46 protein-coding genes, 2 tRNA genes and 2 pseudogenes are annotated in these 43,332 nt (G+C 64.2%); 23 read left to right on the top strand and 27 right to left on the bottom strand.

Annotated elements, in window-relative coordinates:
* The first annotated feature begins 78 nt into the window (after positions 1-78).
* Positions 79-839 (top strand): IS5 family transposase gene (locus D2V17_RS18995; protein ID WP_119593901.1). Its coding sequence is split into 2 segments (ribosomal slippage): positions 79-415 and positions 415-839, totalling 762 coding nucleotides; the frame shifts between segments, so codons are not numbered across the junction.
* Positions 840-863: 24 nt separating this feature from the next.
* Here D2V17_RS18995 and D2V17_RS18990 read toward each other — a convergent pair.
* Positions 864-2,480, bottom strand: coding sequence for a hypothetical protein (locus D2V17_RS18990; RefSeq protein ID WP_147367469.1), 1,617 nt, complete (start codon positions 2,478-2,480; stop codon positions 864-866).
* Between the two features lie 313 nt (positions 2,481-2,793).
* Here D2V17_RS18990 and D2V17_RS18980 point away from each other — a divergent pair, with 313 nt between their 5' ends.
* Together D2V17_RS18980 and D2V17_RS18975 are read left to right on the top strand one after the other, a co-directional pair.
* Positions 2,794-3,150 carry a ParD-like family protein gene (locus tag D2V17_RS18980; RefSeq protein WP_119594711.1) on the top strand — a complete coding sequence of 119 codons (357 nt, stop codon included), beginning with the start codon at positions 2,794-2,796 and terminating at the stop codon, positions 3,148-3,150.
* Positions 3,147-3,734: an ATPase gene (locus D2V17_RS18975; protein ID WP_119594710.1), complete on the top strand. Its 588-nt coding sequence runs from the start codon at positions 3,147-3,149 to the stop codon at positions 3,732-3,734. Before D2V17_RS18980 ends, D2V17_RS18975 begins: the two co-directional genes overlap by 4 nt.
* 279 nt (positions 3,735-4,013) lie before the next feature.
* On the opposite strand, the gene D2V17_RS22035 is transcribed toward D2V17_RS18975, so the two are convergent.
* The gene (locus D2V17_RS22035) at positions 4,014-4,265 is read right to left on the bottom strand and encodes a DNA -binding domain-containing protein (protein ID WP_425453657.1); all 252 of its coding nucleotides are present in this window, start codon (positions 4,263-4,265) and stop codon (positions 4,014-4,016) included.
* Between D2V17_RS22035 and D2V17_RS22030 the strand changes: the two genes are divergently transcribed.
* From D2V17_RS22030 to D2V17_RS18945, 5 genes are read left to right on the top strand one after another with little or no spacing between them, the layout of a single operon-like run.
* Positions 4,166-4,456 carry a TrbI/VirB10 family protein gene (locus tag D2V17_RS22030; RefSeq protein ID WP_425453656.1) on the top strand — a complete coding sequence of 97 codons (291 nt, stop codon included), beginning with the start codon at positions 4,166-4,168 and terminating at the stop codon, positions 4,454-4,456. The two genes, D2V17_RS22035 and D2V17_RS22030, sit on opposite strands and share 100 nt — an antisense overlap.
* 15 nt (positions 4,457-4,471) lie before the next feature.
* Positions 4,472-4,693 carry a DUF2274 domain-containing protein gene (locus D2V17_RS18960; protein ID WP_119594708.1) on the top strand — a complete coding sequence of 74 codons (222 nt, stop codon included), beginning with the start codon at positions 4,472-4,474 and terminating at the stop codon, positions 4,691-4,693.
* On the top strand, positions 4,690-5,001 hold the full coding sequence (locus tag D2V17_RS18955) for a DUF736 domain-containing protein (protein ID WP_102153917.1): 312 nt from the start codon (positions 4,690-4,692) through the stop codon (positions 4,999-5,001). The genes D2V17_RS18960 and D2V17_RS18955 overlap by 4 nt, the downstream gene beginning before the upstream one ends.
* Before the next feature lie 2 nt (positions 5,002-5,003).
* Positions 5,004-5,321, top strand: a complete 318-nt coding sequence (locus D2V17_RS22025) for a helix-turn-helix domain-containing protein (protein WP_119594707.1) — start codon at positions 5,004-5,006, stop codon at positions 5,319-5,321.
* A complete protein-coding gene (locus D2V17_RS18945) occupies positions 5,225-6,352 on the top strand; it encodes a tyrosine-type recombinase/integrase (protein WP_119594706.1) in 1,128 nt (375 codons plus the stop codon). The genes D2V17_RS22025 and D2V17_RS18945 overlap by 97 nt, the downstream gene beginning before the upstream one ends.
* A 17-nt stretch (positions 6,353-6,369) precedes the next feature.
* Here D2V17_RS18945 and D2V17_RS18940 read toward each other — a convergent pair.
* From D2V17_RS18940 to D2V17_RS18915, 6 genes are all read right to left on the bottom strand, one after another.
* A tRNA-Lys gene (locus D2V17_RS18940) sits at positions 6,370-6,445 on the bottom strand.
* 88 nt (positions 6,446-6,533) lie between these two features.
* Complete coding sequence (gene rodA / locus D2V17_RS18935; protein ID WP_119594705.1) at positions 6,534-7,649, bottom strand: rod shape-determining protein RodA; 1,116 nt, start codon at positions 7,647-7,649, stop codon at positions 6,534-6,536.
* Complete coding sequence (gene mrdA, locus D2V17_RS18930; protein ID WP_119594704.1) at positions 7,646-9,673, bottom strand: penicillin-binding protein 2; 2,028 nt, start codon at positions 9,671-9,673, stop codon at positions 7,646-7,648. Before mrdA ends, rodA begins: the two co-directional genes overlap by 4 nt.
* Positions 9,674-9,676: 3 nt before the next feature.
* Positions 9,677-10,234 carry a rod shape-determining protein MreD gene (locus D2V17_RS18925; RefSeq protein WP_245978821.1) on the bottom strand — a complete coding sequence of 186 codons (558 nt, stop codon included), beginning with the start codon at positions 10,232-10,234 and terminating at the stop codon, positions 9,677-9,679.
* Positions 10,231-11,223, bottom strand: coding sequence for a rod shape-determining protein MreC (mreC, locus tag D2V17_RS18920; protein WP_119594702.1), 993 nt, complete (start codon positions 11,221-11,223; stop codon positions 10,231-10,233). Before mreC ends, D2V17_RS18925 begins: the two co-directional genes overlap by 4 nt.
* Before the next feature lie 32 nt (positions 11,224-11,255).
* Positions 11,256-12,302 (bottom strand): rod shape-determining protein, encoded by a 1,047-nt coding sequence (locus D2V17_RS18915; protein ID WP_119594701.1) that lies wholly within the window; start codon positions 12,300-12,302, stop codon positions 11,256-11,258.
* A 185-nt stretch (positions 12,303-12,487) separates the two neighbouring features.
* On the opposite strand from D2V17_RS18915, the gene mutL reads away from it, so the two are divergent.
* Together mutL and D2V17_RS18905 are read left to right on the top strand one after the other, a co-directional pair.
* Positions 12,488-14,299: a DNA mismatch repair endonuclease MutL gene (gene mutL / locus D2V17_RS18910; protein ID WP_119594700.1), complete on the top strand. Its 1,812-nt coding sequence runs from the start codon at positions 12,488-12,490 to the stop codon at positions 14,297-14,299.
* Complete coding sequence (locus D2V17_RS18905; protein ID WP_119594699.1) at positions 14,299-14,805, top strand: hypothetical protein; 507 nt, start codon at positions 14,299-14,301, stop codon at positions 14,803-14,805. The genes mutL and D2V17_RS18905 overlap by 1 nt, the downstream gene beginning before the upstream one ends.
* A 4-nt stretch (positions 14,806-14,809) precedes the next feature.
* Here the strand turns inward: D2V17_RS18905 and D2V17_RS18900 are convergent, their stop codons facing one another.
* From D2V17_RS18900 to D2V17_RS18890, 3 genes are read right to left on the bottom strand one after another with little or no spacing between them, the layout of a single operon-like run.
* Entirely contained in the window at positions 14,810-15,607 is a 798-nt protein-coding gene (locus D2V17_RS18900; RefSeq protein WP_119594698.1) for a DUF1206 domain-containing protein, read from the bottom strand.
* A gap of 55 nt (positions 15,608-15,662) precedes the next feature.
* Positions 15,663-16,388: an NYN domain-containing protein gene (locus D2V17_RS18895; protein ID WP_119594697.1), complete on the bottom strand. Its 726-nt coding sequence runs from the start codon at positions 16,386-16,388 to the stop codon at positions 15,663-15,665.
* A gap of 47 nt (positions 16,389-16,435) precedes the next feature.
* Positions 16,436-17,083: a carbonic anhydrase gene (locus D2V17_RS18890; RefSeq protein ID WP_119594696.1), complete on the bottom strand. Its 648-nt coding sequence runs from the start codon at positions 17,081-17,083 to the stop codon at positions 16,436-16,438.
* A gap of 62 nt (positions 17,084-17,145) precedes the next feature.
* On the opposite strand from D2V17_RS18890, the gene lipA reads away from it, so the two are divergent.
* Positions 17,146-18,081: a lipoyl synthase gene (gene lipA, locus D2V17_RS18885; RefSeq protein WP_119594695.1), complete on the top strand. Its 936-nt coding sequence runs from the start codon at positions 17,146-17,148 to the stop codon at positions 18,079-18,081.
* Positions 18,081-18,542 (top strand): type II toxin-antitoxin system RatA family toxin, encoded by a 462-nt coding sequence (locus tag D2V17_RS18880; RefSeq protein ID WP_119594694.1) that lies wholly within the window; start codon positions 18,081-18,083, stop codon positions 18,540-18,542. The genes lipA and D2V17_RS18880 overlap by 1 nt, the downstream gene beginning before the upstream one ends.
* Here D2V17_RS18880 and D2V17_RS18875 read toward each other — a convergent pair.
* Genes D2V17_RS18875 through D2V17_RS18865 form a run of 3 tightly spaced genes read right to left on the bottom strand, consistent with a single transcriptional unit; the run spans position 18,503 to position 20,719 of the window.
* Positions 18,503-19,003 carry a CinA family protein gene (locus D2V17_RS18875; RefSeq protein WP_119594693.1) on the bottom strand — a complete coding sequence of 167 codons (501 nt, stop codon included), beginning with the start codon at positions 19,001-19,003 and terminating at the stop codon, positions 18,503-18,505. The genes D2V17_RS18880 and D2V17_RS18875 overlap by 40 nt on opposite strands.
* 2 nt (positions 19,004-19,005) lie before the next feature.
* Entirely contained in the window at positions 19,006-19,536 is a 531-nt protein-coding gene (locus tag D2V17_RS18870; protein WP_119594692.1) for a hypothetical protein, read from the bottom strand.
* 13 nt (positions 19,537-19,549) lie between these two features.
* Complete coding sequence (locus tag D2V17_RS18865; RefSeq protein WP_119594691.1) at positions 19,550-20,719, bottom strand: bifunctional 2-C-methyl-D-erythritol 4-phosphate cytidylyltransferase/2-C-methyl-D-erythritol 2,4-cyclodiphosphate synthase; 1,170 nt, start codon at positions 20,717-20,719, stop codon at positions 19,550-19,552.
* Positions 20,720-20,803: 84 nt separating this feature from the next.
* On the opposite strand from D2V17_RS18865, the gene dusB reads away from it, so the two are divergent.
* The 7 genes from dusB to hflX all read left to right on the top strand — a co-directional run bounded on the left by dusB (position 20,804) and on the right by hflX (position 30,099).
* On the top strand, positions 20,804-21,820 hold the full coding sequence (gene dusB / locus D2V17_RS18860; protein WP_119594690.1) for a tRNA dihydrouridine synthase DusB: 1,017 nt from the start codon (positions 20,804-20,806) through the stop codon (positions 21,818-21,820).
* Complete coding sequence (locus D2V17_RS18855; protein WP_245978820.1) at positions 21,817-22,908, top strand: two-component system sensor histidine kinase NtrB; 1,092 nt, start codon at positions 21,817-21,819, stop codon at positions 22,906-22,908. The genes dusB and D2V17_RS18855 overlap by 4 nt, the downstream gene beginning before the upstream one ends.
* Positions 22,905-24,314 (top strand): sigma 54-interacting transcriptional regulator, encoded by a 1,410-nt coding sequence (locus tag D2V17_RS18850; RefSeq protein WP_119594689.1) that lies wholly within the window; start codon positions 22,905-22,907, stop codon positions 24,312-24,314. The genes D2V17_RS18855 and D2V17_RS18850 overlap by 4 nt, the downstream gene beginning before the upstream one ends.
* 148 nt (positions 24,315-24,462) lie before the next feature.
* The gene (locus tag D2V17_RS18845; protein WP_119594688.1) at positions 24,463-26,610 is read left to right on the top strand and encodes a sensor histidine kinase; all 2,148 of its coding nucleotides are present in this window, start codon (positions 24,463-24,465) and stop codon (positions 26,608-26,610) included.
* Between the two features lie 21 nt (positions 26,611-26,631).
* Positions 26,632-28,020, top strand: coding sequence for a nitrogen assimilation response regulator NtrX (gene ntrX, locus D2V17_RS18840; protein WP_119594687.1), 1,389 nt, complete (start codon positions 26,632-26,634; stop codon positions 28,018-28,020).
* Positions 28,021-28,176: 156 nt separating this feature from the next.
* A complete protein-coding gene (gene hfq, locus D2V17_RS18835; RefSeq protein ID WP_119594686.1) occupies positions 28,177-28,761 on the top strand; it encodes an RNA chaperone Hfq in 585 nt (194 codons plus the stop codon).
* A 66-nt stretch (positions 28,762-28,827) separates the two neighbouring features.
* The gene (hflX, locus tag D2V17_RS18830; protein WP_245978819.1) at positions 28,828-30,099 is read left to right on the top strand and encodes a GTPase HflX; all 1,272 of its coding nucleotides are present in this window, start codon (positions 28,828-28,830) and stop codon (positions 30,097-30,099) included.
* Here the strand turns inward: hflX and mazG are convergent.
* From mazG to D2V17_RS18780, 11 genes are all read right to left on the bottom strand, one after another.
* Positions 30,096-30,878, bottom strand: coding sequence for a nucleoside triphosphate pyrophosphohydrolase (gene mazG / locus D2V17_RS18825; RefSeq protein WP_119594684.1), 783 nt, complete (start codon positions 30,876-30,878; stop codon positions 30,096-30,098). The two genes, hflX and mazG, sit on opposite strands and share 4 nt — an antisense overlap.
* Before the next feature lie 77 nt (positions 30,879-30,955).
* A complete protein-coding gene (locus D2V17_RS21485) occupies positions 30,956-31,123 on the bottom strand; it encodes a hypothetical protein (protein ID WP_191229298.1) in 168 nt (55 codons plus the stop codon).
* Positions 31,120-31,887 carry an MBL fold metallo-hydrolase gene (locus D2V17_RS18820; RefSeq protein ID WP_119594683.1) on the bottom strand — a complete coding sequence of 256 codons (768 nt, stop codon included), beginning with the start codon at positions 31,885-31,887 and terminating at the stop codon, positions 31,120-31,122. The genes D2V17_RS21485 and D2V17_RS18820 overlap by 4 nt, the downstream gene beginning before the upstream one ends.
* Positions 31,884-32,678: a TatD family hydrolase gene (locus D2V17_RS18815; RefSeq protein WP_245978818.1), complete on the bottom strand. Its 795-nt coding sequence runs from the start codon at positions 32,676-32,678 to the stop codon at positions 31,884-31,886. The genes D2V17_RS18820 and D2V17_RS18815 overlap by 4 nt, the downstream gene beginning before the upstream one ends.
* Complete coding sequence (metG, locus tag D2V17_RS18810) at positions 32,675-34,243, bottom strand: methionine--tRNA ligase (protein ID WP_119594682.1); 1,569 nt, start codon at positions 34,241-34,243, stop codon at positions 32,675-32,677. Before metG ends, D2V17_RS18815 begins: the two co-directional genes overlap by 4 nt.
* A complete protein-coding gene (locus D2V17_RS18805) occupies positions 34,236-35,198 on the bottom strand; it encodes a DNA polymerase III subunit delta' (protein WP_119594681.1) in 963 nt (320 codons plus the stop codon). The genes metG and D2V17_RS18805 overlap by 8 nt, the downstream gene beginning before the upstream one ends.
* On the bottom strand, positions 35,195-35,815 hold the full coding sequence (tmk, locus tag D2V17_RS18800; RefSeq protein ID WP_119594680.1) for a dTMP kinase: 621 nt from the start codon (positions 35,813-35,815) through the stop codon (positions 35,195-35,197). The genes D2V17_RS18805 and tmk overlap by 4 nt, the downstream gene beginning before the upstream one ends.
* Positions 35,815-36,975, bottom strand: a complete 1,161-nt coding sequence (locus D2V17_RS18795) for a D-alanyl-D-alanine carboxypeptidase family protein (protein WP_245978817.1) — start codon at positions 36,973-36,975, stop codon at positions 35,815-35,817. The genes tmk and D2V17_RS18795 overlap by 1 nt, the downstream gene beginning before the upstream one ends.
* Before the next feature lie 44 nt (positions 36,976-37,019).
* Positions 37,020-37,985 carry an SPOR domain-containing protein gene (locus D2V17_RS18790; protein ID WP_119594679.1) on the bottom strand — a complete coding sequence of 322 codons (966 nt, stop codon included), beginning with the start codon at positions 37,983-37,985 and terminating at the stop codon, positions 37,020-37,022.
* Positions 37,969-38,997, bottom strand: coding sequence for a lytic murein transglycosylase (locus tag D2V17_RS18785; RefSeq protein ID WP_119594678.1), 1,029 nt, complete (start codon positions 38,995-38,997; stop codon positions 37,969-37,971). Before D2V17_RS18785 ends, D2V17_RS18790 begins: the two co-directional genes overlap by 17 nt.
* Before the next feature lie 78 nt (positions 38,998-39,075).
* Positions 39,076-39,936 carry a DUF8021 domain-containing protein gene (locus tag D2V17_RS18780; RefSeq protein WP_119594677.1) on the bottom strand — a complete coding sequence of 287 codons (861 nt, stop codon included), beginning with the start codon at positions 39,934-39,936 and terminating at the stop codon, positions 39,076-39,078.
* Positions 39,937-40,195: 259 nt separating this feature from the next.
* On the opposite strand from D2V17_RS18780, the gene D2V17_RS18775 reads away from it, so the two are divergent.
* Together D2V17_RS18775 and D2V17_RS21975 are read left to right on the top strand one after the other, a co-directional pair.
* Positions 40,196-40,285, top strand: a tRNA-Ser gene (locus tag D2V17_RS18775).
* A gap of 232 nt (positions 40,286-40,517) precedes the next feature.
* Positions 40,518-40,676, top strand: a complete 159-nt coding sequence (locus D2V17_RS21975) for a hypothetical protein (RefSeq protein ID WP_220474164.1) — start codon at positions 40,518-40,520, stop codon at positions 40,674-40,676.
* 141 nt (positions 40,677-40,817) lie between these two features.
* On the opposite strand, the gene D2V17_RS18765 is transcribed toward D2V17_RS21975, so the two are convergent.
* Complete coding sequence (locus D2V17_RS18765) at positions 40,818-42,035, bottom strand: MFS transporter (protein WP_119594676.1); 1,218 nt, start codon at positions 42,033-42,035, stop codon at positions 40,818-40,820.
* A gap of 137 nt (positions 42,036-42,172) precedes the next feature.
* On the opposite strand from D2V17_RS18765, the gene D2V17_RS18760 reads away from it, so the two are divergent.
* The gene (locus D2V17_RS18760; RefSeq protein WP_119594675.1) at positions 42,173-42,766 is read left to right on the top strand and encodes a TetR/AcrR family transcriptional regulator; all 594 of its coding nucleotides are present in this window, start codon (positions 42,173-42,175) and stop codon (positions 42,764-42,766) included.
* Positions 42,767-42,795: 29 nt separating this feature from the next.
* On the opposite strand, the pseudogene D2V17_RS18755 reads toward D2V17_RS18760, so the two are convergent.
* Positions 42,796-43,008, bottom strand: a pseudogene (locus tag D2V17_RS18755) (IS701 family transposase); the annotation flags it as partial.
* Positions 43,009-43,043: 35 nt separating this feature from the next.
* Here D2V17_RS18755 and D2V17_RS18750 point away from each other — a divergent pair.
* Positions 43,044-43,328: pseudogene (locus tag D2V17_RS18750) on the top strand (DDE-type integrase/transposase/recombinase); the annotation flags it as partial.
* Between the last annotated feature and the right edge of the window lie 4 nt (positions 43,329-43,332).

Raw genomic sequence — 43,332 nt, 5'->3', positions numbered from 1 at the left:
GCTAGGCGGTAAACTCATAAACCGTCTTGAGGTTAGGCGGTTTGCGTGATTCAGGCTCTCCATTGTGATGGAGGCAGGATGACACGGCGGCGATACGAACTGACGGATAGAGAATGGGCGATCATCGAGCCCCTGCTGCCGAACAAGCCGCGGGGCGTTCCCCGCGTCGATGACAGGCGGGTGCTGAACGGGATACTCTGGCGTTTTCGGACCGGGTCACCATGGGCCGAGGTGCCTGAGCGCTACGGCCCCTCGACCACCTGCTACAACCGGTTTGTCCGCTGGCGCAAAGCCGGGGTATGGGACAGACTGTTGTCCGCAGTTTCCGCCGCTTTCGAAGGCGAGATCGTGATGATCGACTCCACCTGCGTCCGCGTTCACCAGCACGGTGCGACGGGTAAAAAGGGGGACCTGGAGATCGCGGCATGGGACGTTCCCGAGGTGGCCTCACGAGCAAGATCCATGCCCTCGTTGACGCTGACGGTCGTCCCGTCGCGCTGCGCCTGACCGGCGGGCAGGTCCACGACAGCCAGGAAGTAAAGGCCCTGCTCGATGTTATGCCCGAGGGCGCCACGCTGCTGGCCGACAAGGGCTACGACAGCAATGCCATCCGCGAAGCTGCCGCCAACAAAAACGTCTGGGCCAACATCCCGTCACGCTCCAATCGCAAGCACCGCTTCGCATTCTCGGGCTGGCTCTACCGCCAACGCAATCTGGTCGAGCGCTTCTTCAATCGCATCAAACATTTCCGAGGCATCGCCACCCGCTACGACAAGTGCCCGCAAAACTATCTCGCTGCAGTCAAACTTATCTGTGCACGCATTTGGTGCGCCGCGTAATGAGTCTACGGTCTAGACCAACGTCTAGGTTGTTGGCACAGCAGCCAGATCGTCGGCAGCATCGGCGAGCCCATCCAGCATGAGAATTGCCTCTTCGATCAACGCGGTCACGATTGCCTGGGCCGGCTTATTATCGAGCCCCAACCGCTTCAGGGCCTTTGTATAGCCTGATCCACGCCCATGCGCTGCACCGGTAGAGCGCAGGGACTGTATCGTCCGAAGCGTTGCGAGATCGCGCGCGGCATGGAGATAGCCGCGTTCGTCGAGAAAGCGCTGGAGCTTCCCGAGGCTGCGTTCGCCCGCCTCGATCTCGCCTAACTGAGCATCGAACGCGCCATCGTTGAGACTGTCGACAAGTATCTTGGCAAGCCCCAGCAACTGGGCATCGAGTTCGGCGGGATTGTCGCAGGTCGGCACATGCAGCTTCGTCAAAAGATGTTCGTCTCCCCTCGCAAGCGGCCTGAAAAGCGGCCAGCCATGCGCGTCGAGCCAGCGATCGCAGAAGCGTCGATAGGCAAATTTGAAACGGTGCTCGGGCTGCTCGCCATCGGCGAACTGCGCGTCGAAGCTTCGCGTTCGTGCGGTCACGCTCAACCCGCCGTCAGGCAGAATATTGTGCGCACGCCAATGGAGCTGCTCGGTATAGGGCAGGTCGCGGCCGAGATCGCCTAGGAACACGACTACGCGTTCACTATGATCATCGTCCATGCGCAGCACCCAATGCGGGTCGCAGCGCACGACGCCATCGCTCACCTCGTAGCGATCCGGATTGTGGAAATAGCGGTCGAGCACGTCCCGTTGGAAATAAACCGGCGTAAGATAGTTCGGTGCATCGGGATTGGCGCCGAACAGATTGGCCAGTGCTTTCGGGTCGGCCGAACGCTCAACCGGGCGCCCGAGATCGTCCTCACGGATGATGAACGAGCCACAGCGATCGTTTTCTTCAACTCGATCGTCGGCGCGAGATCTCGGCGGTGGAGCGAGCAGCCGCTTGCCGCAGAGCCGCGAAAGAGGGCCCCCCGAATCGTCGAGCGATCCAAAGCTCCAGCTGCGGTCATGCTCGCGAACATCGACATAATGCTCAGCTTCCGGGAGCGGATTAGAGGTCTCGCCTTTGAGCGTCACGATATGATCGAAATAGATAGCGAGATACATCTGGCGCGCGGAAAGATACTGGAGCAACGGCCCTTTGCGGATGCACACCTCATGCGCATCGACCCTTGCGACCACCTCGGGCTCACCGCTCGCACCATGTCGGATGAGGGCGCCATCCTCACCCGGATAGAGATTGAGATAAAGGCGTATATCCTCAGCCAGCTCTACGAAGAATGGTCCTTTCCCATGCTCACGCGCGATCACGATGGGTTCGACGCCTTCGTCTTGAAACCGCTCATATTCGACGTGCGCATCAGGGCCGGATCCATAGGTCACGATCGACGGACGCATGTTGTGCCAGTGAAGATCCCAGGTGATGTCACTCAGCGCCTTGCTAACCTGATCGGGCGCAAGAAGGCCGCTAAACCACGCTTCGTCGTCATCACAGCGATAGAGCGTTACCCAAGATTGCTCGAACAAAAGATCGATCGCCGAGCGATGGGCGGTTTGCGCAAAGTATGCGAGTTGGTCGGTAGATAAGGGCATTCACTTAACATGAATGTACGACGGTTTTTGACAAGGCGATTTCAGTCAGAGAATGGCAGCTTTGTTGGCGACTCCGGTCCCGCGAGCCGATCGGCGAAATTCTCCAAGATAGCCGCAAAGCATATCAGCCACAGCTTCGGCATAGGACTTCGATTTCAGCGGGCGCCCGTGGCGTTTCCGAAAAGCTCGCGCCGACTTCTGCGCCGTTGCCCGGCGTCATCTCGATGCGGCCGTACCGCGCTTAGGTTCAACTTCGCGCGACGCGCTTGAAAAAGAGGTAGCAAAATGCTACCTCATAGGCTGGAGGTGACCTATGGCCCAGTCCATCAAACTTGCTGACGACATCATGAAGATCGTCCGCCGCGAGTCCGAGTTACAGAGCCGCTCGATTGCTGGCCAGATCGCGCATTGGGTGCGCATAGGCCGCGCCATCGAAAAATCGGGCAATTTCGATCATGCCCGCATCATCGCCGCGCTCGCTGGCGACATCGAGACAACCGACCTCACTGATGAGGAAAAAGATGTCTGGCTCGACAGCTTTGTCGAGAAGATGCGGCAGCCTGGGGCCGATGAAGACGCTTTCTTTGCCCGGCGGCGGCAGCTTGGACTAGGTGTCGGTCTCGATGCAGCCGGCAATCTCGTGCGTGAGAAGGCCGCGCATAAGGCATGACGCCGACGATGATCGTGCTTGCCGGACCCAACGGTGCCGGTAAGTCGACCCTCTACCAGACCCGCGTAGCACCAAGCTTCGCAGGACCATTCATCAACGCCGACATCATCCAGCGCGACGAACTGCGCGATCCCTCTCCAGCCGCGTCTTACGAAGCAGCCAGGATCGCGTCTTCGCGCCGGGCTGACTATCTTTCTCGAGGTCGGGATTTCGTGACCGAGACGGTCTTCTCGCACCCCTCCAAGCTTGAACTGATCGACGAAGCACGAACCAAAGGTTTCACCGTTATCGTCATGCATGTCGGCGTCGATACGCCAGACCTCTCTGTCGCGCGTGTCGGTACGCGCGTTGAGGAAGGCGGACATATCGTACCCGAGGACAAAATCCGCGCCCGTTACGAGCGCGGCGCGCCATTCATCCGCGCCGCAGTCCTTAAAGCAGATCGCGGCATGGTCTTCGACAATTCGCGTCTCAACGAACCGCCGAGCCATTGCCTGACATTCGCGAACGGGCGGCTGGCCTTTGCGTTGCCGCGCCTGCCCAACTGGATCAGAACGGTTTATGAAACCGACCTAGAGAGATAAGGCGACGTGAAATGATGGCCGGCAGGCTGCCCGGCGCGCACCGCAGCGTGTCGGTCCGTTGCGAACCGGACAGCCGAAATCCACGGCCAGTAAAGGGCTGACATGCACATGGGGGCACGGCTCGGAGCTTGAGTGTAGAATGCAGCAATCGAGGAACGGCGCTTCGAGTGTTTGCTGGCGCTTCGAAATGCAACGATTTCGGCGTGGGCGGTCGGATAGACGGCAGCATAGACGTGCGGGTTTCCGCGGTCGGCTGTCGGTAGCCTTGCTCCCGACCGTTTACCCCTCGCGAGGCGCGCCTGTCTTCTCCTCTCCATCTTTTGCTGCTGCGGCTCCGATCGAAGCAGGAGCGAGCAAGGTCCGCCACCCGCCCGCAGTCATGCCAGTACCCAAGCGCAGCAGCCTCCGGATCTTGGAGCGCAGATGATCTGATGCTGCGTCCCACTCGCGCCGGACGGGTGCAACTCCGAACAACGCTTCGGCCACTTCACGTTGGCTCGCGCCGTGCGCCCTCGCATCGTGCGCACGCAAGGCGAGCGTCCAGCGGTCCGCGCGCCGTTCGGCGGGGAACAAGTGGCGGGGCATACGCCAATCAGGCGGGGCAGCAGATCGTCTCGAAGAACCTCAACATCCAGCCCACCATCACCGTCCGTCCCGGATGGCCGCTGCGCGTGATCGTCCACAAGGACATCGTGCTGCGGCCTTGGGCGGGCGCCCGCTAGACAAGGAGAGCCGCGATGCTCAAGCTCGCCAAACTGCCCGACCGGACACCGGTCAAACTGGCCATCACCATCACGCCCGATCTCGCCCATGCGCTCAGCGACTATGTGACGATCTACAACCGGACCTATGGCGACAAGGCCGAAGTGGCGGATCTCGTTCCCGCCATGCTCGACAGCTTTCTGGCCAGCGATCGTGCCTTTGCCAAGGCGCGCAGGGACATGGAGGCGGGGACATGACCCGGAAGCGGACAATCGGCCGCTTCCGGCGCTCTAAGCAGGGCGGATGGGAAGGGGAGATCAACACCCTCTCCATCCAGCGTGCGATCCGGCTTGTGCCCAACGACAATAGGGTCAGCGACAACGCCCCGGCGTTCCGGGTCATGCTGGGCTGGCAGCATATCGGGGACGCCTGGGAGCGCCTGTCGCGCACCGAGCCTCCCCGTGAATATTGGCGGGTGCGGATCGACGATCCCTTCTGTCCGCTCAGCGCCATGCTGTTCCCCGACGCCGAAGGCATGACCGCGCAACTGGTGCTGCAGGTCTGACCATGGGCGAGGATGCCGAGCGCGTTCTGACCATCCGGGAAGCGGCGGCGCTGCTCAAGGTGCACCCCAACACCATCCGCAATTTGCTGGCCGAGGGCCGCATTCCGGCGGCCCGCGTCGGGCGCCAGTGGCGCTTTTTGGAAGGCGAACTTGTCGCCTGGATTCGCTCGGGCTACTCTGCGCCTGCACGAATGCAGTCAGGTGCCCAACGAAAGGAGGCATTATGGCACTCTGGAAACGTGCAGGAAAATACTACGTCAAGCTCACAGCACCTGACGGAACGCTCATTAGACGCTCTACTGGAACGACCGACAGGCTGAAGGCGCTCGAATTTCACGACAAGTTGAAGGCCGAGCTGTGGGACCTTGCCAGGCTGAAGCAGAAGCCGAAACGGACTTGGGACGAGGCGGCTTTGCGGTGGCTGAAGGAGAAGGCACACAAGAAGTCCTACCGGGACGATGTGAGCCGGATCCGGTGGTTCACCAAGCATCTGCGTGGCAAGACATTGGATCAGGTGAGCAGGGACATGATCGACCGGCTCATATCGCGCCATTTCGCCCGCAAGAGCGATCGCACCAAGGATCTCTATGTCGCGCTCATCCGCGCGATCTTCCGGAAGGCGATGCGGGAATGGGAATGGATCGCGCATGTGCCGGCGTTCAAGACCTATGCGCGCAGTGGCCGGGTCAGGGTGCGGTTTCTCACCCATGATCAGGCCGCCGAGCTCATGGGTCGGCTTCCTGAACACCAGCGCGAGGTGGTGCTGTTCGCTTTGTCGACCGGCCTGCGTCAGGGCAACATACTCCATCTGCGATGGGATCAGGTCGATATGACCCGGCGCATCGTCACGATCGGATATGGCGAGACCAAGAACGGGGAGGCGCTCGGCGTGCCCCTGAACGAGGCGGCCCTTGGCGTATTACGGCGGCAGAAGGGCAAGCATCCGGTTCATGTGTTCACATTTCGGGGCAAGCGCCTTGCCAATGCGAATACGCGGACCTGGCGTGCGGCATTGAAGGCCTGCGGGATCGAGGATTTTCGCTGGCACGATCTGCGGCACACCTGGGCGACCTGGCTCCGGCAGAATGATGTGCCCACCTGGGTGCTTCAGGAGCTGGGGGGATGGAAATCGGAGTCGATGGTGCGGCGTTATGCGCACATGTCGGTGAAGCACCTCCAGCCCTATGCCGACCAGCTGATTTTACCGGGCACAGACCCGCTGATTAATCCGGTCACAGACACGAAAAAGTCTAACTGCCCGGAAAAGCTGGAAAGCTCAGGTCACAAAAATGGTCACAGTGAGAGCCGTCCGCGGCTCAAGCTTGTCGCCGGCCTCGACGTAAGCTCTTGATTGTAAAGGAAGAAAAATGGTGGACGCACTAGGGCTCGAACCTAGGACCCGCTGATTAAGAGTCAGCTGCTCTACCAACTGAGCTATGCGTCCACACCGGTGGTTTTTCCGGGCCCCCTCGCGGGGAGAGGCGTCTAATAGCGATTGTTTTGCGCTTGAAAAGAGGTTTTTTTGCCTCTCGCTAATTCTTTCCGCCAGGCTGCTTGTTCCACCGGTCGACCATCATCAGAGTACCCACACATATCATGTTGGTAAGCATGGAAGATCCGCCGTGACTCATGAATGGCAAGGGGATTCCCACCACCGGCGCCATGCCCATCACCATCATCAGGTTGACCGCCGCGTAGAAGAAAATCGTCGCCACCATACCGCCTGCCAGCAGCCGCGAGAATCGGTCGTCGGCATCGCGTGCCACTGTCAGCCCCCAGCGCAGCACCAGCCCGAAGATCAACAGCACGAACAGGCCGCCCACCAGCCCCCACTCCTCGGCCATTGTCGCGAACACGAAATCGGTGTGCGGCTCGGGCAGGTAGTCGAGCGAACTTTGTGATCCGTGACCAAACCCTTTGCCGAACAGTCCGCCCGAACCGATCGCGATTTTCGACTGGGTGATGTGATAGCCCGCTCCCAGCGGATCGCTTTCGGGGTCGAGGAAGGTCGTCACGCGCCGCCGTTGATAGTCTTGCAGTCCGAAGAAATAGGCCAGCGGGATCGCCACCAGCGCCGCCGCCGCACCGCCCGCAAACCACTTGCCCGGCAGGCCTGCGAGGAACATCACCACCGCGCCGCCAAAGGCAATCGCCAGCGCCGTCCCCAGATCGGGTTGCAACAGCACCAGCAGCATCGGCAATCCAATCAGCCCGGCTGCGGGCACAATGGCCCGCCAGGTGCCAATCATGCCCACCGGCAAGCCGTGATAGAACCACGCCAGCACCAGCACGATTGCCGGTTTCATGAACTCTGACGGCTGCAACACCATGAAGCCCAGGTTCAGCCATCGCTGGCTGCCCCCGCCGATAGCGCCCAGCGTCTCCACCAGCATCAGCAGCAGCACCACGGCGGCATAGATCGGCAAGGCCGCCAGCTTGGCCAGGTTCATCGGGAAGAACGACATCACAATCGCCATCGACAGCGTGACGACGAAGCGCAGCAGGTGAGAAGTCGCATAGGGCGACATCGATCCGCCCGCGGCCGAATAGAGCACCGCGCCGCCGAAGGCGACCAGCAGGGCAATCGGCAGAATAACCTGCCAGGGAATCTGGGCCAGCGGCGCCGGCAGCGTTACCGCGCGCTTCATGTCAGGTTGCCATTGGCGCTGGCGACCGGGTCTTCGCGCGGCACCAGCGCATCGGTCACTGGCGTATCGGGTTCGGCAGTAGCAGCGCGGGCTTCGGCATCGACCTTCTCCGCCAGCTTGAACGGGGGCGGGGCGGGGGGCAGATCGACCCCGGCCGCCGCAGCATAGGCGGCATAGGACTGCGCGAGCCGCTGCTGCGCGGTGCCGCCCCACTGCTTCTCGAAGCCGTGCAGCGCATCGAGCGCCTTGGCCGGATCGAACAGGAAAGTCATGACATCGCGCGCGATTGGATAGGCCGAGCCCGAACCGCCGCCGTGCTCGATCACCACCGCGCAGGCATAGCGCGGATTGTTGAACGGGGCGAAGCTGATGAACAGGCCGTGGTCGCGGTATTTCCACGGGCCGCTCTTGCCGTTCGAGATCGCCAGCGAGACCACCTGAGCGGTGCCGGTCTTGCCAGCCATCAGCACATCGTCGATCGGCAGCCGCGCGCGTCCGGCGGTGCCGGGGCCGTTGATCACGTCGCTCATCGCGTTCTGGATGACCTGCACGTGATCGCCATGGAAGTTCATGCTGCTGAACTTCGGGGTCTTCCCGTCAAGAATCAGGCGCGGCATCACCGTTCTGCCGGTGGCGATGCGCGCGGAATAGACGGCGAGCTGCAACGGATTGAAGAGCATGTAGCCCTGGCCGATCGTGGCGTTCACCGTGTCGAACGCCTGCCATTCGCGGCCATACTTCTTCAGCTTCCATGCGGGATCGGGCACGGTGCCGTAAAACTGGCTGGCCACGGGAAGCGGGAATTCCTGCCCCAGGCCACAGCGGCGGGCCATGTCGGAAATCACGTTCATCCCGAGCTGCTGGGCAAAGTGATAGAAATAGACGTCGCAGGACTGATAGATGCCCTTCGCCATGTCGACCCGGCCATGGCCGCGCCGGTTCCAGCAGTGGAATACCCGGTTGCCGACGCGCAAACCGCCGTTGCAACTGACGCTGGCATCGGGTGACAGCCCCGCTTCCAGAAAAGCCATCGCCACCATCGGCTTCACGGTCGAACCGGGCGGGTAGAGCCCTTGCAACACCTTGTTGCGCAGGGGCACCCGGTCGTTCTCGCTCAGCATCGAATATTCGACGCGGCCAATCCCGTCGGAGAAGCTGTTGGGATCGAAACTCGGCATCGAGGCCATGCACAGAAGATCGCCCGTCAGGCAGTCGATCACCACCACCGAACCCGATTCGAGCCCAATGCGGCGGGCGGCATAGTCCTGCAACGGCCCGTCGATGGTGAGGCGGATCGGATTGCCGGGCACGTCCTCACGTGTTTCGAGGTCGCGCACGCGGCGGCCCGTCGCGGTGACTTCCACGCGGCGCGCGCCGGGCACGCCGCGCAATTCCTGCTCGAACTGCTTTTCGATCCCGTTCTTGCCCATCTTGAAACCGGGCGTGAGCAGCAGCGGCTTGGGCTCGAGGACGTATTCCTCGCGGCTGGGTGCACCGACATAGCCGATCAGATGGCCGACCGAGGTTCCGGTTGGATAGTAGCGGGCATAGGATTGCTGCGGCAGCACGCCCGGTAGTTCGGGCAGGCGCACCGTGAGCGCGGCGTATTTCTCGAAATCGAGCCCGCTTGCGACCGGCACCACCTGAAAGCTCGAGGCGTTCTCGATCCGCTCGATCAGATCCTTGCGCTCAAGGTCGTCGAAGGCGAGCACCTTGGCCAGCAGATCGACCGTTGCGTCGCGGTCGTGCAGGCGCTCGGGGATGATGTCGACGCGGAAGTCGCTGCGGTTGGATGCGAGCGGCGAGCCGTTGCGGTCGAGAATCCAGCCACGGCGCGGCGGGATGAGCGAAAGATTGACGCGGTTGCTCTCCGCCTCCATCTTGTATTTCTCGTTCTCGGCCACGGCGATGTAGCCCATGCGCGCCGCCAGCAGCAGGCCCACACCGCCCTGAACCGCCCCCAGCACGAAGCTGCGCCGGTCGAAGGTTTCCTTCAGGGAGTTGCTGCTCAGTCTCGGTTCCATCGGTCAGTTAATTCGCTTCACGCGGAGCAAACGCAGGCGATCCAGCATCGCCACGGCCCCCACAATAATGGGAAACAGCACCACCGACAGCAAGAGCTGCGGCGCCAGCAGCCAAAAATGCAGCAAATCGAGCTTAGCCGCTGAAAACACCGCTGAAAGCAGCAGAAACAGCGTGATCAGCACGGCAGCGACAATCCAGTCCTGCCAGAAGCCCCGCCAGGGGAACCGCAGCTCGAACAGATCGAGCGCAATCAGGGTGAGCGAGAACAGCAGGATGCTGCTGCCAAGCGGCTGGCCGGACAGAAGATCGTCACACAGGCCGAGCGGAAAGCCCGCCCACAGCGGCAGCACTCCGGGCCGCAGCAGACGCCACGCAAGCAGGAACATGAAGGCCAGCGGCGGCACCACCGGGGCGGGGGCGATCACCGGCAGCATTGGCACCATCGACGCCAGAATGATCGAGAGCCACGGAACCCCGTAAACGAGCACGGCCCAGTGATCGCGGTTGATCTTGCTTCCGAACAGATCCCTGCGCGCGGTCGGGCTGAGCTTTTCCATCATTCGTCAGCCGCAGCCGCTCCGGCCGAGGCTTCGGGCTGGGGGAGCGGAGGCGGGGGGGAGGCCCGACGCTCGGGCAAGGCCTCGGCGACCTCCTTGATGCCCTCGTCGGTCGGGCCGGCGGGCGGACGCCGAAGCATGGCAACCGCTTCGGGTTGCCACACCGGCTCGACCAGCACCACGTCGGTCGCCGCCGGGTTGCTCAGGAGGCGGGCGATACCGCCGTCGTCGTTCAGTTCGGTCACCATGGCCACCGCAATGCCGGGGCGGAACATTCCGCCCGAACCCGACGTCACGAACACGTCGCCGATCTTCAGCGGGTTGATCCCGAGCGAGATCAGCCGCAGCCGCAGCGAGCCATCGGCGCGCCCCTCGGCGAAAGCGACCACATTGTCGGTCGCCCGGCGCACCGGTACGATCGATTCGCTGTCGGTCAGCAGCAGCACGCGCGAACTGGTCCGCCCGACTTCGAGCACGCGCCCCACCAGCCCCATCGGCGACGTTACCGGCATGCCAACCTTCACGCCATCGTTACGCCCCGCCGAAAGGTAGGCAAAGCGCCGTGCGCTGACCGAGGTCGAGCCGATCAGGCGCGCGATGGCGACCGGCTTGCGCTCGTCCTGCGAGAGGCCGAGCACCGCCTTCAGTTCTTCGTTTTCCTGCTCGACCGCGCGTGCCTCGGCGAGTTTCACCCGCGCGATGGCGATCTCTTCCTTCATGCGCGCGTTCTTGCTGCCCGCCTCATAGTAGCCGGCAATGGCATCGAAGAAGTTGCTGGTGCCCACGCGACTGGCAGCCCCTGCATCGCCCACCGACGCCGAGACGTCGCTCGCCATGGTCCGCAGGCCGGCGAAGGCTTCCGGACGAACCAGCGAGACGATGAGGAGCAGTGCGCCGATCGCAGCCCCGATCGACGCGAGCAGATAGCCCGCGAAGACGCCAAACTGCGCCCTGCGATTGATGCCGCTGCGCTGTGCCGCCGGCGGTGCCATGGCCCGCGCGCTCTCCTTGTTTCAGCCGCCGATCAGGCGGTCATCAATACGCCGCGATACATCGGGTCTTCCATGGCCCGACCCGTGCCCAGCGCCACGCACGACAGCGGATCTTCCGCCACCGACACCGGCAGACCGGTCTCGTCGCGGATATGTTCGTCGAGGCTGCGGATCAGCGCGCCGCCACCGGTAAGCACTATACCCTGATCGACGATGTCCGCCGCGAGTTCGGGCGCGGTGTTCTCAAGCGCGATGCGCACGCCTTCGACGATGGCGCCAATCGGTTCGGACAGCGCCTCGGCGATGTGCGCCTGGTTGATCTGGATTTCCTTGGGCACACCGTTCACGAGATCGCGGCCCTTGAGCACGATGGTTTCGCCCACGCCATCCTTGGGCACGATGGCGACGCCGTAGTCCTTCTTGATCCGCTCCGCCGTGGCATCGCCGATCAGCAGGTTGTGGTGTCGGCGCACGTAGGAGACGATGGCTTCGTCCATCTTGTCGCCGCCGGTGCGGACCGAGGTGGTGTAAGCAAGACCGCGCAGCGACAGCACTGCGACCTCGGTGGTGCCGCCGCCGATATCGACGACCATCGAGCCGACCGGCTCGGTCACCGGCATGTCGGCGCCAATCGCGGCGGCCATCGGTTCGAGAATGAGGAACACTTCCGAAGCGCCGGCATTGCTGGCGGCATCGCGAATCGCGCGGCGCTCAACCGAGGTCGAGCCCGAGGGCACGCAGATCACGATTTCCGGGTAGCGCAGCAGGGTGCGCTTGCCGTGGACCTTGCGGATGAAGTGCTTGATCATCTCTTCCGCGATTTCGATGTCGGCGATGACACCGTCGCGCAGCGGGCGAATGGCCTCGATCGAATCCGGGGTCTTGCCCATCATCATCTTGGCGTCTTCGCCGACGGCCTTCACGCGTTTTACGCCATTGAGCGTCTCAATCGCCACCACCGAAGGCTCGTTAAGAACGATCCCGCGATCCTGAACGTAGACCAGCGTATTGGCCGTGCCGAGATCGATGGCCATGTTCTGCGAACCGAATTTGAACATTTTCGAGAGGAACGAACTCATCAAGCTATCCATGCGATAAGTGGCAGGCGGCCCAGACTCACGGGAGCAGTCAGCCGACCGGGTGGTGGAAGACGCGCTCCTTAGCGCGGCTCGGCGGCAAAGGCCAAAAATTTTGTAGAGAACATCGTAGTTTTGCCCCGTCTCGGCTCGAATTGCCTCGCTCGAGGCGTTAGACGTGCCTGGACATGTCGAAAATACGTCGTCTCCCTGAGCATCTCGTGAATCGGATCGCCGCCGGTGAGGTGGTCGAACGCCCGGCTTCCGCGCTCAAGGAGCTGGTCGAAAACGCCATCGACGCCGGGGCCACGCGGGTGCTCGTCGCCATCGAGGACGGCGGGCTCGGACGGATCGAGGTGACCGACGACGGCTGCGGCATGAGCCCGGAGGAAATGGCGCTGGCGCTCGAACGGCATGCGACCTCCAAGCTGCCCGACGAGGCTATCGAACAGGTCGCCACGCTGGGCTTCCGGGGCGAGGCCTTGCCCTCCATCGCCAGCGTTGCGCGGTTGACGCTGGAAAGCCGACCGCACGGGAGCGAGCAGGGCTGGCGCCGCGTGGTCGACCATGGCGCGGTGGTCGCGGACGAGCCCGCTGCGCTCCCGCCGGGCACGCGGGTGCGGATGGAGGAGCTGTTCGGCAAGGTTCCGGCGCGGCGCAAGTTCCTGCGCACCGCGCGCAGCGAATATGCCGCCTGCAACGAGGTCGTACGTCGCCTCGCCATGGCCCGCCCCGACATCGCCTTCACCTTCGAGCACGGCGGACGGCGCATTTTCTCGGTGCAGGGCGGGGAGGGGACCGAAGCGCGCGTTGCCCAGATCGTCGCGCGCGAGCTGAAGGAAAACGGCGTCGCCATAGAGTTCGAGCGCGATGAGCTGCGCCTGTCGGGCATCGCGGGGCTGCCGACCTACAACCGCGGCGTGGCCGACCACCAGTATCTGTTCGTCAATGGCCGCCCGGTAAAGGACCGGCTGCTGACCGGGGCCGTGCGCGGAGCCTATGCCGATATGCTCGCGCGCGACCGGCATGCGGTGCTGGCGCTGTTTCTCGATCTGCCCCCGGAAGAGGTCGACGTGAACGTCCATCCGGCCAAGACCGAGGTTCGTTTTCGCGATTCCGCCGGTATTCGCGGCTTCATCGTTTCGGGGCTGAGGCAGGCGCTGGCAACGGGCGACCGGCGCAGCGCTCAGGCACCCGATGCCGCAGCGATGGGCCGCTGGCAGGCGGAGCCGACCACGCCCGCTCCAGCGCTGCGCTCGCTGTTCACCGGGCGCGACTTGACCGCGCCGTCGTCTTCGTTCTCTGCGCCGTCCTCTGTGGCCGAAAGCCCCGCGATGTTCAGCACGCCTGCCGCCGTGCTCGATGCACCGCAGGGCCGCGCCGAACCTGCCGAGCCCATCGCCGAGGAAGAGGCCGACTATCCGCTCGGGATTGCGCGCGGACAGGTTGCGGGCACCTATATCGTGGCCGAATCGGCGGAGGGGCTGATCCTCGTCGACCAGCACGCCGCGCACGAGCGGATCGTGCTCGAACGGTTGCGCGCGGCAGGGGTGGGCGACAAGGTTGCCGCCAGTCAGGCGCTCCTGATGCCCGAAGTGGTCGAACTCGACGAAGCCGCCTGCGACCGGATCGAGGACTGCGCCGAGGATCTTGCGCAACTCGGCCTTGCGGTCGAGCGGTTTGGCCCCGCGGCCATGCTGGTGCGCGCGATGCCTGCCTCGTTGAAGAAGGCGAACCCGGCGAAGCTCCTCGCCGACATTGCCGACGACATTGCCGCCAATGGCGGCGCGCTGCTTCTTGGTGAACGGATCGAGCATGTGCTGGCAACCATGGCCTGCCACGGTTCGGTAAGGGCAGGGCGGGTATTGAGCGTTGCCGAGATGAACGCCCTGCTGCGAGAAATGGAAACGACCCCACGTTCAGGCCAATGCAACCACGGGCGTCCCACCTGGGTCCGCCTGTCGCTGGCCGACGTCGAAAAACTGTTCGGGAGACACTGATGCGCGGGGCACTTCTTATTTCGCTGGGTCTTGCCCTTGCATCCTGCGGGCAGGACCCCGACCCGGCCGAACAGGCCGCCGAGGACAAGAAGATCGTCGAGATGGTGCGCGCCGCCAACGATGCGCCGCCACCGATCGAGGAGGTGATCCCGCAGGCCATCCTCTATCCCGATATCGAGAAGGCCGACCTTTACGGGGCCTCCTGCGCCTATGCGCCGGGCACCAGCATGGGCGCGCGCGTGATCGCACGCGAGGCCGACGCCTATATGAAGATCGACGGCGACATGGTGCGCTTTGCCGCCGATCCGGGCGCACGCGAACTCGCGGGCCGGACCCGCTCGCTCTATAACGGCAGGCGCTTCTCCCTGCGTCTCCAGATCGATGGCGAAGGCCAGGAAGACCCCAATGCCAGCGAGAGCACGATCTATCAGGGCACGATCTGGCTGCGCGACCGGTGGGATCGCAACGTCTACACCGGCAGCGGAACGGTGAGCTGCGGGGTCTGACAGATCAGGCCCGGAAAGCGGGCACCTTGCGGTCCAGATCCAGCTCGGGGATGATCCGGTAGCGCGCCAGCACCAGACTGAAGAGCCCGAACAACAGCAGCCCAAGCGCGGTGATCGTGAACACCGCACCATCGTCGGCCAGACTCGCTACCGCGTCGCCCAGGGTCTTCACCTCGCCGGTGCCGGCCGCGAGGAAGCCTACTTTTACGAGCGACCAGCCAATCACCCCATAGACCACCGCCCGCGCCCCATAACCAAGGCCGCCGAGCCAGCGCGTGGCCGAGGGCGCGCCGGCGCCGATGCGGTGCATGAACGCTCCCGATATCGCCTTTTTCAGCTGAAACAGCGCGGTCACGCCGAAAGCGATGCCCAGCAGGCCAAGCAGGCTTGGCCCGAAGGTCAGGCTCATCAGGCCTGCCGCAGCGTCCCGCGCACCGCCGCCGCCGGAGTTCGGCCCGGTGGCGAATTTGTACGCCGTCCACGCCAGCGCGAAATGGCCGATGGCGCTGCCCGCGTGCCCAATGCGCTTGGCCCAGCCCTTGGCGTCGCTGCCGTTGTTCTCGATATCGAAAAAGGTCGAGGCGAGGCGGAACAGCGCATAGGCGCACAGTCCCAGCACCATCACCCACAGCACGAACTGCCCCAGCGCAAAGTTCTCGACTGCGGCAAATATGCCTTCGGTGCCGCGTTTCATCTGGCTGGCGCTGGTGAGCGCGATCAGGCCGAGTACCGCATAAAGGATGGCGCGGCTGACATAGCCGAGGCGCACCAGCCATTCGAATTTCTCGGACTTGTCGACCATGCATATTCCCCCAAAAGAGCTTGGGGATCATACGCTTGGCGAATGGAAAGGTGCCTCAGCGCAGCCGTTTTACATAGAGCTGGCCGTTCTCGCGCTTTTCGAGCTTGAAGCGGTCGCTCTTGGCGCGGACCAGATCGGCCAGCTTCTTGTAGCCGTGGTTGCGCACGTCGAAGCTGGAGCGGTTGCCGGCGATCTGGCCAACCTCCTGCAAGCGTGCAAATCCGTTTTCGTCGCGGCTGGCGGCCTTCCACGCGCTGCCGAGCAATTCGATCACGTCAGCATCGAGCGCCTCGCTTTCGCCCTCCTGCTCGGGGCGTTCGTCGTCGTCCTTGGCGGCGGTATGGATCAGTCGGTCGACATCGATGTAGCGGGTGCAGGCGGTGCGGAAGGCTTCGGGTGCCTTCTCGCTGCCGAAGCCATAGACGATCAAACCGTCCTGCCGCAGCCGCGTGACCAGCGGGGTGAAATCGCTGTCCGAACTCATGATGCCGAAGCCATCGACCTTGCCGCGATAGAGCAGGTCGATTGCATCGATTGTCATCGCCATGTCGGTGGCGTTCTTGCCCTTGGTGAGGTCGAACTGCTGCATCGGCTGAAGCCCGAAGCGATGCGTGATCTTGCTCCACTTGGAGAGCGTGGGCTTGGCCCAGTTGCCATAGGCGCGGCGGATGTTGACCTGCCCCAGCTCGGCCAGCACCGTCAGCACCGGGTCGATCCCGGCGTGGCTGGCGTTGTCGGCGTCGATCAACAGGGCGATGTTCTTGAGGGCTGCTTGTTGCATCGCGTTCAAATGGTCTCCGCCTGCCGCAAAGGCAAGTTGGTTAAGGCTCAAGCGGGCTTGAACTTGCCGTCGCTCTCGTCGAGCAGGTGCAGGATGCCCTCGTTGATCGAGAAATAGGCACCGCGCAGCGTCAGTTCGCCGGTCGGCTCCTTTTCCTGCACGCAGGGGAAGCTGCGCAGGTTGGCAAGGCTCACCTTGACCGCCTCGTGCTCCATCGCCCGTTCGGCCTCGCGGCCGCTGGTTCCGTGCTCGGCGACGATCGGATCGCGCACGGGGTCGAGCATCGAAATCCACGAAGCGACAAAGCCGCCTTCGCCGAGACGGTTGCCATGAAGCGCCTGCGTCAGCGCGGCATTGCAGCCGCCGCACATGCCATGCCCCATCACCAGCACCTCGGTTACTTTCAGAAACTGCACCGCGAATTCGAGCGCAGCGGACACACCGTGCTGGCCCGGCGTCGTCTCGAACGGAGGGACCAGCGCGGCGACGTTGCGCACCACGAAGATCTCGCCCGGCGAGACGTCGAAGATCTGAGTCGGATCGACCCGGCTGTCGGAGCAGGCGATAATCATCACCTTCGGCTCTTGCCCTTCGCGCAGTGCCTCCCAGCGTTCACGGCTTTCGACATAGCCGTTCTTGCGGAAGCGGGTGTAGCCATCGAGAAGGGCGGCAAAATCGGGCGTCAGCTTGGTCATGAGGCGATCCTGTGCCCCAGCGGCATTGCCTATGGCAAGAGGCTTGCTTAAGTGGGGGCGTGATGAACGATCTCTCCGCCGCACCGAACCCCGAAAGACGACGCAAGCCCGACTGGATTCGCGTCAAGGCTCCCGTCTCCAAGGGATACAATGAAACGCGCAAACTGATGCGCGATCTGGGCCTCAACACCGTGTGCGAGGAGGCCGCCTGCCCGAACATCGGCGAGTGCTGGACCAAGAAGCACGCCACGGTGATGATTCTCGGCGACGTCTGCACCCGCGCCTGCGCGTTCTGCAACGTGAAAACGGGCATGCCGCGGATGGTCGACCCGCTCGAACCCGAGCATGTCGCCACGGCCGCCGCCGAAATGGGGCTGGAGCATATCGTCATCACCAGCGTCGACCGCGACGACCTGCCCGATGGCGGGGCAGGGCAGTTCGTAAAGGTGATCGAGGCGCTGCGCCGCGAGACGCCGAACACCACTATCGAGATTCTCACCCCCGACTTCCGCGGCAAAATGCGCGCGAGCGTCGAGGCGATCTGCGCCGCCGGGCCGGATGTCTACAATCACAACCTTGAAACCGTGCCGCGGCTCTATCCCACGATCCGGCCCGGTGCGCGCTACTATGCCTCGCTGCGGCTGCTCGAAGAGGTGAAGCGGCACGATCCGATGATCTTCACCAAGTCGGGCATCATGCTCGGGCTGGGCGAGCAGCGGCTCGAAGTGCATCAGGTGATGGACGACATGCGCTCGGCCGAGGTCGATTTTCTCACCATGGGGCAGTACCTCCAGCCGACGCCGAAGCACACCCCGGTGATCGAGTTCGTCGAGCCCAAGACGTTCAACGCCTATGGCTCGATCGCGCGGGCGAAGGGCTTCCTGCAGGTCGCTTCCAGCCCGCTGACGCGGTCGAGCTATCACGCGGGTGAAGACTTTGCCGAAATGCGCGCCGCGCGCGAGGCGAAGCTGGCAAAGCAGGCCCAAAAGAACGCCTGATGCCTGCCATCCGTGAGACCCGTGCGCTGCCCTACAGCGCCGAACAGATGTTCGACCTCGTGGCCGACGTCGGCAACTACAGCAAGTTCCTGCCCTGGGTCGTGGCCACGCGCGTGCGCGACCGCACTGAGGAGGGCATGACCGCCGATATGCTGGTGGGGTTCAAGGCGCTGCGCGAGAAATTCACCTCGCGCGTCTTGCTCGACCGGCCGAACCGGATCGAGGTGCACTATGTCGATGGGCCGATGCGCGACCTCGACAACTGCTGGCTGTTCCACGACCGAGGCGAAGCCGGTTGCGAGATCGACTTCAGCGTCGACTTTGCATTCAAGAATCGCATGTTCGAAGCGCTGGCGGGCCAGTATGTCGACCGCGCCTTCCGCAAGATGGTGGCGGCATTCGAGACGCGCGCCGCCGAGCTTTACGGCAGCAACAGCTCCAGCGCGCACAGCGTCGCCTGAAAGCGCACTCCGGCGCGGGTGTGTTCGTCGAACAGCCGCTCTTCGGCGGTGGGCTGCTCCTCGCCGCGCACCATCCGGGCGAAGACCACGGTGCCGACGGGCTTGGTGGCGGTGCCACCATCCGGCCCGGCAATGCCGCTGATCGCGACCGATACGTCCGCCGCCTCGCTGCGTTCAAGCGCGCCCTGCGCCATGGCATAGACGCAGGCCACCGACACCGCGCCAAAGGCGTCGATGATGTCCTGGGACACGCCAAGATCGCCCATCTTCGCAGTGTTGGAATAGGTGACATAGCCGCGTTCCAGCACGGCGGAGGAGCCCGGCACCTCGGTCAGCGCGGCCGCGACGAGGCCGCCCGTGCAGCTTTCCGCCAGCACGACCTTGCGACCGATAGCGGCGTTCTCGGCGATAACCCGCTCGGCCAGATCGGCGATTTGCTTGGGAAGGACGGAATCGGGCATGATCAGTTCACCGTGCATATCTTGGGTTTGTCGACCCCGACCAGACTAAGAACAACGGCGGAGATTCGCCCCAGTTCCTCGGGTTCGAGCGGAGAGAAAGCCTCCGCCGCACGCTCGATGCGGCGGCAATCGGCCACAGCCACTTGTGTCGCCACCTTCTGTGCGATCATCTCGTCAAACAGCGGGCGCACGAATTCCGGAGGCAGTTGATCGAGTTGAATGGGGGCCTGCTGCTTAAGCTCGCCGCTGCCGACCATGAGGTTGAGCCCGCTCAGCGCGCGTGGCCAGTTGGCATCGGATGCCGCGGCATAGCGCTGTGCCAGCCGCGCGCCACTGGTGGCAAGAAAGCCATTGGGAGCAAGGTTTGCGCCGCAGCGGCTCTGCACCCCGCGCAGGGCAGACGGGACCGCATAGATCACCATCGCGCTGACTTCTGCCTCGCTGATGCAATCGCGCGGCGCTTGAGCAAGGGCAGGCTGGGAAGCAAGCGCCAGGGCGGCAGCGGCCAGCGCAGAGGTCTTTGCGAGAGTCATGACAAGGATCCTTTCACAGCCGGACCAGGGTGGCAATTGCCTGCGCGGCAATGCCTTCGCCGCGACCGGCAAAGCCCAGTCTTTCGGTGGTGGTCGCTTTCACGGCAATGAACTCGGTGCCGACATTCAGCAGCTCGGCCAGCCGCGCGCGCATGGCCTCGCGGTGCGGACCGATCTTGGGCGCTTCGCAGATGATCGTGACATCGACATTACCGATGGCATAGCCGCGCTCGTTCGCGAGCTTTGTCGCATGGACGAGGAACCGGTCGGAAGAAGCGCCCTTCCACTGCGGGTCGGACGGCGGGAAGTGCTGGCCGATATCGCCCGCCGCCACGGCCCCGAGGATCGCATCGACCAGTGCGTGGATGGCAACGTCGGCGTCCGAATGGCCCGCAAGGCCCTTGTCGTGCGCGATCCGCACCCCGCACAGCCACAGCTCCTCACCCGCCGCGAGACGGTGAACGTCATAGCCCATCCCGGTGCGGACCGGGGGCAGGGCGCTTGCTTGCTGGTCCACGAAATCCTCCTTGAAGGTGAGCTTGGCGAGCCGTTCGTCGCCATCGACCAGCGCTACCGTACCGCCATGGGCGCGCAGCACCTGCGCATCGTCGCCAGCCTCGGGCGCGCCTTGCCATGCGCGGTGGGCGGCGAGGATATCGGCATAGCGGAATGCCTGCGGGGTCTGCACCCGGCGCAATTGCTCGCGCTTTGCGTCCGCCTCCATCAGGCCTTCGCGCGCGATCACCATCGAATCGACCACCGGCAGCACCGGTATAGCGCCGGGATGCCCGGCCAGAGCCGCAACAAGCCGCGCGATAACGTCAGGTGGGCAGTCGGGGCGGGCGGCATCGTGGATCAGGACCGTGTGCGGATCATGCGCGGCGAGAGCCTCCAGCCCGCGCGCGACGCTCTCCTGCCGCGTGGCACCGCCGGTGACGAGCACAATGTCTGCAATCCCGCCCAACATCTTGGAAACCAGAGCGTCCGCACCCTCGGGAATCGCCACGGCAATCGGCGAGACTCCGGCAGCGCCCAGCGCCTCGACCGCGTGCCGCAACACAGGCTTGCCGCGCCACAGCGCAAACTGCTTGGGCAGCGGCTGACCTGCGCGCAGGCCCTTGCCGGCGGCGACGATCACCGCAGCGCATCCGGCGGGCAGGGCAGGGGCGTGAGACTGGGTCATAACAAACCCGCGCGGGCTAGCGACTTGCCGCGTCCCTCGCAATCCACTATGCGCCTGCCCATATTTTAGGCACACCTTTTTCCTATGAGCACATTGCCCCCTCCACCGGCCTTGAAGCCGATCATGGTCGGCCCGGTCGAGGTCGGCTGTCCGGTCGTGCTCGCGCCGATGACCGGCGTGACCGACCTGCCGTTCCGCCGCATCGTGCGCCGCTATGGCTCGGGGCTCAACGTCACCGAGATGATCGCCAGCGAGGCCGCCATCCGCGAAACGCGCCAGTCGGTGCAGAAGGCGGCCTGGCACGCGACCGAAGAGCCGGTCTCGATGCAGCTCGTGGGCTGCGATCCCGCCAGCATGGCCGAAGCGGCCAAACTGCAAGAGGGCAACGGCGCGGCGATCATCGACATCAACTTCGGCTGCCCGGTGCGCAAGGTCGTGGGCCAATTTGCCGGTAGCGCGCTGATGCGCGAGGTTCCGCTCGCCATCAAGCTGATGGAAGCCACGGTGAAGGCGGTGAAGGTGCCCGTCACCGTCAAGATGCGCATGGGCTGGGACCACGCCAGCCTCAACGCGCCCGAGCTGGCGCGCATCGCGCAGGATCTGGGCGTGCAGCTGATCACCGTGCACGGTCGCACGCGCAACCAGATGTACAAGGGCAGCGCAGACTGGGCCTTTATCCGCAAGGTGAAGGACGCGGTGACCATCCCCGTCATCGCCAACGGCGATATCTGCACCATCAACGATGCCGCCAAGGCGCTCGACCAGTCGGGTGCGGACGGCATCATGATCGGGCGCGGCGCCTATGGCAGGCCCTGGCTGCTCGGTCAGGTAATGCACTGGTGGCAGACCGGCGAAAAGCGCGAGACGCCCGGTTTCGACGAGCAATATCGCCTCGTGGTCGAGCACTATATCATGATGCTCGATCACTATGGCGAGGATGTCGGCGTGAAGATCGCGCGCAAGCATCTGGGCTGGTACACCAAGGGAATGCACGGCTCGGCCGAGTTCCGCAACAGGGTCAACTTCGTCGACGACCCGCGCCAGGTGCTGGCCGATCTCGCCGACTTCTACGACCCATTCGTGCACCGAAGGGCCGCGTGAGCGAGAGCTTCGCTCCCCAGTCCGGCACGCGCCCCGACGCGCGCGACCAGATCGCGGGGGTCAGCTTCGCGATGCTGCTGGTCGGCCCCGATCTCACCATTGCCGAGGCGAACCCCGCCGCCGAGAGCATGATCGGGATCAGCGCCCGGAGGCTGATGGGCCGGAGCCTGCTCGAGATCGTGAACGTCGAGCAGCAGCATCTCGTCGACAAGCTGCGCAAGGGCGAGACTCAGCTGATCGTGCGCGGGCTTGAGCTGAAGCTCGGCGAAAATCGCTTACGCACAAATCTCACGGTATCGCCGATGCCGGTCCATCCCGGCTGGCGCGTGGTCACCCTGTCCGAAAAGGGGCAGGGCGAGCTGCTCGACGACGAGGAACGCCGCGCGAATTTGCGCGGCCCTGCCGTGCTCGCGCACGAGATCAAGAATCCGCTCGCCGCCATTCGCGGGGCGGCGCAATTGCTCGGGCGCAAGGCGAAGGAGGGCGAACTGGCCTGGACCCGCCTGATCGCCGACGAGGTCGACCGCATCGCCGCATTGATCGACCGGATGCAGCGGCTGGGCCGCGAGCGGGCAGAACCCATCGGGCCGGTGAATCTCCACACCGCGATCCACCGCGCCTACGAGACGGTGCAGATCGCGACCGACCTTTCCGTCACCTGGCGCGAGGAGTTCGACCCCTCGCTGCCGCCGGTGATGGCCAACGAGGGGGCGCTGGTGCAGGTGCTGGTCAACCTCATGGCCAATGCCCGCGATGCCTGCGCCTCTGCCACCGAGCCACAAATCGTTATTCGCACCCGCTTTGTCAGCGGGCTGGTGATGAATGTCATGCGGCTGGGGCGTTCGGTGAAACTGCCGATCGAGATCACCGTCAGCGATAACGGGCCGGGCGTCGACGCCAGCCTGCGCGACCATATTTTCGAGCCGTTCGTCTCCAGCAAGCCCAATGGGCAGGGCCTTGGCCTCGCGCTGGTGCAGAAGCTGGTGCGCGACATGGATGGCCGCATCACCCACGAACGCGATGAAGCGGGAGGATGGACGCACTTCCGTATCCACCTCCCCATGGCCAAACCGGAGAAGACTGCATGAACCGCAAGGCCCTGTTGGTCGAAGACGACAACGCCATCGCCACCGTCATCCGCAGCGCGCTGGAGGACGAGGGCTTCGCCGTCGATTCGTGCGACTCCATCGCCGAGCGCGACCGGCTGCTCGCTGGCGATGGCTATGGCGTGATGCTCACCGACGTGATGCTGACCGACGGCGACGGCATCGCCACGCTCGGCGCGGTGCGCGAGGCCTATCCCGATATGCCGGTGATCATTCTCTCGGCCCAGAACACCCTCGACACCGCCGTGCGCGCGACCAGCGGCGGGGCCTTTGAGTACTTCCCCAAGCCGTTCGACCTCGATGAGCTGGTCAGAGCGGCATGCCAGGCGGTGGCAAACCGCAAAAGCAGCGATGCCCAGAGCGAAGAGCCGGGCGATGGCCTGCCGCTGATTGGCCGCAGCACCGCGATGCAGGAGGTCTATCGCCTGATCTCGCGTTTGCTGGGGAACGATCTGTCGGTGCTGGTGCTCGGCGAAAGCGGCACCGGCAAGGAACTTGTGGCCGAGGCTATCCACCAGCTTGGCAAACGCAAGAGCGGGCCGTTCGTCGCGCTCAACGCAGCGGCTATCCCGCGCGAGTTGATCGAAAGCGAGCTGTTCGGCCACGAGAAGGGCGCCTTCACTGGCGCGACCGCGCGCAGCGTCGGCAAGTTCGAGCAGGCCCACGGCGGTACGCTGTTTCTCGACGAGATCGGCGACATGCCCGCCGAGGCGCAGACCCGCTTGCTGCGTGCGCTGCAATCGGGGCGCATCCGGCGCGTGGGCGGGAGCGAGGAAATCGCGGTCGACGTGCGCATCGTCGCTGCCACCAATCGCGACCTTGCTCCGATGATCGCCTCGGGCATGTTCCGCGAAGACCTGTTCTATCGCCTCAACGTGGTGCCGATCCGCCTGCCGCCGCTGCGCGACCGTCAGGACGATATCGAGCCCTTGGCGCGGCACTTCCTCGCCCGCGCGGCTGACGATGGCCTGCCTCGGCGCGGCCTGTCGCGCGAAGCGGCTGCGCTGCTGGCTCGCCAGCCCTGGCGCGGTAACGTGCGCGAGTTGCAGAACTTCGTCTATCGCGCCGCGCTGCTCGCCCGGCAGGACGAGATCGATGCCGCCACCATCAAGGAACTGCTGGTCGATGATGGCGACATGGGCAGTGCCGAGCAGCCCGCCGATTTCGCCGCCACGGTCGAACGCTGGCTGACGCAGCAGCAGTTCGGCGAGGGGGTGCTCTATCACGAGGCGCTTGCGCAGTTCGAGAGGCCGCTGATGCGCCACGCGCTGCGCCGCACCGGAGGCAACCAACTCAAGGCCGCGCAACTGCTTGGAATCAACCGCAACACCTTGCGCAAGCGGCTGGGTGAGCTGGACATCGACCCCGAGCACTATACGCAAGGCTAGCTGCGCTGCACAAAATAACGCTTGCTCATCGGCAACAGCAGTGTTGTATGATTGCCACGTGAACTCTGCCAGCCCCTCCGCCCAAGAGACAGTCGTCGGTCGGCATTCGCCCCGCTGGTGGCGGCGCACGCAATTGGCCGCACGGCGGATGAATCTGTTTCTGTGGCTCGAAGTGCTGGCCGCCATCTCATTGGTGGCGATGCTGGGCGCGGCATGGTTCTACCTCACGGGCCGCTCCGACCCTGACGAGCTGGTGCCTTCGGTCGAGGCCGCCATGCTGCTGGTGGGTACGCTCATCCCCGCGCTGACGCTGATCGTGCTGTGGGGGCGCCGCATCGCGATCCGCCGCGCCGGCGGCACCACCGCGCGGTTGCACGTGAACATGGTGTTCTTCTTCTCGCTGGTGGCCGCGATCCCGACCCTGATCGTGGCGGTCTTCGCGAGCCTGCTGTTCCAGTCGGGCGTCGAGTTCTGGTTTTCCAGCGATTCTCGCGGGATCATGGAGAACGCCAACAAGGTCGCGCAGGGGTTCTACAACGAGAACCAGCTCGATGTCGGCAACAACACCACGGCGATGGCGGTCGACCTCAGGTATTTCCTTGAGGAGAACTCCGTCACCAGCCCCGAGTTCGAGGAGTTCTTCGGGCTTCAGGTCTACTATCGCGAGCTGAACGAGAGTGCGATCCTGCAACTCGCGCCCGATGGCACCCTGCGCACGGCGGCCATCGTCGACCCGCAGGACGATCCAGACCGTATTCGCGTCACCCCGGAAACCATCAAGCGGCTGCAAAGCGGCGAGCCGGTCGTCATCAATGCCACGCCCGAGCGGGTGGAGGCGGTGAGCACGCTCGATGCCGACCTTGGCGTCTATCTTTATGCCGCACGCAATTCCGACCCCGATGTGATGGCGCTTTACACCCGGGCCGAGAACGTCGTCAGCGACTATGACGCGCTGATCTCGCGGATGCGGTCGTTGCAGTTGCGCTACAATCTTGCCCTGTTCGCGATGTCGCTCATCCTGGTGGGCATTGCCGTGTGGGCCGCTTTGCGCTTTGCCGACCGGCAGGTGAAGCCGCTCGCCAAGCTGGCCACCGCCGCGCGCGAGATCGGCGCTGGCAACTATGCGATCCGCGTCGATGGGCGCACCGGGCCGGATGAAATCGGCCTGCTCAACCGCGCGTTTAACCGCATGAGCCAGCAGATCGAGCGCCAGACCGATGCCCTGATCGGGGCCAACCACCAGCTCGACGAGCGGCGCACTTTTATCGAAGCCGTGCTGCAATCGATCACCGCCGGGATCGTCTCGGTCGATCCTGAGGGCAAGGTGATGCTGATGAACCAGTCGGCACAGGAGCTGCTGGTGAGCGGGGAAGGGGAGCCGCCCATCGGGGCCGCACTGGGCGATGTTGCCCCCCAGTTCGCCGAGCTGGCGGAAAGCGGCAAGGACAGCGGCATCCTCCAGATCAGCCGCGGCGACGAGTTGCTGACGCTGGCGGTCAAGATGACCCGCTCGGCAGGCGGGCGCGTGATTACTTTCGAGGACATCACCCGCCAGCTGCTCGATCAGCGACAGGCGGCATGGTCGGATGTGGCGCGGCGTATCGCGCACGAGATCAAGAACCCGCTGACTCCGATCCAGCTTGCCACCGAACGCCTCAAGCGCCGTTATGGCCGTCAGATCATCGAGGATGTGGCGCTGTTCGACGAGCTGACTGGCACGATCATCCGGCAGGTGGGCGATCTGCGCAAGATGGTCGACGAGTTCTCCAGCTTTGCGCGGCTTCCCAAGCCGGTGTTCCGCCCGGAAGACCCGCTCGACCTCGCGCGGCAGGCTCTGTTCCTGCAGGAAGTCGGGCATCCCGAAATCAGCTACGGCTTCACGGCCAGCGGCGATATCCCGCACATTGCCTGCGACCGGCACCAGTTCGGGCAGGCCATGACCAATGTGCTGAAGAACGCGTCCGAAGCAATCGATGCGCGCCGCCGCGATGCGCCGCTCGACTGGCGCGGGCGGGTGAACGTCGAGGCGAGCCTGCATGGACAAACCTTGCAGATCGACGTCAGCGACAACGGCATCGGTCTGCCCAAAGGGCGCGAAAACATCATCGAGCCCTATGTGACGACGCGCGAGAAGGGCACCGGCCTTGGCCTCGCAATCGTGAAGAAGATCGTCGAGGAACACGGCGGCGATCTCAGCTTTGCCAATCTGCCCGAAGGCGGAGCCAGGGCAACCTTGCGTTTCGCGGTCGACCCGGCCGCCCCCGACCGCAGCCGCGACAACGAGGCGGCGGAATGACCTTTAGCGGAGTACTCTGACATGGCCCTCGATATCCTCGTGGTCGACGACGAACGTGACATCCGTGACCTCGTGGCAGGCGTCCTCAGCGACGAAGGCTACGACAGCCGCACCGCCGGCGACAGCGTCAGCGCGCTGGCCATGATCGACGAGCGCCGCCCCAGCCTTGTGTTGCTCGACGTGTGGCTGCACGGCAGCCCGATGGACGGGCTTGAGGTGCTGGAGGCGATCAAGGCGCGCGAGCCCGATCTGCCGGTGATCGTGTTCTCCGGGCACGGCAATATCGACACCGCCGTTGCCGCGGTGAGCCGCGGGGCGATGGACTTCATCGAAAAGCCGTTCGAGGCCGAGCGGCTGCTCCACCTTGTCGCCCGCGCCACCGAGACCGAGCGCCTGCGCCGCGAAAACGCCCGGCTGCGCGAGGATCTTGCCTCGGTGGAAGAGTTCACCGGCAATTCGTCGATCATCAACCAGCTGCGCGCGACGCTGAAGCGCGTGGCGGGCACCGGAAGCCGGGTGCTGGTGAGTGGTCCGGCAGGGGCCGGCAAGGAAGTCGCCGCGCGGCTGCTCCACGCGTGGAGCCCGCGGGCCGACAAGTCATTCGTTTCTGTGAACTGCGCGCGCATCACGCCCGAGCGGTTCGAGCAGGAACTGTTCGGTGAGGAGGTCGATGGCAATCTCGTGCGGCCCGGCCTGCTCGAAATGGCGCATGGCGGCACACTGCATCTCGACGAGATCGCCGACATGCCCGAAAGCACGCAGGCCCGTATCCTGCGCGTGCTGACCGACCAGAGTTTTGTGCGCGTGGGTGGCAACCGGCAGATCGGTGTCGACGTGCGAGTGGTCTCGTCCACCGCGCGCGACCTCGAAGCCGAGATCGCCGAGAAGCGCTTCCGGGAAGACCTGTTCTATCGGCTTAACGTGGTGCCGATCACGATCCCGGCGCTCGCCGACCGGCGCGAGGATATCCCCGCGCTCGCGGACCATTTCTTCACCCGCTACGCCCGCGAGCAGGGCCTCGAACCGGGCGCGATCGAGGACGAGGCCAATGCCGCGCTGCAGGCCTACGACTGGCCCGGCAACGTGCGCCAGTTGCGCAACGTGATCGAACGCACGGTGATTCTCGCGCCGCGTGAAAAGTTCTCGACAATCAGCGCCGACATGCTGCCACCCGAAATCACCGGCTCGTCCAGCGAGGGCGGGGCAGGCATTGCGGCCCTGATGGGGGTTCCCCTGCGTGAGGCGCGTGAGAGCTTCGAGCGCGAATATCTGCGGATTCAAATCCGTCGTTTCTCGGGAAATATTTCCCGCACTGCGAGTTTCATCGGTATGGAGCGCTCGGCGCTGCATCGAAAGCTTAAGCTGCTCGGCATGACCGAGCGCGATGGCACTGGAAACGGGGCAGACTAAAGACAAAGTTTGTTGCAAGCGCGCTTTGAATGCTGCATCTGCTAACAGAAGTTACCGGTGTGACCGCATAGTGAAATGTGGTGACGCCAGACTGCCGCTGGAACGGCCTGAGGCCTGAACAGTTGCCAAGACCATAAAGACGATGGAGTCATAAGAATGACCAAAGGCACACTTTCCGCGCGTATCCGTAAGGAACCGGCACCCGAACCGAAAGTGGAGAAACCTGCGCGTGCATCCGCACCGGCCCCTGCGAAGGGCAACGGTAACGGCAACCTGCAGGACCAGTTCCTTAACCACCTGCGCCGCGAGAAAATGCCGGTGACCATGTTTCTGGTCAAAGGCGTGAAGCTGCAGGGGATCGTCACGTGGTTCGACAACTTCTCGATCCTGCTGCGCCGCGATGGCCAGTCGCAGCTGGTCTACAAGCACGCGATCTCCACCATCATGCCGGGCGACCCGGTCGATGCCGACCAGTTCGCCAGCGCCGAGGGTAACCGCAAGCAGCGCCTGTTGCAGGACGTGTTCCTCACCCGCGTTCGCGAAGCGGGCGTGCAGGTGACGATGTTCCTTGTGAACGGCGTGATGCTGCAGGGCCGGATCGCTTCGTTCGATCTGTTTTGCATGCTGCTCGAACGCGAAGGCTATGTACAGCTGGCCTACAAGCATGCAGTGTCCACCATTCAACCCGCGAGCCCGGTCGATTTGTCCGGTGACTTCGACGACGATGGTGACGAGGACTAGGTAAACCCCATTTTCGAAAACGACGAGATTGCCGGCGAGGTCACCCGCGGAGCGCGGGCCCTCGTCGTGTGCCCTGACATCCGCCGCGCCCGCTCTGGCGCTGATCCTGAAGCGCGTCTCGAAGAGGCGAAGGGACTGGCGCTGGCCATCGGGCTGGTGGTGGCTGACGCTGCGATCATTCCGATCCGCGATATCCGTCCCAACACCCTGTTCGGCGAGGGGCAGGTGCAGCGGATCGCTACCGACTGCGAGCTGCACGAGGCCGATCTGGTCGTCGTCGACGGTGCGCTTACCGCGATTCAGCAGCGCAACCTTGAGGAAAAGCTCAAGCGCAAGGTGATCGACCGCACCGGGCTGATCCTCGAAATCTTCGGTGAACGCGCGGCAACGGCGGAAGGCCGGTTGCAGGTCGAGCTCGCGCACCTCGACTATCAGCAGAGCCGTCTCGTGCGCAGCTGGACTCACCTTGAACGCCAGCGCGGCGGCTTCGGCTTCCTCGGCGGCCCCGGCGAAACGCAGATCGAGGCCGACCGCCGCATGATCCGCGACCGCATGGGCAAGCTGCGGCGCGAACTCGAACAGGTCCGCAAGACACGCGAGCTGCACCGCAAGCGGCGGGGCAGGGCGCCGTGGCCGGTGGTGGCGCTGGTGGGCTACACCAATGCCGGCAAGTCCACGCTGTTCAACCGTCTGACCGGGGAAGGGGTGATGGCCGAAGACATGCTCTTCGCCACGCTTGACCCGACCATGCGCGCCATTGGCCTGCCGGGTGTCGAAAAGGCGATCCTGTCCGACACGGTGGGCTTTATCTCCGACCTGCCGACCCAGCTTGTCGCCGCCTTCCGCGCGACGCTTGAAGAGGTGACGGCGGCTGACATCGTGCTCCACGTGCGCGACATGGCCAACCCCGACAGCGCCGCGCAGAAGCGCCATGTGCTCGACGTGCTGACCGAACTCGACGTGATCGACGGGGAGGGCGGTGAAAGCGACATGCCCATCGTTGAGGTGTGGAACAAGTGGGACCTGATCGACGAGGAACGCCGGATCGAACTTGAGGGCCTTGCCGCAAGTGACGAAAATATCCTGCCAATCTCGGCCATGACCGGGCTCGGCGTCGATGATCTGCTGGCGCGTCTGGGCCAGTTGCTGACGGAAGGGGCGCGCCTGCACGAGATGGTCCTGCCTGCCTCGGACGGCCAGCGCATCGCTTGGCTGCATGCGCACGGCGAGGTGCTCGAAGATGCTGATGGCGGCGAGGGTGAGCAGGGCCCCCTGCGGACAATCCGCGTCCGCCTTACCGAGAAAGAACGTGGCCGGTTCGAAGCACTTAAGGATTAGTCCTTAGAGTTCATGTGAACTTCGGCCCGCTTGGCGCGCTGCCAGTATTCTTCTTGCTCGTCGAGCGTAAGCGCCGCGAAATCGACGCCATCTGCGGCGGACATCGCTTCCATCGCGTGAAAGCGCCGCTCGAACTTGGCATTGGTGGCCTTGAGCGCCTGTTCCGGGTCGACGCCGTAGCGGCGCACCACATTGACCGCCGCGAACAGCACGTCACCGGCTTCGAGCAGGCGTTCCTCGTCTGTTTCGGCAGCGTCGAGTTCCGCCAGCTCCTCGGCGAGTTTCTCTTTCGGAGCGCTGGTGTCTGGCCAGTCGAACCCAACGCGGGCGGCGCGCTTTTGCAGCTTGTCAGCGCGCATCAGCGCCGGGAGCGCGCGCGCCACGCCGTCAAGCGCGCTGACCGCGCCTTCGGAGCGGCGCTCGGCGGCCTTGATGTCTTCCCAGCGGGCCTTGTCCATCGTGCCGCCTTCGTCACCGAAGATATGCGGGTGGCGCGCTTCCATCTTGTCGGAAATGGCGCGGGCGACATCGTCGAAGGCGAAGTGACCGGCTTCCTCGGCCATGCGCGCGTGGAACACGACCTGGAACAACAGGTCGCCAAGTTCGCTGCGCAGCTCGTCCATGGCCGCGCGCTCGATGGCGTCGGCGACCTCATAGGCTTCCTCGATCGTGTACGGCGCGATCGTGGCGAAGGTCTGGGCCTTGTCCCAGTCGCAACCCCGCTCAGGATCGCGCAGCGTGGCCATGATCGCAAGGAGGCGGGTGAGTTGCTCGGACACGGGCCCTCTTCCTGATTGACTAGAGACTGATAATATATATTATGTTAAATATTGAGTGCTATTGGACGGACAGCAGCTCAGCTTATGGCCCCGAATATCAGGGCGGCGACCCCGAAAATGACAATCCATGCCAGCGCCATCGCCAGTGTCTTGTTGCGGCTGACGCGCCAGCTGCGGTAACCGCTTACAACCAGCGCCAGCCAACCGACCAGCAGCACAATCTGGAGAATGTCGCCTTCGCTCATGCCTTCAGCTCAAGCCCGTCGAACCCGACCAGCACATTGGCCGGAACTTCCGCGCAGAGCGTCTGATAGTCCATGCTGAAGTCGAGATGCGTCAGCACGGTCTTGCCAGCACCCACGCGCCTGCCGAAATCCACTGCCATATCGAGGTGGCAATGGGTGGGATGCGGCGCGCGGCGCAGACAGTCGCATACGAGCACATCGACGCCCGCGAACAGCGCCAGCATGTCATCCGTAATTTCACTGAAGTCTGTGGTGTAACCGATTGATTTGCCGTCTGCATCGAACCGATAGCCGGTGCTCATCGTCGGCCCGTGCGGCATCTCGACCGAGCCGACCTTGAAGCCCGCATGGATGCGCAGCGTCTCCAGCGTGTTCAGCTCGACGATGGTCGGATAACCGTGCTGACCGGCGAACACATAGTCGAACCGGCGGCGCAGCCTGCGCGCGGTTTCCTGCGAGGCGAACCCCGGAATTGCCGCCGCCCGGCCATAGCGCAGCGGGCGCAGGTCATCGACGCCGTGGCAATGGTCGGCGTGGTCGTGAGTCCAGAACACGCCGTCGAGCCGGTCGATGCCGTTGGCGAGCAGCTGCTGGCGCAGATCGGTCGAGGTGTCGACGAGCAGGCGGTTACCCTCCTCGCTTTCGACCACGATCGACACGCGGGTGCGGCGGTTTCTCGGTTCGGCCGGGTCGCAGTCGCCCCAGTTGTTGCCCACGCGCGGAACGCCGGTGGAAGTGCCGGAACCGAGCATGATCAGCTTCATGGAGCGGCCTTCGCAAACAGGCGGAAGAAATTGGCGCTGGTGCTGGCGGAAAGCCCGGCAAGGTCTTCGCCGCGCAGGTCGGCCACGAACTGCGCGGTGTCGCGCACGAAGCCCGGCTCACACGGCTTGCCGCGATGCGGGACCGGCGCGAGGAACGGGCTGTCGGTCTCCACCAGCAACCGGTCAGCCGGGATTTCCTTCACGAATTCCTGTAGATCGGTCGCATTCTTGAACGTGACGATGCCCGAAATCGAGATCGTCAGCCCAAGGTCCAGCACCTTGCGGCCAAACTCGGGCGAGGCGGTGAAGCAGTGGATCAGCGCGGGGAAGGCCCCCTGCCCCATTTCCTCGGCCAGGATCGCGGCGGTGTCGTCGTCGGCATCGCGGGTGTGGATCACCAGCGGCAGCCCGGTCTCGCGCGCGACACCGATGTGCATCCGGAACAGCGCCTGCTGCACCGCGCGGTCGGACTTGTCGTAATAGTAGTCGAGCCCGCTTTCGCCGATCCCGATCACGCGCGGGTGACGCGTCGCTTCGAGCAGCACTTCGCGCCCGAGGTCGGCGTGCTGGTCGGCCTCGTGCGGGTGGATGCCGACCGTGGCCCAGACATCGCTCTCACGCTCGGCGGTGGCGACGACGTCCTGCCACTCGCTCTGCCGGGTCGAGATATTGAGGAAACCTGCGACGCCTGCCGCACGGGCGCGGCCCAGAACTGCGTCCTGTTGCTCGGCCAGACCTTTGTAATTCAGGTGACAATGGCTGTCGATCAGAGTGGCGGCGGTTGTGGTCACACCTCGGCGTCCTCGGCCTGCGGCATGTCGAGGCGCGGGAACTGGCCCTCGGGCTTGGCAAGGCGGAAATCGCTGGCCGCAAGCGGCGCATACCAGTCGGAGCCGATGGCTGCGAATGTGCGCAGATCCTCGCTGATACCCATCGCATCGAGCAGGCGGCCCATGGAGCCCGGCATGACCGGAACCACCGCCACCGCCAGTTGCGCGATGCAGCGGTAGAGCACGGCCAGCACCGTCTCCATCCGGGCGAAGTCGGTCTTTTTCAGCGCCCAGGGCGCCTCGGCGTCGATATAGGCGTTGCAGGCGAAGACCGCGCCCATCCAGGCCTCAAGTGCCTGCGAGAAGGCAAGCTCGGTGTAGTGCGCAGGCATTTCCTCACCCACCACCCGCGCGACCTGCGCGAGCAACGTCTCGTCGGCTTCGGTCAGGCCATTGACCGGCGGCAGCGCGCCGTCGCAGTTCTTGAACACCTGGCTCAGCGTGCGCTGGGCAAGGTTGCCGAAGCTGTTGGCCAGTTCCGAATTGTTGCGATTTACAATCGCTTCGCGCGACCATCCGCCATCCTGTCCGAAGCTGAACTCGCGCAGCAGGAAATAGCGCAGCGTATCGACGCCATAGGCATCGGCCAGCTCGCCCGGATCGGTGACATTGCCGAGCGATTTCGATTCCTTCACCCCGCGATTGAGCAGGAAACCATGGGCAAAAACCTGCCTGGGCAGCGCGATCCCGGCGCTCATCAGGAAGGCGGGCCAGTAGACCGTGTGGAACCGCGTAATGTCCTTGCCAATTAGGTGCAGATCGGCGGGCCAGAACTTCGAAAAGTCCTCGCAATCATCGGGATAGCCGACACCCGTAAGGTAGTTTGTGAGCGCATCGACCCACACATACATCACGTGGTCTTCCGAGCCCGGCACCTTCACACCCCAGTCGAAGCTGGTGCGGCTCACCGACAGATCGCGCAGGCCACCCTCGACAAAGCGCATGACCTCGTTGCGGCGGCTTTCCGGGCGGATGAAATCGGGGTTTTCGTTGTACAGCGCCAGTAGTTTGTCGCCATATTCGGACAGCTTGAAGAACCAGCTCTCCTCAACCGTCCACTCGACCGGCGTGCCCTGCGGCGAGAGCTTTACCCCGCCCTCGCCCTCGGTCAGCTCGCTTTCGTCGTAGTATGCTTCGTCGCGGACCGAGTACCAGCCCTCGTAGCGGTCGAGGTAGAGGTCGCCATTGGCTTCCATCGCCTTCCAGATCGCCTGACTGGCGCGGTGGTGATCAGCCTCGGTGGTGCGGATGAAACGATCATACGAGATGTTAAGCTGCTCAAACAGACTACGGAAATACCCTGACATTTCGTCAGCCAGTTCGCGTGGGGTCTGCCCAAGATCGCGCGCCTTCTGCGCCATCTTGAGGCCGTGCTCGTCGGTGCCGGTCTGGAACCGGACCTCGCGCCCCATCTGGCGATGGAAGCGCGCGAGCACGTCGGCGGCAATGGTCTCGTAGGCATGGCCGATATGCGGCTTGCCGTTGGGATAGTGAATCGCGGTGGTAAGATAAAAAGGATCAGCCATTGGCGGATGCTCTAGAAGCGGCGAACTGGCTGAGCAAGGTGCCGATCTCCATTACCAGCAGTCCGGGGTCGAAATTGTAGGTTGGCACTTCCCCTGCAAGGCGCACAAGTTCGCTGTGTGCCTCGACCAAAGCCGGGATTTCCGCGTGGCTGACATGGCGCATGTGCTCGGCCACCACCGCGCGGGCCAGCTCAATGGCGGCCTGCTGACGCTGACGATCGGGCCGTGCGCCCATCGCGGTGGCGAGCCGCCCACGCAGCGCGAAGTCGCGGTCGCCCTCGGCGAGAATGCGCTGCATCAGCTGATGAATGGTGCCGAGGTCCAGCTCAACGAAATCAATCGCCACGCCGGGCGATCCACCCGCGGCGGCGATAGCGGCGGCGCGCATGGCGGCATCGGCCTGCGGAGCTTCGCGCGCCAGCACAGCGTCCATATCCTCAGGGCCGACCTCGGGGAAACGCAGCACCCGGCAGCGCGAGCGGATCGTCGGCAACAGACGGCTCAGGCGATGAGCAACCAGCAGGAAGAAGGTGCCCACCGGCGGCTCCTCAAGGCTCTTGAGCAGCGCGTTGGCGGTCGGGGTTTCCATGTCGTCGGCCGGGTCGATGATGACCGCGCGGCGGCTCCCAAGGCTCGGACGGGTGTTGAGCCGCTGTTGCAGCGCGCGGATCTGGTCGATCTTGATGTTGCGCGCCAGTTCGTAGGGCTTTCCGTCGGCCTTCTTGCGCGCTTCCTTGTCGTCCTTGGGCGGATGGGTGACGTAGAGCACGTCCGGGTGCTCGCCGCTGGGTTGCGGCACGCCGGGTTCGGCCACCAGCTCGCGTGCGGCGGCAAGCGCGAAGGCCGACTTGCCGACCCCGCGTCTGCCCGACAGAATCCACCCGTGGTGCATCCGGTGGCCCGACAGCGCGCGCCGCCACTCGGCCCAGGCCTCTTCGTGGCCGATATAGCTCATGCCAGCGCCTCGACCTCGGCCATGATCCGGGCGTGGACCTCTTCGGGCGAGCCGGTGGCCTCGATCACGCGGAACCGCTCGGGCTCCATCGCGGCGAGCGCCGCGAAGCGCGCCGCGACCGCGCGGTGATAGTCTGCCGGGCGGCCACCGATGCGGTCGCTGTTGTCGCCATCTCGTGCGGCCAAACGGTCAGCGACCTGCTCGGGAGCCGCACTCAATAGCAGGGTAAGGTCAGGCAGCAGCCCGCGCGAACCGACGGCGTGGAGGGTGCAGATATCGGCGTCAGTCAGCCCCCCTTCCCCACCCTGATAGGCGCGGGTCGAATCCAGAAACCTATCGCACACCACCCATCGCCCCGCAGCCAGCGCAGGCTCGATGGCCTCGGCGACATGATCGGCGCGGGCGGCGGCGAACAGCAGCGTCTCGCTGGCGGGGCCGAAGCTCTGCGCGGGGTCAAGCAACAGCGTCCGGATCGCTTCGGCACCGGGGGTGCCACCGGGCTCGCGGGTGAGCAGCGGTCTATGCCCCCTCGCCTCCAGCGCGGCGGCGAGCATGCGCGCCTGCGTCGACTTGCCGACGCCCTCCCCGCCCTCGAAGGTGATGAACCGTCCGCGCATTACCCGAACCACTTGGCAAAGGCATTGCCAATGCGGCGGATCAGGCCCGCCTTGGCCACATCCTCGGTCGCCAGCAACGGCGCGTCGACCACCACTGCTCCGCTGGCGTCGCGCAATTGCAGCCGCGCGACCGGATCGCCCTTGGCAATCGGCGCTTCGACCGGGCCGCGATAGGCGATGGCCAGCTTCATCGTATGCGCAGGGTCCGCCGGAAGGGCGGCGGCAAAGTCGCTCTCCAGCGCAAGACCGACCGAACGCGATGCCCCGTCCTGGACCTGTGCGCGGCCCATCCTCGTCCCGGCCGCAAACAGACGTTTGGGATCAAAGTCGCGAAAACCCCATTCGATGAGATTGCGGCCTACCGTGTCACGCAGACGCGCCGTCGGAGAGCCCGCGATCACCACGATCAGCCTGCGCCCGCCCCGTGCCGCCGTACCCAGCAGGGTATAGCCAGCTTCGGCAGTATAGCCGGTCTTGAGGCCATCGCCGCCCTCCACCTGGCCCGTAATCGGATCGTGGTTGGTCTGGGTAATCTCACCCCATTTGAGCCGGCGGTGGCCGAAAAAACGGCCGTAAAGCGCCGGATAGTCCTGTGTGACAGCGCGGCCCAGCTTCACCAGATCGGCAGCCGTGGTGTAGGTCTTGCCGCCATCGGGGTAGCCGTTGGGCGAGCCGAAATGGCTGTCATTCATGCCCAGCGCGGCGGCATTGGCGTTCATCAGATCCAGCCAGGCCCCGGTCGAACCGGTGGCGGCTTCGGCCAGTGCCATGCTGGCATCGTTGCCCGACACGGTCGTGATCCCGAGCAAGAGCTGGCCGATGGTCGGCCGCTCGCCCGCGCGCAGGAACATGTTCGAGCCCTCGGCATACCATTCGTCTTCCAGCGCCTGGGTATAGAGGAAATGCCGATCGAGCTTGAGCTTGCCCTCGCCCACCAGCTTGAAGGCGGTGTAGGCGGTCATCACCTTGGTGACCGAGGCAGGCACGAACCGCCGGTTGGGCTCGCGCGCATAGAGCGGCTGGCCGGTCCACAGATCGACCAGCAGCGCGACCGGGATTTCATCCGGAACCGGCGCGGGCGTGGCAGGCTGGGCATGGGCAGAGGCCGTCAGCGACACACCGGCGGCAAGAACAACAAGCCAGACCTTAACTTTTTTCACGCCCACTCCGCATTGCGTGGCGGCGGACGCTGCTTGGTCGCCGCTCAGTCGTTGGTGAAGATTCGTGCGTCGCTATAGCCCGCAGCCCGCACCTTGGCGAGCGAGGCCTCAGCTTCTGCACGGCTTGCGAAGGGGCCAGTGCGAACACGGTAGAAGCGGCCAGATGGCGAAACCATCCCATCCAGAGCACGAGCGGCCCGTTCCGCATTGGTCTGATTGGAAAAGGTGGCCGCCTGAACGACGAAGCCACTGGCAATCGGCGCAGTGGGTCTGGCGACGGACGCTTGCGGCTCGCGCGGTGCAGCGGCGGGTGCAGGAGCAGGAGCAGGTAGGGGGGCGAACTCGGGTGCGGGCGGAGGAAGCACCTCGGCCTGAGCTTGGGGAACGGCAGGCCCCGGTGCCTGCGCGGTCGCTTGCGGCGCCGGGGCCGTACTCACGGGCGCGGGTGGCAACTGGCGCTTGAGCACGGCGACCAGCGACATCGGCGTATCCATCCGCAGCGGCGCCTCGCCGCCTGCGCGTAGCTCCGCGCGCTGGACCTCGGGCGGATTGACGCGGCGCACGCGCACAGGCGTATCCGCGCTCACGCCAAGCTGCGTCATCGCAGCGGGCGAAAGGGCCAGCAGCCTGGTCGAGTCCATCGGTCCGCGCCGTTCGACCCGGGCGAGGATCGTGCGGCCGCTTTCCAGCGAAGTGACCTCGATATAGCTCGGCACCGGCAGGGTGTGGTGCGCGGCAGTAATCCCGGCCATGTCCGTCGGAGCAGCGAGGTAGCCGACCTCATCGTAGTTGAGCGTGTCGCTGGGCGTGAAGGTGGTGCCGGCGATAACATAGGGCTCGCCCACCAGCACCGGATAGTCCGCGCTTGGTCCGTTGACCGCAGCCGCTGCCACGACCGGGATGCGCTCTGCAGCGCCGGACGCGCTGGCACAGCCGGCCAGCACGACAAGACCTGATACGGCAGCAAGCCCCGCCAGCAGGCGGGCACGCCGGTTATCGAACAATTTCATCTGCAAGCAACCCCACACTCATCGCGTAGTAATTCGAGCAGTTGTATTCGAGGATAACCCTATAATTCTGCGTTAAGAGATAGCCCGGAGCCGCCGGACCATCGGGCTCGAACAGCGCGGTGAGCACGTCATCGCCGATCGGAGCCATCGGGGTGATGCCGCGCTCCTTCCATTCGCGCACGGTCAGCCAGCGGCTGTGCCGCTCGTGTACGCGCGGGCATACCGGAGCAATGGCAGCGCTTTCGATCCCGCTGCGGTCTGCCGAATTGGGCACGAAGGCGCGCACAGCCCAGGGCTGGCCCGGTCGCCAGCCAGCATCGTGAAAATAGTTGGCAATCGAATAGAGCGTGTCGGCGCGCGAGTTCCAGATATCGCGCACGCCGTCGCCATCGCCGTCACGGGCAAGGCGCAAATAAACGCTGGGGAGGAACTGCGGATTGCCGAAAGCGCCCGCCCAGCTTCCCACCAGACTGGCCCTCGGAATGCCGCTGTCGGCGATCTTCAGAACGTCGATCAGTTCGCGCTCGAACAGGTCGCGGCGGCGGCCTTCCCATGCGAGCGTCGCTAGCGAACGCGGCAGATCGAACGAGCCCTTCACCGCGCCATAGGCCGTTTCGTGTCCCCAGATCGCCACCAGATACTGCGCCGGAACGCCATATTCGCGCTCCACCTGGGCCGCCAGCGAGCCAAGCGAGCGATAGGCTGAACGCCCGCCGTCGATCCGTGCCCGCGAATTGTGGCGGTCGATGTAATTGGCCATCGAGGGAAAGCCGGTGCTGGTGGTGGAGCCGCTCGACGAAACATTGTCACGGTCGAGCGCCATAACGCGCTCGTTCGGAGTCAGCCCGGCGAACACGTTGGCGATGGTGGCATCGCTCACACCCTCGGCGCGGGCCTTCTGGCCGACGCTTGCGAGATAGGCGGAAAAGGTCTCCTGCTGGGCGGAAGCGGCGCTTCCGATCGAGGCAAACAGGGAAAAAGCGGCGGCCGAAGCAAGCAATCGAGTAATCATGCCAGCGATCTTAGGCTGCCGGGCTGGCGGGGCAAACGGCAAATTTGCCCCGCCAGCCCGGTTTGTCGCAAACTCTGGTCAGTCCGCGTAGGGCGGCTGCATGCCGGGGTTTTCGGCCAGCATCTCGGCAAAGGGCTTGAAGCCGCAATTGTCCTCGGCGCAATAGGTCACCGTGTGAACATAGCGGATCTTGCCGTCCTCGATGCGGAAGGTGTGGCTGTCGGGACGACCGCTGGCACCGAAATCGAGAAACACGTTGACCGCGCCCTTCGCCTCATCGACGACATAGCGGCGGTTGGTCAGTTCGACGCCGGTGGGCACGCCAACATTGCAGCTGTCTGTGTCCGCGCCGGTGCCGGTGTAGCTGCCGCCCTCCAGCCGTGCGCAAGGCGTGCCCCACGGAACCTCGACGCCGGGATCGTTGAACAGGTCAAGATAGGAATTGGCGGCGGCGATCAGTTGTTCGCGCGTGCCACGCTGGCCTTCGGGAATCTCGCTCCAGTCTTCGCGGCGAGCATATTCGTAAGTGGCCTTGGCATCGAACAGCCAGTCACCCTCATCGGTGACGATGTTGTCGAACGGGCCAACGCCGAAGAAGCCGTTGCCGATCTGGGTGGCGGCAACGATCGGACGCTCCTCGTCGAGCATGACGCTTTCGACATAAATCTTGCACTGCGTGGTATCGAGGAGAGCCATGTGCCAGTCCACATTCCGCTCCGGATAGAGGAAATTGCCAAGCGAGGACCGCTTGCCGTTCTCGTTATAATCGACCCATTCGCCGAGCTTCATCGTCATCATGGTGCCCTGCTGAATTGCCGAAACCCAGTCATCGGCGATGCCCTGAAGCATGGCACGATCGCACCCGCCCTGCGCGGCAGCAGGCGAAGCCACGGCCATGGCCACGCCGGCGAAAAGGAATGCGGAAATCTTGCGAACCATGGTCGGTATCATCCTCTCTCTATACGCTTTGATGCGATTGGCTTTTCGCCGTGTGCAGGCGCGCCATATCAAGCATGAGCTGCTATGTCGCGCCGCCTGGGCAGCTGCCCGTCACATCGGTAGTTCGCGCCTTCGATACCCAATGGGCAAAAGCGTGTCATCAACAAGTTGACTGTGTCTGGAACGAAGAGACACTACTTTTCATCACCTATGATGACATTTGCCTGAATTGCGGCTAGCGCGCGCCAACCGGCTCCACGGACAGGTGGCAGAGCGGTTGAATGCACCGGTCTTGAAAACCGGCGAGGATGCAAGTCCTCCGTGGGTTCGAATCCCACCCTGTCCGCCACTTCGGTATAAAACCGGGAACGCCGATTACCGCCGATTTCCCTCCCTTGGCGGCTACCAGCGTTCGCAATAGGACGTTCTTGTTCCCTTTGATGTAGATCGCGTCATCCGCGACCTCGACATGCTGGGCAAAGGCACGGACGTGTTCCCGCCGATAGCCGCCCTTTCCAAGCCGCAGTCGGGTGCGGACTTCGCTCGCCAATTTCCCGCACGGCTGCCCCTGTGAGACGCTGGTGGGTGGAGCTTGCGAGCACATCTTCGATCCGCTCGGGGCCCAGCAGCCTTTCCTCGATATGCGTCACCACCATGCGGTCGAGCCGCGCGGCCTTTGCAGCCGGTTTCGCCCTGCCGCGCCCCGGATCGAACAGGAGAATGCCAAGGTCTTCCTCTAGCGCCTTCTCGCGCGCACTGACGCTGGATTGCGCCACGCCGAGCGCGTTGGCGGCTTTGCTAGACCTGCCGCACTAATAGCGGGTCAACGTTGCGCTAAGACCTCGGCAGTTCGTGTTGTTCTATCTGTCCCATGCGGTCTCCTATGACGATGCTGTATCGGCGAAGGCAGGGCGGGCCTTCAGTCGAGTCGACAACAAGGACTGCCCCAATCCCGCGAAGATCAAAATGATGACCCCGGCAGCCACCGCGACGCGGAAACCACTTTGCGCTCCGTAGGCATCAACCACTTGCCCGGCGACCGCCGCGCCGATGGCAGTGCCGGTGTTGAGGCTGGAGAGAAGCCATGTCAGCCCCTCGGTTAGCTTCGCTTCCGGGACAAGCCGCTCCACAAGGGTCATGGCGACGATCATGGTGGGCGCGAAGAACAGGCCGGAGACGAAGACGGCCACGGCAAGAGCCACGACGTTGCCGACGACGATCAACGGCAAGGTGGTCGCCGCCGTCGCAAGGCCGCCGATGAGCAAGAGCCTCGGAAGCGGCACACCGAGCTTGAGTGCTCCGAAGCCCAGCCCCGCGATGCATGAGCCAGCGGCATACGCCGCCAGGACGATGCTGGCGGCGGCCGGCTGCCCTTGCAACTCCGCAAAAGCCACGCTGCCAATGTCCACCGTGCCCACGACGACGCCCATCGCGACCAGAAGCAAGGCGAGGATGACGATACCGCGATCCTGTATGACCGATCCGCTGCTGCGATCCTCACCCGCTTCGAGAGGAGGTTCGGTGCGCTTCTGGGCGGCGAAGGCGAACACCCCGAGTGCAAGCGCGGCGGCCGAGGCTATGAGGGAGGCTTGCGGGAAGACGGCGACGCTCAGCCCAACCGAGATTGGAGGTCCAGCGATGAACGAGATTTCATCGAACACCGTCTCCAGCGAATAGGCGGTCTGGAGTTCGGGCTTGTTACGATAGATCGCGGTCCACCGGGCGCGGGCCATTGCTGACATGCTCGGCATGAAGCCGGCCGGCAGAGCGAAGACGAAAAGCAGCCAGTCCGGCGCATCGGTCCAGGCGATTCCGATCAGGCCGATCAGGCCGAGAACGCTGATGAGCGTGGCGATGGGCAGCACCCTTGCCTGGCCCTGCCTGTCGACCAATCGTGAGATTTGCGGCGCGGCGAGCGCGTAGGTGAAGACGAAGGTTGCGGCCACGGCCCCGGCGAGTGCGTAGCTGCCCCGGAGCTGGGAGAGCATGGTGATGATACCGATGCCGGTCATCGGCAGCGGCAGCCGGCCGATGAAGCCCGCGACCGAGAAGTCCACCGTTCCCGGCGCGCGGAACAGTTCACGATAAGGATTGGACATGGTGGCCTCCGACCACTGACGCGAACTGGACTTGGCTGTCAGATCGCAATATTAACATACGAAGCGTATAAGATGCTTATTTTGATACGCTGCGTATGTCAATTGGCATCCGCGACGTATGTCAGTCAGGAGTCAGAATGAAGCGCAGGGCACGCAGCGAGATGATCGAAGAGACCCGTGGCAAGCTGATCGAAGCGGCGCGTCGAGCGTTTGGCGACGTTGGATATGCCGAAACATCAATGGACACGTTCACGGCGTCCGCCGGTCTGACGCGCGGCGCGCTCTACCATCATTTCGGTGACAAGAAGGGTCTGTTGCTCGCTGTCGCGGAAGCAATCGACGCGGAGATGGACCAGCGGCTGGCGGCCATAACGGACAACGACGCCGATCTCTGGCAGGGTTTCTTGCACCGCTGCCATGCCTATCTGGAAATGGCGCTGGAACAGGAGGTCCAGCGTATCGTGTTGCGCGATGCGCCGTCAGTTCTCGGCGCGATCTACACACAAGCCAGCCAGCGTCAGTGTCTCACCTCGCTTTCGGCGATCCTTACCCGGCTGATGGCAGACAAGACGATCAAGCGGGGCGATCCCGAAATGCTTGCCCGACTTATCAACGGTGCCTTGGTTGATGCGGCGCTATGGATTGGGGAGGCAGATGTGCCCAAGCACCGCCTCGACACCGCCACCGCAAGCGTGAACCTTCTTCTCTCGGGCTTGAAAAGCAACGGCTAGATGGCGGGCCGGGGACTCTCTTTCCGTCCCTACTGAGCGATCCGGCGGGTTTGCAGGAAGGCATAGGCCATCATCGCCATCAAGGCGTGGCGATGGAGCCCGGTCCAGGACCGGCCCTCGAAGTGGTCGAGGTCGAGTTCCTCCTTGAGTTGCTGATGGGCCTGCTCGCAGATCCAACGCGTCTTGATCGCTCCGGTGAGGACCTTGATCGAGGTGTCGGCAGGCAGATTCGAGAGATAGTATACGCAGTTGCGCAAAGGGGCGGCGGGCGTGTTCGGTTCCCATGGTCCGTGGCTTCGTCTATCTCATCGCTATCGTTGACTGGTTCAGCCGCAAGGTCCTCAGCCACCGGATTTCGATTACGCTGGACGCCGACTTCTGCGTGGAAGCGCTCGAGAGCCTTGGCGCACTATGGCAAGCCAGAGATATTCAATACGGATCAGGGCAGCCAATCGGCCGATATCCGGGCTTCTACAATGCCCCGAGACCTCATTCGAGCCTCGGCGGGCCTACGCCCGATCAAACCTACTTTGACAATCTGCCACAGGCCGTGGCAGCGTGAATTG

Origin of the sequence: Aurantiacibacter xanthus (assembly GCF_003584015.1) — a bacterium.
Classification (GTDB): domain Bacteria; phylum Pseudomonadota; class Alphaproteobacteria; order Sphingomonadales; family Sphingomonadaceae; genus Alteraurantiacibacter; species Alteraurantiacibacter xanthus.
This window is presented reverse-complemented; position numbering and strand designations above follow the sequence as displayed.

What these genes read in the sequence shown, in the direction of transcription:
- D2V17_RS18990 (WP_147367469.1), bottom strand. Translation starts at nt 2,480, where the DNA reads ATGCCCTTATCTACCGACCAACTCGCATACTTTGCGCAAACCGCCCAT.
- D2V17_RS18980 (WP_119594711.1), top strand. Translation starts at nt 2,794, where the DNA reads ATGGCCCAGTCCATCAAACTTGCTGACGACATCATGAAGATCGTCCGC.
- D2V17_RS18975 (WP_119594710.1), top strand. Translation starts at nt 3,147, where the DNA reads ATGACGCCGACGATGATCGTGCTTGCCGGACCCAACGGTGCCGGTAAG.
- D2V17_RS22030 (WP_425453656.1), top strand. Translation starts at nt 4,166, where the DNA reads ATGCTGCGTCCCACTCGCGCCGGACGGGTGCAACTCCGAACAACGCTT.
- D2V17_RS18960 (WP_119594708.1), top strand. Translation starts at nt 4,472, where the DNA reads ATGCTCAAGCTCGCCAAACTGCCCGACCGGACACCGGTCAAACTGGCC.
- D2V17_RS18955 (WP_102153917.1), top strand. Translation starts at nt 4,690, where the DNA reads ATGACCCGGAAGCGGACAATCGGCCGCTTCCGGCGCTCTAAGCAGGGC.
- D2V17_RS22025 (WP_119594707.1), top strand. Translation starts at nt 5,004, where the DNA reads ATGGGCGAGGATGCCGAGCGCGTTCTGACCATCCGGGAAGCGGCGGCG.
- D2V17_RS18945 (WP_119594706.1), top strand. Translation starts at nt 5,225, where the DNA reads ATGGCACTCTGGAAACGTGCAGGAAAATACTACGTCAAGCTCACAGCA.
- rodA (WP_119594705.1), bottom strand. Translation starts at nt 7,649, where the DNA reads ATGAAGCGCGCGGTAACGCTGCCGGCGCCGCTGGCCCAGATTCCCTGG.
- mrdA (WP_119594704.1), bottom strand. Translation starts at nt 9,673, where the DNA reads ATGGAACCGAGACTGAGCAGCAACTCCCTGAAGGAAACCTTCGACCGG.
- D2V17_RS18925 (WP_245978821.1), bottom strand. Translation starts at nt 10,234, where the DNA reads ATGATGGAAAAGCTCAGCCCGACCGCGCGCAGGGATCTGTTCGGAAGC.
- mreC (WP_119594702.1), bottom strand. Translation starts at nt 11,223, where the DNA reads ATGGCACCGCCGGCGGCACAGCGCAGCGGCATCAATCGCAGGGCGCAG.
- D2V17_RS18915 (WP_119594701.1), bottom strand. Translation starts at nt 12,302, where the DNA reads ATGAGTTCGTTCCTCTCGAAAATGTTCAAATTCGGTTCGCAGAACATG.
- mutL (WP_119594700.1), top strand. Translation starts at nt 12,488, where the DNA reads ATGTCGAAAATACGTCGTCTCCCTGAGCATCTCGTGAATCGGATCGCC.
- D2V17_RS18905 (WP_119594699.1), top strand. Translation starts at nt 14,299, where the DNA reads ATGCGCGGGGCACTTCTTATTTCGCTGGGTCTTGCCCTTGCATCCTGC.
- D2V17_RS18900 (WP_119594698.1), bottom strand. Translation starts at nt 15,607, where the DNA reads ATGGTCGACAAGTCCGAGAAATTCGAATGGCTGGTGCGCCTCGGCTAT.
- D2V17_RS18895 (WP_119594697.1), bottom strand. Translation starts at nt 16,388, where the DNA reads ATGCAACAAGCAGCCCTCAAGAACATCGCCCTGTTGATCGACGCCGAC.
- D2V17_RS18890 (WP_119594696.1), bottom strand. Translation starts at nt 17,083, where the DNA reads ATGACCAAGCTGACGCCCGATTTTGCCGCCCTTCTCGATGGCTACACC.
- lipA (WP_119594695.1), top strand. Translation starts at nt 17,146, where the DNA reads ATGAACGATCTCTCCGCCGCACCGAACCCCGAAAGACGACGCAAGCCC.
- D2V17_RS18880 (WP_119594694.1), top strand. Translation starts at nt 18,081, where the DNA reads ATGCCTGCCATCCGTGAGACCCGTGCGCTGCCCTACAGCGCCGAACAG.
- D2V17_RS18875 (WP_119594693.1), bottom strand. Translation starts at nt 19,003, where the DNA reads ATGCCCGATTCCGTCCTTCCCAAGCAAATCGCCGATCTGGCCGAGCGG.
- D2V17_RS18870 (WP_119594692.1), bottom strand. Translation starts at nt 19,536, where the DNA reads ATGACTCTCGCAAAGACCTCTGCGCTGGCCGCTGCCGCCCTGGCGCTT.
- D2V17_RS18865 (WP_119594691.1), bottom strand. Translation starts at nt 20,719, where the DNA reads ATGACCCAGTCTCACGCCCCTGCCCTGCCCGCCGGATGCGCTGCGGTG.
- dusB (WP_119594690.1), top strand. Translation starts at nt 20,804, where the DNA reads ATGAGCACATTGCCCCCTCCACCGGCCTTGAAGCCGATCATGGTCGGC.
- D2V17_RS18850 (WP_119594689.1), top strand. Translation starts at nt 22,905, where the DNA reads ATGAACCGCAAGGCCCTGTTGGTCGAAGACGACAACGCCATCGCCACC.
- D2V17_RS18845 (WP_119594688.1), top strand. Translation starts at nt 24,463, where the DNA reads ATGAATCTGTTTCTGTGGCTCGAAGTGCTGGCCGCCATCTCATTGGTG.
- ntrX (WP_119594687.1), top strand. Translation starts at nt 26,632, where the DNA reads ATGGCCCTCGATATCCTCGTGGTCGACGACGAACGTGACATCCGTGAC.
- hfq (WP_119594686.1), top strand. Translation starts at nt 28,177, where the DNA reads ATGACCAAAGGCACACTTTCCGCGCGTATCCGTAAGGAACCGGCACCC.
- D2V17_RS21485 (WP_191229298.1), bottom strand. Translation starts at nt 31,123, where the DNA reads ATGAGCGAAGGCGACATTCTCCAGATTGTGCTGCTGGTCGGTTGGCTG.
- D2V17_RS18820 (WP_119594683.1), bottom strand. Translation starts at nt 31,887, where the DNA reads ATGAAGCTGATCATGCTCGGTTCCGGCACTTCCACCGGCGTTCCGCGC.
- metG (WP_119594682.1), bottom strand. Translation starts at nt 34,243, where the DNA reads ATGGCTGATCCTTTTTATCTTACCACCGCGATTCACTATCCCAACGGC.
- D2V17_RS18805 (WP_119594681.1), bottom strand. Translation starts at nt 35,198, where the DNA reads ATGAGCTATATCGGCCACGAAGAGGCCTGGGCCGAGTGGCGGCGCGCG.
- tmk (WP_119594680.1), bottom strand. Translation starts at nt 35,815, where the DNA reads ATGCGCGGACGGTTCATCACCTTCGAGGGCGGGGAGGGCGTCGGCAAG.
- D2V17_RS18790 (WP_119594679.1), bottom strand. Translation starts at nt 37,985, where the DNA reads ATGAAATTGTTCGATAACCGGCGTGCCCGCCTGCTGGCGGGGCTTGCT.
- D2V17_RS18785 (WP_119594678.1), bottom strand. Translation starts at nt 38,997, where the DNA reads ATGATTACTCGATTGCTTGCTTCGGCCGCCGCTTTTTCCCTGTTTGCC.
- D2V17_RS18780 (WP_119594677.1), bottom strand. Translation starts at nt 39,936, where the DNA reads ATGGTTCGCAAGATTTCCGCATTCCTTTTCGCCGGCGTGGCCATGGCC.
- D2V17_RS18765 (WP_119594676.1), bottom strand. Translation starts at nt 42,035, where the DNA reads ATGTCCAATCCTTATCGTGAACTGTTCCGCGCGCCGGGAACGGTGGAC.
- D2V17_RS18760 (WP_119594675.1), top strand. Translation starts at nt 42,173, where the DNA reads ATGAAGCGCAGGGCACGCAGCGAGATGATCGAAGAGACCCGTGGCAAG.